At 69.6% G+C, this 57,671-nt stretch carries 34 protein-coding genes (1 of these 34 running past the window's edge); 8 read left to right on the top strand and 26 right to left on the bottom strand.

Annotation, left to right across the window (positions count from 1 at the left end):
• From ACIBLC_RS28490 to ACIBLC_RS28480, 3 genes are all read right to left on the bottom strand, one after another.
• Nucleotides 1–1,076, bottom strand: partial view of an MFS transporter gene (locus tag ACIBLC_RS28490; protein WP_399214112.1) — the 5' portion only. 193 nt of this gene lie to the left of the window's left edge; 1,076 of the gene's 1,269 nt are visible here — the first part of the coding sequence; the start codon lies at nt 1,074–1,076; the stop codon falls past the left edge of the window.
• A gap of 395 nt (nt 1,077–1,471) precedes the next feature.
• Complete coding sequence (locus ACIBLC_RS28485; RefSeq protein WP_399214111.1) at nt 1,472–3,877, bottom strand: ricin-type beta-trefoil lectin domain protein; 2,406 nt, start codon at nt 3,875–3,877, stop codon at nt 1,472–1,474.
• A 1,399-nt stretch (nt 3,878–5,276) separates the two neighbouring features.
• Nucleotides 5,277–5,786 (bottom strand): cupin domain-containing protein, encoded by a 510-nt coding sequence (locus ACIBLC_RS28480; protein ID WP_399214110.1) that lies wholly within the window; start codon nt 5,784–5,786, stop codon nt 5,277–5,279.
• A gap of 120 nt (nt 5,787–5,906) precedes the next feature.
• Here ACIBLC_RS28480 and ACIBLC_RS28475 point away from each other — a divergent pair, with 120 nt between their 5' ends.
• Nucleotides 5,907–6,578: a TetR/AcrR family transcriptional regulator gene (locus tag ACIBLC_RS28475; RefSeq protein WP_399214109.1), complete on the top strand. Its 672-nt coding sequence runs from the start codon at nt 5,907–5,909 to the stop codon at nt 6,576–6,578.
• A 309-nt stretch (nt 6,579–6,887) separates the two neighbouring features.
• On the opposite strand, the gene ACIBLC_RS28470 is transcribed toward ACIBLC_RS28475, so the two are convergent.
• Both ACIBLC_RS28470 and ACIBLC_RS28465 read right to left on the bottom strand, forming a co-directional pair.
• Nucleotides 6,888–8,657 carry a ThuA domain-containing protein gene (locus ACIBLC_RS28470; protein ID WP_399214107.1) on the bottom strand — a complete coding sequence of 590 codons (1,770 nt, stop codon included), beginning with the start codon at nt 8,655–8,657 and terminating at the stop codon, nt 6,888–6,890.
• A 17-nt stretch (nt 8,658–8,674) separates the two neighbouring features.
• A complete protein-coding gene (locus ACIBLC_RS28465) occupies nt 8,675–11,473 on the bottom strand; it encodes a PQQ-dependent sugar dehydrogenase (RefSeq protein WP_399214147.1) in 2,799 nt (932 codons plus the stop codon).
• Nucleotides 11,474–11,925: 452 nt separating this feature from the next.
• On the opposite strand from ACIBLC_RS28465, the gene ACIBLC_RS28460 reads away from it, so the two are divergent.
• Nucleotides 11,926–15,717: a S8 family serine peptidase gene (locus ACIBLC_RS28460; protein WP_399214106.1), complete on the top strand. Its 3,792-nt coding sequence runs from the start codon at nt 11,926–11,928 to the stop codon at nt 15,715–15,717.
• Between the two features lie 121 nt (nt 15,718–15,838).
• Nucleotides 15,839–16,843 carry a helix-turn-helix domain-containing protein gene (locus ACIBLC_RS28455; protein ID WP_399214105.1) on the top strand — a complete coding sequence of 335 codons (1,005 nt, stop codon included), beginning with the start codon at nt 15,839–15,841 and terminating at the stop codon, nt 16,841–16,843.
• A gap of 137 nt (nt 16,844–16,980) precedes the next feature.
• Here the strand turns inward: ACIBLC_RS28455 and ACIBLC_RS28450 are convergent, their stop codons facing one another.
• Complete coding sequence (locus ACIBLC_RS28450; RefSeq protein WP_399214104.1) at nt 16,981–18,003, bottom strand: DUF2690 domain-containing protein; 1,023 nt, start codon at nt 18,001–18,003, stop codon at nt 16,981–16,983.
• Nucleotides 18,000–18,860, bottom strand: coding sequence for a peptidoglycan-binding protein (locus ACIBLC_RS28445; RefSeq protein WP_399214102.1), 861 nt, complete (start codon nt 18,858–18,860; stop codon nt 18,000–18,002). The genes ACIBLC_RS28450 and ACIBLC_RS28445 overlap by 4 nt, the downstream gene beginning before the upstream one ends.
• A gap of 264 nt (nt 18,861–19,124) precedes the next feature.
• Between ACIBLC_RS28445 and ACIBLC_RS28440 the strand changes: the two genes are divergently transcribed.
• Entirely contained in the window at nt 19,125–19,571 is a 447-nt protein-coding gene (locus tag ACIBLC_RS28440) for a peptidoglycan-binding protein (RefSeq protein ID WP_399214101.1), read from the top strand.
• Nucleotides 19,572–19,856: 285 nt separating this feature from the next.
• Here ACIBLC_RS28440 and ACIBLC_RS28435 read toward each other — a convergent pair whose 3' ends face one another.
• The 6 genes from ACIBLC_RS28435 to ACIBLC_RS28410 all read right to left on the bottom strand — a co-directional run bounded on the left by ACIBLC_RS28435 (nt 19,857) and on the right by ACIBLC_RS28410 (nt 24,574).
• The gene (locus ACIBLC_RS28435) at nt 19,857–20,558 is read right to left on the bottom strand and encodes a thioesterase II family protein (protein ID WP_399214100.1); all 702 of its coding nucleotides are present in this window, start codon (nt 20,556–20,558) and stop codon (nt 19,857–19,859) included.
• Nucleotides 20,559–20,673: 115 nt separating this feature from the next.
• Nucleotides 20,674–21,294 carry a TetR/AcrR family transcriptional regulator gene (locus ACIBLC_RS28430; protein ID WP_399214099.1) on the bottom strand — a complete coding sequence of 207 codons (621 nt, stop codon included), beginning with the start codon at nt 21,292–21,294 and terminating at the stop codon, nt 20,674–20,676.
• Nucleotides 21,278–21,922: a helix-turn-helix domain-containing protein gene (locus tag ACIBLC_RS28425; protein ID WP_399214098.1), complete on the bottom strand. Its 645-nt coding sequence runs from the start codon at nt 21,920–21,922 to the stop codon at nt 21,278–21,280. Before ACIBLC_RS28425 ends, ACIBLC_RS28430 begins: the two co-directional genes overlap by 17 nt.
• 192 nt (nt 21,923–22,114) lie before the next feature.
• Nucleotides 22,115–22,405 (bottom strand): acyl carrier protein, encoded by a 291-nt coding sequence (locus ACIBLC_RS28420; RefSeq protein WP_399214097.1) that lies wholly within the window; start codon nt 22,403–22,405, stop codon nt 22,115–22,117.
• A gap of 151 nt (nt 22,406–22,556) precedes the next feature.
• Nucleotides 22,557–23,258, bottom strand: a complete 702-nt coding sequence (locus tag ACIBLC_RS28415; protein ID WP_399214096.1) for a 4'-phosphopantetheinyl transferase family protein — start codon at nt 23,256–23,258, stop codon at nt 22,557–22,559.
• Nucleotides 23,255–24,574, bottom strand: coding sequence for a cation:proton antiporter (locus ACIBLC_RS28410; RefSeq protein ID WP_399214094.1), 1,320 nt, complete (start codon nt 24,572–24,574; stop codon nt 23,255–23,257). The genes ACIBLC_RS28415 and ACIBLC_RS28410 overlap by 4 nt, the downstream gene beginning before the upstream one ends.
• 440 nt (nt 24,575–25,014) lie before the next feature.
• Between ACIBLC_RS28410 and ACIBLC_RS28405 the strand changes: the two genes are divergently transcribed.
• A complete protein-coding gene (locus ACIBLC_RS28405) occupies nt 25,015–26,106 on the top strand; it encodes an acyl-CoA dehydrogenase family protein (RefSeq protein ID WP_399214093.1) in 1,092 nt (363 codons plus the stop codon).
• Nucleotides 26,103–27,575, top strand: a complete 1,473-nt coding sequence (locus ACIBLC_RS28400) for an AMP-binding protein (RefSeq protein WP_399214092.1) — start codon at nt 26,103–26,105, stop codon at nt 27,573–27,575. Before ACIBLC_RS28405 ends, ACIBLC_RS28400 begins: the two co-directional genes overlap by 4 nt.
• Nucleotides 27,576–27,760: 185 nt before the next feature.
• On the opposite strand, the gene ACIBLC_RS28395 is transcribed toward ACIBLC_RS28400, so the two are convergent.
• The 13 genes from ACIBLC_RS28395 to fabI form a co-directional block, all read right to left on the bottom strand.
• Nucleotides 27,761–28,447 (bottom strand): LuxR C-terminal-related transcriptional regulator, encoded by a 687-nt coding sequence (locus ACIBLC_RS28395; RefSeq protein WP_399214090.1) that lies wholly within the window; start codon nt 28,445–28,447, stop codon nt 27,761–27,763.
• A gap of 378 nt (nt 28,448–28,825) precedes the next feature.
• Entirely contained in the window at nt 28,826–29,449 is a 624-nt protein-coding gene (locus ACIBLC_RS28390) for a TetR family transcriptional regulator (protein WP_399214089.1), read from the bottom strand.
• Between the two features lie 143 nt (nt 29,450–29,592).
• The gene (locus ACIBLC_RS28385) at nt 29,593–30,330 is read right to left on the bottom strand and encodes an ABC transporter permease (protein WP_399214088.1); all 738 of its coding nucleotides are present in this window, start codon (nt 30,328–30,330) and stop codon (nt 29,593–29,595) included.
• On the bottom strand, nt 30,330–31,049 hold the full coding sequence (locus ACIBLC_RS28380; protein ID WP_399214087.1) for an ABC transporter ATP-binding protein: 720 nt from the start codon (nt 31,047–31,049) through the stop codon (nt 30,330–30,332). The genes ACIBLC_RS28385 and ACIBLC_RS28380 overlap by 1 nt, the downstream gene beginning before the upstream one ends.
• A 194-nt stretch (nt 31,050–31,243) precedes the next feature.
• Nucleotides 31,244–32,533 carry a beta-ketoacyl-[acyl-carrier-protein] synthase family protein gene (locus ACIBLC_RS28375; protein WP_399214086.1) on the bottom strand — a complete coding sequence of 430 codons (1,290 nt, stop codon included), beginning with the start codon at nt 32,531–32,533 and terminating at the stop codon, nt 31,244–31,246.
• Complete coding sequence (locus ACIBLC_RS28370) at nt 32,530–32,784, bottom strand: acyl carrier protein (protein ID WP_399214085.1); 255 nt, start codon at nt 32,782–32,784, stop codon at nt 32,530–32,532. Before ACIBLC_RS28370 ends, ACIBLC_RS28375 begins: the two co-directional genes overlap by 4 nt.
• A 39-nt stretch (nt 32,785–32,823) precedes the next feature.
• Nucleotides 32,824–34,245, bottom strand: a complete 1,422-nt coding sequence (locus ACIBLC_RS28365) for an FAD-binding oxidoreductase (RefSeq protein ID WP_399214084.1) — start codon at nt 34,243–34,245, stop codon at nt 32,824–32,826.
• A 59-nt stretch (nt 34,246–34,304) separates the two neighbouring features.
• Nucleotides 34,305–35,966 carry an NAD(P)/FAD-dependent oxidoreductase gene (locus ACIBLC_RS28360; protein ID WP_399214083.1) on the bottom strand — a complete coding sequence of 554 codons (1,662 nt, stop codon included), beginning with the start codon at nt 35,964–35,966 and terminating at the stop codon, nt 34,305–34,307.
• Complete coding sequence (locus tag ACIBLC_RS28355) at nt 35,963–40,378, bottom strand: thioester reductase domain-containing protein (RefSeq protein ID WP_399214082.1); 4,416 nt, start codon at nt 40,376–40,378, stop codon at nt 35,963–35,965. The genes ACIBLC_RS28360 and ACIBLC_RS28355 overlap by 4 nt, the downstream gene beginning before the upstream one ends.
• Nucleotides 40,375–49,140, bottom strand: a complete 8,766-nt coding sequence (locus ACIBLC_RS28350; protein WP_399214081.1) for a type I polyketide synthase — start codon at nt 49,138–49,140, stop codon at nt 40,375–40,377. The genes ACIBLC_RS28355 and ACIBLC_RS28350 overlap by 4 nt, the downstream gene beginning before the upstream one ends.
• Nucleotides 49,141–49,190: 50 nt before the next feature.
• Entirely contained in the window at nt 49,191–50,537 is a 1,347-nt protein-coding gene (locus tag ACIBLC_RS28345) for an NAD(P)/FAD-dependent oxidoreductase (RefSeq protein WP_399214080.1), read from the bottom strand.
• Nucleotides 50,538–50,548: 11 nt separating this feature from the next.
• Nucleotides 50,549–51,568 carry a zinc-binding alcohol dehydrogenase family protein gene (locus ACIBLC_RS28340; RefSeq protein ID WP_399214079.1) on the bottom strand — a complete coding sequence of 340 codons (1,020 nt, stop codon included), beginning with the start codon at nt 51,566–51,568 and terminating at the stop codon, nt 50,549–50,551.
• Between the two features lie 308 nt (nt 51,569–51,876).
• Nucleotides 51,877–52,668, bottom strand: a complete 792-nt coding sequence (gene fabI, locus ACIBLC_RS28335; RefSeq protein ID WP_399214077.1) for an enoyl-ACP reductase FabI — start codon at nt 52,666–52,668, stop codon at nt 51,877–51,879.
• Nucleotides 52,669–52,864: 196 nt separating this feature from the next.
• On the opposite strand from fabI, the gene ACIBLC_RS28330 reads away from it, so the two are divergent.
• On the top strand, nt 52,865–53,263 hold the full coding sequence (locus tag ACIBLC_RS28330; protein WP_399214076.1) for a hypothetical protein: 399 nt from the start codon (nt 52,865–52,867) through the stop codon (nt 53,261–53,263).
• 984 nt (nt 53,264–54,247) lie between these two features.
• Complete coding sequence (locus tag ACIBLC_RS28325; RefSeq protein ID WP_399214075.1) at nt 54,248–57,517, top strand: LamG-like jellyroll fold domain-containing protein; 3,270 nt, start codon at nt 54,248–54,250, stop codon at nt 57,515–57,517.
• Nucleotides 57,518–57,671 lie beyond the last annotated feature (154 nt).

The raw sequence follows: 57,671 nt of genomic DNA, 5'->3' as shown, positions 1-57,671 counted from the left end.
CACAGCCCCGTGCCGCGGCCGCGGTCCTCGAACGCCAGGCGGGACATGGCACTGGTGAGAAGGGCGGGCAGAAGCAAGCCGGTGCCCACGCAGTTCACGACCGCCCCGATGACCAGTAGCGGAGCGTTGCCCGCGAGGAACATCACCCCGAAGCCGACCGCGCAGACCGCGAGAACGGCGGGCAGCATCGGGTCGGGAGAGCGCTTCAGCCGGGCGAAGGCGACCGCTCCGCCCACGGTGGCGGCACTGGCGATCGCGGTGGCCAGTCCGATCACACCGGAGTTCTCCACCCCGAGGTCGTCGAGCAGGTACGACATCTCCACCGGGACGGTGTAGAAGACCATCGCCCCGAAGAAGGTGAGGGCACAGATACCCGCCAACGGCCGCCAGGGGAACGGGCGGCGGGCCTCCGCCTCGGCCGGGGCCTCGTTGCCGGCCGCGCGGCCCCCCACGTCGGGCAGGGCGCCGGCCATCAGTGGGGCGAGGGCCAGGCTCACGGCGTAGACCCAGAAGGGCACGCGCCAGCCCGCCGAGCCGGCGGCGCCGCCGAGCACGAAGAAGACGGTGGCCGACGCGGAGGCGCACATGGTCTGTAGGGCAAGGTATTTCACCCGCTGGTGACCGGAGTAGTAGTCGCCGATGAGGGTGGTGCAGCAGATCATGATCGCGGCCTCGGTGACACCGACCAGGGCCCGGCTGGCGATGATCGCGCCCAGCGAGTCCAGCCAGAGCGGGGCCGTGCCGAACACGGCGTACAGGAGGGTCGCCACGATCAACAGGCGCTTGCGGCCCAGCCGGTCCACGATCACGCCGGCGAACGGGGCCAGCAGCGCCAGCGCCAGCGCCGGAATGGTCAGCGCGAGCGGCACCAGCGCCTTGGCCCCCGGGACCGACGCGAAGTGGTCCTGCATCTTCGGCAGCACCGGGGCGATCAGCACCGCCCCCAGGATCGGCAGGCAGCTGCCCGCCATCAGAAGGGTCACCCGCAGCAGATGGGCCTGGCCCGACACGGCGACGGGAGACGAAGTGGTGACGTCGACCGAAGCGGGAGGCGGCGAGGGAACGGAACCGGGCATGGCGACTCCAGAGGACGGCATAAGGGAGTGGGCATGCCTCACGGCGCCTACGGCGCACGGCATGTTGGGGAAACTCGCACACCGGCGGCATCCGGACAGCGGCGTGCGGGTAGCGACGACTATGGGGGCGCCGAGGCGCCGGTCGCCATCCCCTGCACGATCCGAATCCCGTATCCGGGTTATCCACGCCGTGGATGGGATGGCGTCCGTCACGCGCACGGAAGACGTGCACGGCTGTTCCCGCGCGAACACGGCGGAGTCCCGGAACCCGGCCGTCCCGGACCCCGGGACACCGCCCAGGGCGCCCGAGCCCCCGCAGCCGGGGAAAGGTGCGCCGAAGGCCAGGTTTCGTCGCGGCCTTCGGCGCTGGGGACGGTCACCTTCTGGTGGAACTCCTACGGAAGAACCCACTTCTGGTTCTGTTGGTTGAGGCAGGTCCACAGGTGGACGGGGGTGCCGTCGTTCCCTACGCCGCCGGATACGTCGAGGCATTTGGCGGACTGCGGGTTGCGTAGAGTGCCGTCGGATTGTGGCTGCCAGATCTGGGCCGCAGTGCCGTTGCAGGTGTAGAGCTGTACCTTCGTGCCGTCAGCGGAGCCCGAGTTGTCGATGTCCAGGCATTTCCCCAGGGCACGCACCGCGCCGGTACCGAGCAGAGTCCACTCCTGGGCAGCGGTGCTGTTGCAGGTCCACATCTGGACCTTCGTACCGTCGGCCGTGTTGGCGTTGTCCACGTCCAGGCACTTGCCGTTGACGCCCTTCACCTCTCCGGTGCTGGAGGGCGTACCCGGGATCTGGTTCATGGTGTACCAGGCTTCGGTGCTCCAGAGCTGGTTGCCGTCGGTGGAGCTGAAGGGGCGAGCCGAGCGGACGTGGACCACTCGGTTGGGCTTCAGGCCGGGGATGGCCAGGGTGACCGTCCTGCGGTCGCTGGAGACGGTGGCTGACTGGACGGTGAGCGTCTCTTCGTCGATCTTCGGGCCGCCGTAATCGGACCGGGGTACGTAGCGCCACTGCTCGACCTTGTAGCGTGCGGCCAGGTTGACGGCGGTCTCGTCCGATATGGGCTGGGTGTATTCGAGGGCGAATCCGCCGGTGACGGCACGCATTTCGCGGATGTCGAATGCGTTGGTGCCGTTCGGTGTCAGTTTCTGCAAGCCGTACTTGAGCTTGCCTTCTTGGCCCCAGTTCCCGTCTGCTCCGAGTCCGCCGGCGTAGAGAGCGCCGTCGGGGCCGACACTGATCCGGTTGACGCCGGCTTCCAGGCCTTGGGTGAGGCGGAATACGGCCCCCTGGTATTCGCCGTTGATCTTCTCGAGGTATCCGCGCTGGATGCCGCCGTAGGTCACGTCACCGAACAGCATCTGGCCGGCGAAGGGCCCGTCTTGCAGCTGCAGCGGTGTGCTGGGTGAGTTGGCGATCTCGTTCTGGGGTAGCCACAGGACCGGCTTGGTCACCCGTTGGGAGTCGAAGGGGCCTGTGGGGTTGGTGTAGTGGTTGAAGAAGCGGTCCTGCTTGATCTGGACCAGCTTCGACGAGGGCAGCCACCCGCCCTGGTTGTCGGTGACGAAGATGTCGCCTCCCGGGCCCCACCCGATGCCGTTGGGGGTGCGCAGACCACCAGCGACGTAACTGACCGCCCCCGTTGCCTTGTTGACCTTTATCGTGGTGCCGCGGTTCGCTGCGGGCTGTGGGTTTGTTGTCGCTCCCCCGTAGTTGATCGATACGGACAGGTTCAGGTAGAAGAACCCGTCCTTGTACAGCAGGCCGAAGGCGAATTCGTGGAAGTTGCCGCCATAGGGCCAGGTGGCGATGCGCCGGTAGGTGTCAGTGACCTCGTCGCCATTGGTGTCACTGAGCTCGGTCAGTTCGTGCTTCTGCGACACATACAGCTTGCCGTCCACGTACTTGATGCCCATGGGCTCTTTGAGGCCGGAAGCCACCTTCTTGAACGTCACCTCGTCCGGTCCGGTACTTCCGGTGACGTTGTTCAGAAGGTAGACCTCGCCGGTCGTGTTCTCCGAGCCGCCCCATGTGGCCACAGCGAGCCTGCCGTCGGGAAGCCAGTCCATGGCGGAGACCTGCGGTTCGAACCCGGTGGGCCGTAGATCAGTCAGGGTGTAGTTCGGGTGCACGCCGGTCAGCGGCAGTCCATCACCTGGTGAATCGCCGGACAGTTCGCACTCCTTGCGTCCGGGAGCCGTGACCCGGACGACGTCGGCGTCCGTACTGAGCACCGAGTTGGGCACCACGGCGAAGGCGGAGGCGGTGGGTGGCTTCCACGCGAGTGTGACCTGCTGTCCGCCGTCCCTCTCGAAGTGGTCGATGCGGATCGAGTGGTATCCGGCTGCCAGGACAACGTTGCCGTCCTTGGGGTCGGCTCCGTGCAAGCCGTCGTGGCTGATGACGAGTTGGTCGTCGATGTACAACCGGGAGCCGTCGTCGCTGGTGAGCCGGAAGGTGTAGGTCCCGGCGGTGGGGACGTCGAGGTTGGCGATGGTCTGTGAGACGAAGTTGGCGCTGAAGCCGAAGTCCGCATCGGAGGACCAGTCGATCACCGGCATCAGTCTGTCGATGTTCGGTGTCTGCCCGGGCTTGAGATCGCACAGCTTCTCAAGCGGTACCTGCATGTCGAAGACACGCAAGGTGACGCCCGGCTCCTGCGGAGGAAGAGCGTCGGGGGACCGGTCAGTTGGGGCAGCCGTGCCCGTGGGCGCGGACAGTCCGAGCGCCAGAAGCGAAGTGATGAGTGTCGTGGCCAGGCGTCTGCCGAGCCGCCCGGATAACAGCCGTGGATACACGTAGCCTCCTGTTCGCTCCCCCAGCGCGGGGGGAACGCAGATGGACGAGTGGGGAGATCCACCGCTGCCGGTACGCGCCGTCGCACCGGATACGGAGAGTGGCGAACGCGACGTATGAGTTCTCATGTGTCGCGACGGACACAGTAGGGACTTTCGTTGAAGTCGTCCATACTCTGTCCTCACTGAGGAGAAAGACGTGAAACCGTCGATGACCTCTGCTGCGAACCCCCCGACCGCCGGCGCCGGCGTCCGCGCAACCTTCGTCGCGATCATCTTCGGGAACGGGCGCCCGCTCGGCGCTCTCCCAGCCGGGCGATCATGCCTGGAATTCCTTTTGCGCCAGCTGAGTTGATGATCCGTCAGGACTCCAGCGACATAACGCCAAAGGCCGCCCATGACCGGGTATCAGCCTGGCTCGAAGGCCCTTCCCGTAATCGCGGATCGCACGGGGTCAGCGCGAGTACGACGACCAGAGCGGGTCGCACGCCATAAGGATCTCCGGGTCGGGCACCCAGCCGGTCCGGCAGGCTCGGGGCGTCCTCGGGCACGGCCGCTGGATGCCGCCCGAGTTGGTCAAAGGCAGCAGGCGGTTGCCGGTGGTCACGTGTTCGGAGACGTCCGCGCGACGATGTGTTGGGTTCCGATGACGGAGAGAAGCTGTCTCCCGGCGAACCGTTGTGAGTGTCTCCGCCGCCGTTGGCGGATTCCTTCTGTACGGCCTCGACGGCTGGACGTCTCGACCACGGCACCGGCGACGACCGGCGTCGATCGCCCCGTCCCTATGCCAGCGGCCCTGAGGTGCCGGACCCGATAGCCCTCGCCGGCAGTCAGGAGTCACGATGACCACATCCCCAGTCGGACGCGAGATCGACCGCGTCGTCGGCCGGTTGAAAGTGACCGGCGTCGCCCGGTACGCAGCCGACTACCAGCAGCGTCGAGCAAGCCCGCGGCAGCGTCCAGGACCTCCGCGAGCGCCCGGAACGACTCCGGGGCCAACACCCCTACCTCGAACGCACGTTGCGCGCTCTGGACGAGATCAGCCCCGCCTCGACGAACCGGGACGCGACCGCTGCGGACCCGGCGCCCACGCCCTTCCCCCCGACCCAGGGAGGTCCACGCACAGCGAGGTCGTAACACGGGTGGGGGCGTCGTTTCGGCAGAGGCAGACGTCAGCCAACTGCGGCCTGTCCGGGATCACGCTGACGAATCCGAAGCCCAGCTTCTCCTTCCAGGTCGGTGCCCGCTCCCACTCCCGTTCCTGGTCCTGTGAGTCCGGAGCCCGGCTCACAGGACGGCTTGCATCCCACGGCCGGTACGCCAGGGAGCGGCCTGAGGTGAGCGTCGTCGGAACGGGCGCCGTCCCGGTCGCGGGCTTACGCCGGTGCGTGCCTCTCCCGGCCTACGCAGGGTGTTTCGGTGCGAGGTCGGCGGGCGTGGCTCCAGGCGGGCCGAGGAGAATGTCGCCCATCTCCTCGGCGACCGCGTTGAAGAGCTCCACGTCGAGTTCGGTCGCGTCGGTGGCCAGGTGGAGGGGCGTGGCGGTCCGGGCGATGACCTCGGCGAACCCGGCGGGCGAGGAGATGTTGAGGGCACGGGCACCGTCCGGCCCGGCCGCTATCGCATGCGGTACGTGCAGGGGAATGGCGTAGAAGTCTCCCGAGCGCAAGGTCAGCTTCGCGTCGCCCGCCCACACGGTGAGCGAGCCGGAGGAGACCCAGAGCCTCTCCTCATACCTGGTGTGGGCGTGCAGCGGTGTGGCCGAACCGGCGCGCATGAAGGAGTCCGTCAGGTCATGACGGCCCTCCGTCTCCTCCGCTGCCGTGAGGATGGACACTCGCAGGTCCTGGCCGAGCGCATACTGGCGCTCCGGCTGGTCCGGGCTGGAGGACAGGGAGGGAAAGTAACTCACTGATCGTCCTTGGGTACGAGGTGCCGACCCGGCCTGCGGGCAGGCAACCGGAACAGTGGCGAGCGATCGGACACAGCTCGCTACATTGGATATAGAGACCCTACATTGAAAGCTGGTCCCGTGCCGCAGAAGGATGAGGGTGCCGTGCACCAGGAGGGCGGCTCCGCGCCGCCGCATGGTCGCCGCCCCTACCACGCGCCCCAACGCACGGAAGCGGCCTCAAAGACCCGAGCGGCGATTCTCGACGCGGCGACGCGGCTCTTCCTCGAGCACGGATATGCGAATGTGACGGTCCCTCAGATCGCCAAGCTGGCCGGGACCGCCGTTCCGACGGTGTATGCCAGCACCGGCGGCAAGGGGGCCATCCTGACGAGTCTCATCGAGGACGGCCTGCAGAGCACCGCCGCCGGGGAGACGCTCGCGCTGCTGCGCCAGACCGACGTACCACGCGAGGTACTCACCGCGGCCGCCCACGGCACTCGTGTCGACAACGAGCAGCACCACCGCATCGTCAGGGTCATGGTCAGCGCGGCGCACACGGACCAACACGCCGCTGCGGCTCTCGCCCGCGCGAACCAGGCCTATCGAGAGGCCCTCGCGGCGGTGACCCAGCGGCTGCGCGAACTCAAAGCACTACGGCCCGACCTCACCCCCACCCGCACCACCGACATTCTCTGGTTCTACCTCGGCCACCACTGCTGGCACGGACTGGTCGTCGAACAGGGCTGGTCCTGGGACACCACGGAAGAGTGGCTCGCGCAACAGGTCGCGGCAGCCCTCCTTTCTCCATGAGACCGATCATGCCGTCCTGGCGCTTCCCGCCGGACCTTCCGGCCCACCTGCAGGACAAGCCGGCGGCGGCCGTGACGGCATGACACCCTCATCGGATCGCAGGTGTGTAGAGCGCGGAGATTCGGGTAGCCGCTGCAAGTTGACAGGGGCGGCGCAGCACCTGGGGAGGTCCTGCGTCGCTCCTGTCCGCTGACCGCGGGACAGCGAGGAGAAGGTGTGCCGGCCCCGGCAGGGGCGCGAGGAACGCCGTGGCCAACCGCCGCCGGCCCGCGGGGACCCCCTCACGGGGAGCCCCCGCTGGACCTCAGGTCACGGCAGGGTCCATTTCTGGTTGGTTGCCGTGTGGCAGGTCCACAGGTGGACGGCAGTGCCGTCGTTCCACGTACCGCCGGACGCGTCCAGGCACTTGCCCGACTGCGGGTTGCGGACCGTGCTGTCGGACTGGGCGGCCCAGGTCTGCGCGCCCGAACCGTTGCACGTCCACAGCTGGATCTTCGTACCGTCGGCGGAGGCTCCGCCGGACACGTCCAGGCACTTGCCGAGCGCGCGCAGCGTGCCGTCGCCGGAGACCGTCCACTTCTGGGCACCGGACCCGTTGCACGTCCAGATCTGCACCTTCGTGCCGTCGGCGGTCTGAGCGTTGTCGACGTCCAGGCACTTCCCGTTCACACCCTTCACCTCGCCCGAACGAGTCCCCGGATCCTGCCCGCCGCCGCGCTTGACGCGGATGTTGCGGAACGAGACGTCGTCCCCGTCCCCGTGGTTCTGGAGCCCGACGTATCCCTGCCGAAGGCTCCGTACGGGATCGGTGTTGGTGAAGTCGTTGATCTTCCGCCCGTTGAGGAAGATCTCCAACCGCTCCCCGGTGACCCGGAGTTCGTACGTGTTCCACTCACCCGGCGGGTTCAGCGCGGCATCCCGCGCGGCCAGGTCGGCGGACTGGAAGCCGTACACGGCGCCCGTGGTGCGGTCGACGGCGTCGGTGGAGTCGATCTGGATCTCGTAGCCGTTGTTCACCGCCGACCACGGGTCGTCGGAGGACGGGAAGCCGATGAAGACACCGGAGTTGTCGTCCCCGGCCATCCGCCAGTCGAGCTTGAGGGAGTAGTCACCGGTGAACTCCTGGGCGTTGTACCAGAACAGTCCCATCCCGCCCACGGAGGTGAGCGTGCCGTCCGCGAGGCTGAACTGCCCCGGACCGGCCTGCTTCCAGCCGTTGGTGGACGAGCCGTCGAACAGCGGCGTGTAACCGGTCTCCGGGCGGCAGTCGGCGTCGGTCATCCCGGCCGACCAGCGGATACCGCCGAGGAGGTGCCGCCGGAAGGCGGGATCGGTGTACGACTCGTCGGTGTGGCCGCCGCCGGTGTAGAAGGCCCGGCCGCCCTGGTAGTCCTTGCACCAGGCGATCGGATGGTCGCCGGACATGTTCCCGCCCGAGTAACTGGACTCGTCGAGCGAGGCCAGGACGTGGGCGGAAGTGCGCGGATTGGTGCGGTAGTTGTACCACTCGTCGGTGCGCTGCCAGGTGGAACCCAGGTGCGCGGTGGCGTCGTGAGCCCGGTCCTCCACCTTCACGGTGGCGGACTGGATCGCCGGGTGCGAGTGGAACAGTGCCCCGGCCAGACCCTCGTAGAACGGCCAGTCGTACTCGGTGTCGGCGGCGGCGTGGATGCCGACGTACCCGCCACCGCCCTGGACGTACTGCTCGAATGCCGTCTGCTGGGCGGCGTTCAGCACGTCGCCCGTCGTCGAGAGGAAGACGACGCTCCTGTACTGGGCGAGGTTGCCCGTGGTGAAGGCCGCCGAGTCCTCGGTCGCGTCCAGGGTGAAGTTGTTCGCGGTGCCCAGAGCGCGCAGGGCGGCGATGCCGTCGTCGATCGAGTCGTGGCGGAAGCCCGCCGTCTTGGAGAAGACGAGGATCTTGTACGCAGGGTCGGCCGCCGCGAGTGGCCGTGCTTCAGCGGCTACGGAAGCGGTGGCTGAATGGCTCACCGCGCCTGGCAGCGCCGTGGCCTGCGGGGTCAGACAGAGCGTGGCGCCCACGAACAGGCCGAGGGCCGCTTTCAGATAGGTACGCATGTCGGTCTCCTCCCTCCTTACGGCAGGGTCCATTTCTGGTTGGCGGCTGTGTGGCAGGTCCACAGGTGGACGGCGGTCCCGTCGTTCCAGGTACCGCCGGAAGCGTCGAGGCACTTCGCGGACTGCGGGTTGCGGACGGTGCCGTCGGACTGGGCGGCCCAGGTCTGCGCGCCCGAACCGTTGCACGTCCACAGCTGGATCTTCGTGCCGTCGGCGGAGGCTCCGCCGGACACGTCCAGGCACTTGCCGAGCGCGCGCAGCGTGCCGTCGCCGGAGACCGTCCACTTCTGGGCCGCGGAGCCGTTGCAGGTCCAGATCTGCACCTTCGTGCCGTCGGCGGTCTGGGCGTTGTCGACGTCCAGGCACTTCCCGTTCACGCCCTTCACCTCACCGGAGCGGGTGCCGCCGGCGGAGGTGGTGAAGGAGAACTCGTCCAGGTCGAAGAGCGCGCCACTGCCGCCCTTGAAGACGAGGTGGAGGGAGGTGGAGGCGGTGGGCTGGTTGCTCAGGACTGCCGTCACGTCCTGGAAGGTTTCCCACCCGCCGGTCACCGGCACGGTCGCCGTGCCGAGCAGGGTGCCGGTCGTGGATCCGGCGCGGACCTCGATGGTGCCGCCCGCGCCCGCCGAGGAGACCCGGGCGGTGAACCGCGTCGCGTTGCCGAGGGCGTACGGCTGGAAGGAGATCCAGTCGCCGTTCTCGATGTTGCCGACGGTCTTCCCGCCGTGTGCGGGACCGTGGGAGATGACGTCGACGCCGGCGGAGGCGCCGTAGTGCTCGCCCTGCCGGTGGCTGGGCTGGATGACGCGCTGGTCGTGCGCGGTCAGCGCGGGCTGGCCGGCGGCGCCCTTGTCGGTGTACTCGGCGTCGAGCACGCCGAAGATGTTGGCGTTGGGGTCGTGCTCGCCGTCCGCCAGGGTCTGGAGTGTGCCGCTGCATCCGGTGGTCGAGGTCTGCGGATGGCCGTGGCTGTCATGTCCGACGATGAAGGTGACCTTCACCTTCGAGCAGTCGATCGTGCCGTCCTCGGGGTCGGTCACCGTCACCTTGAACGGGATGGCGGCGCCGAAGTCGTAGATGCTTCCGTCCAGGGGCAGGTCCAGCTTCACCGTGGGCGCGGTGTTCCCCACCGTGATCTGTACGGAGGCCGTGGCGGACTTGCCGGTGGTGTCCGTGACCTTCAGCGTGGCCGTGTACTGGCCGTTGGTCGTGTAGGTGTGGGAGGGGTTGGCGGCGGTGGAGGTGGCGCCGTCGCCGAAGTTCCAGGCGTAGCTGAGGGTGTCACCGTCCGGGTCGGTGCTGCCCGCCGAGGAGAACGCGACTGCCAGGGGCGCCTTGCCCGAGGTGACGTCGGCCTTCGCCTGCGCCGTCGGGGCGAGCCCGTCGACGACGTGCTCGATGCGGTACAGGGCGGAGTTCTCGTCGCCGCTGAAGTAGCCGGTGCCGTAGTCGAGGACGTACAGGGCGCCGTCGGGGCCGAAGGCCATGTCCATCACCTGAGTGCCGGTCCAGGGGAAGGAGTTGATGGACTGTACGGTGCCGTCGCCGCCGGCCTCGATGCGCTTGATCCAGCGGCGGCCGAACTCCCCGGCGAAGAAGTCGCCGTCGAACTCCTGCGGGAACTTCACCTCGGAGGTGGAGGCGGCGTCGTAACGGTAGACCGGGCCGCCCATCGGGGACTCCGAGCCGTCGCCGAACTCCGGGACCGACGCGCCGTCGTAGGGGATCCAGGCGGGCTGGACGGGAGGCAGGTCGGTCAGGCCGGTGTTGCGCGGCGAATTGTTCGTGGGCGCCGCGCAGTTGAAGGCGGAGCCGGAGGCGCCGGTGGCGAAGTTGTAGTCGATGTAGGCGTCGTTGTCGCCGGTGCAGTACGGCCAGCCGTAGTTGCCGGCCTTGGTGATCCGGTTGAACTCCACCTGCCCGCCGGGTCCGCGCGTGGGGCTGGCGGTGCCGGCGTCGGGGCCGTAGTCGCCGAGGTAGACGATGCCCGTGGGCTTGTCGACGCTCATGCGGAAGGGGTTGCGGAAGCCCATCGCGTAGATCTCGGGGCGGGTCTTCGCGGTACCGGGCGCGAAGAGGTTGCCGCTCGGGATCGCATACGATCCGTCGGCGTTCACCTTGATCCGCAGGACCTTGCCGCGCAGGTCGTTGGTGTTGCCCGCCGAACGCTGGGCGTCGAAGGCGGGATTGCGGGTGGCGCGCTCGTCGATCGGGGTGTAACTGTCCGAGGCGAACGGGTTGGTGTCGTCGCCCGTGGACAGGTACAGATTCCCGGCCGCGTCGAAGTCGATGTCGCCGCCCACGTGGCAGCAGATGCCGCGGGAGGCCGGCACGTCGAGGATCTTCTGCTCGCCGGCGAGGTCCAGGGTGCCGTCGGTCCTCAGGACGAACCGCGACAGCCGGTTGACCCCGTCGAAGGGGGCGAAGTCCGCGGCCGCGCCGTCCGACGGGGCGTCACCGGCCGGAGTGCTGAGCTTGGGTGCGTAGTAGAGGTAGATGTACCGGTTGGACGCGAAGCCGGGGTCCACGGCGACGCCCTGCAGGCCTTCCTCGTCATGGCTGTAGACGTCCAGCTTGCCCGCGACGGAGGTGGTCCCCGCGGCGTTCGTCAGCCGGAGCGTGCCGTCCCGGGCGGTGTGCAGGACCGAGCGGTCCGGCAGTACCGCGAGGGTCATCGGCTCGCCGGTCTCGGCCACGCCCTTCGCCAGTGTGACCTGCTGGTACTCGACGGCGGCCGCCTTCGGGCCGTCGGCCGGATCCGTCTGCTGGGCGGCGGCCGGTGCCATGGGCAGCAGACAGCCGACGGCGCAGGCCATGGCGGTCAGCAGGTAACGGACACGTCTGTGTCCGAGCGGTTTGCGCACAGAGGTCTCCCGAAAGTGGGGTGGGATGACGACAGCCCTCGCCGGACTGCCAAGCGGTGCACAGGCGCGCGCCGTCGCGCCGTCCATACCGGCCACAGCAGCTCTATGACCGGTTCATTTCATGGAAGTTAGCGACCTTTGTAAATCTCCGTAACCCGTTGAGCACAACTTCCCAAGACTTTTTCCCCACCGAAGACAAAGTTGGGTTCCGGCCACCGCGGGAGGCGTCCTCAAGGGGGCGCGCGCCAGCATTTGGTGAGGGACCGTCAGGGCGGTTGCCCAGGTGTCGTGGTTGCGACATGTCCCACCTGTGCCACCGGAATCGAGTGACATGGCATTCGGTGCCACCGGATTCTGTCCAGCGCATGAACTTCTCTGTGTGTACGACGGAAGGCACGGCACTGATGAGACGGATTCGCCTGGTGGCGGCCATATCGACAGGACTCGCCCTGGCTGCCGGCGCGGTGGCGCCGGTCGCCGCTCGCACCGGCACGGGGCCAACGGCGACGGCGGCGGCCGACATTCCCGCGCCGAAGAACCTCGGTACCGTGCGCCTGATCACCGGTGACCGGGTGACGGTGGGCGCCGACTCCGAAGGACGGCGGACCGCCTCGGTCACGCCCGGGCCCGGGCGGCGGCAGATCCTCTTCAGGACCTACGAGCAGGACGGGCGGCTGACGGTCCTGCCCTCCGACGCCGGAGAGCTGGTGTCGGCGGGACGCCTGGACCGAGGGCTGTTCGACGTGGGGGCGCTCCTGGCCCAGCGGTACGACGAGGCGCACAGCGACTCGCTTCCGCTGATCGTGGCGGGATCCGACGGCGTGGCGAGGTCCACCGTGCAGCGGCTGACCGGTTTCGCCGAGGACGGGTCGCCGGTCCGCCGACTGGACAGCATCGGGGCGCGGTCGGTGCGGGTCGCCGAGGAGGACCTCGGCGCGTTCTGGAAGCAACTGGCCGCGGATGACGACCCGGTGGGTACCGCACAGGCCGCCGACGCCCCTCGGGTATGGCTCGACGGCCGGGTGACCGCCTCGCTGGACCGCAGCGTCCCGCAGATCGGCGCGCCCGCCGTGTGGAAGGCCGGCCAGCAGGGCGAGTCCGTGAAGGTCGCCGTCCTGGACACCGGCGCCGACCAGTCCCATCCGGACCTGGCCGGACGGATCTCGGAGGCCAAGGACTTCTCCGGCAGCTCCGGGACCGGGGACGCCTTCGGGCACGGCACGCATGTCGCGTCCATCGTCGGCGGCAGCGGAGCCGCTTCCGACGGCGGGGGCAAGGGTGGCAAGGGAGTGGCGCCCGGCGCCGACCTGCTCGTCGGCAAGGTCCTGGGGGACGACGGCTTCGGCAGCGAGTCCCAGGTGATCGCCGGAATGGAGTGGGCGGCGGCCTCGGGCGCCAAGGTCGTCAACATGAGCCTGGGCTCGGACAGTCCGAGCGACGGCACCGACCCGATGAGCCTCGCGCTGAACGAACTCACCGAGCGCACGGGTACGTTGTTCGTCGTCGCGGCGGGCAACAGCGGTGAGCAGGGCACAGGCACCATCGGCTCCCCCGGCGCCGCGGACGCCGCCCTCACCGTCGGCGCGGTCGACCGGGACGGTTCCCTCGCGCCGTTCTCCAGCCGCGGCCCACGGTCGGGTGACGACGCGGTCAAGCCCGACGTGACAGCGCCGGGCGTCGGCATCGTGGCGGCCCGCGCGGCCGGGACGACGATGGGCGACCCGGTGGACACACACCATGTGGCGGCCTCCGGTACGTCGATGGCCGCCCCGCACGTGGCGGGCGCCGCCGCGCTGCTCGCCCAGCGGCATCCCGGCTGGAGCGCGGAGCAGTTGAAGGACGCGCTCGTCAGCACGGCTCGTACGGCCGTCGGCCAGGAGGTCACGGAGCAGGGCGGAGGCCTCATCGACGTGGCCGCGGCCGCACTCGGGCCGGTCACCGCGACGGGCACCGTCGCCCTGGGCCCGTTCCAGACCGGCGGTGGTGAGACCCGTACGACGCGGCTGACGTACACGAACACCTCCGACGCCAATGTCACGCTGGCGCTCACCGCCCGGCTGGCCACGGCGGGTGGCCGTACACCGGCCGAGGGAGCGGTACGGCTCGGCTCCGGTTCGGTGCGCGTGCCCGCCGGCGCCACCGCCGAGGTTCCGCTGACGGTCGATCCGGCCCTTGCCGAGCAGGGCGACTACTACGGGTACGTGACCGCGGTCTCCGCGGACGGGAAGGTCACCGTGCACACCACGGTGAGCCTGGCCGTGCAGGGGCCCACTCACCGGCTCACCGTCAAGACCATCGACCACCAGGGCAAGCCGGTCGATGCGCTGCCGACGATCTGGGGCGCCAACGGCTTCGTGGGCTACACCGGCACCGACCCGGCCGTCGCCGAAGTCGAGGAGGGCACCTACCAGTTGGACTACTCGTCCCTGGACAAGGCCGACGACGGACAGGAACTGCGGCATGTGGTCGTGCCCGAGGTGAAGGTCACCAAGGACTCGACCGTCACGCTCGACGCACGCAAGACCACCCTGGTCGACATCCGCACACCCCGCCCGGCCGAGCAGCGCGGCATCCTCAGCTACCAGACGTACCGGAAGATCGACGGGCACAGCCTGATCCAGGGGACGATGTACTTCGACATCGGCAAGCGTCTGTACGTGAGTCCCACCTCCGCCGTCACCGACGGCACCTTCGAGTTCGCCTCGCGCTGGCAGTTCGTCGCGCCGCTCCTCGACATGACGGTGCCGGGCGGCAAGACCACGTTCGACCCCTACTACATGCCCTCCTCGCCCCTCTTCGACGACCGGGGCGCGCGCCTGACCGCGGTCTCCGCGGGCGATGCCGCCGCGCCCGACTTCAGGCGGGCGCGCGGGAAGCTCGCGGTCCTCACCAACGAACAGACCGTGTACGAACAGGACGTGGTCGAGCAGGCGGCGGCCGCTGGTGTACGCGGCATCGTGCTGGTCCACTTCAGCGACATCGCCTGGACCCGCTGGCACCCGGACGGCGACCGCTGGGGCGTGCCGACCGTCAGGATCGGCGCGAGCGCGGGCGCCGCTCTGCTGAAGCGGATCGGCAAGGGGAAGACCACGGTTCAGTTCACCGGCACCGCCCGCAGCCCGTACCTGTACGACGTCATGCAGGTGTCGTCGCAGCGCGTCCCGGACAAGGTCGTGCACACGGTGTCCGAGCGCAACAGCGCGGTCGTACGGGCCAGTTACGCCGACAACGGCGGCGCTCCGTGGGCCAGTGAGCAGCGTTTCGCCCGGCGGCCGTACCAGGACACGGCCTGGCTGCAGTACACGCGTTATGTGCCGACGGGCTTCGAGCGGACCGAGTACGTGAGTTCCGGTGACACCGCCTGGCAGCACTTCGTGCACCACGAGACGACGTTCGACGTGGACACGCCGCTGGTCGTCGGCATGTCGGACGTCCCGCGCACGTACCGGGCGGGCGAGCGGACGAGGGACACCTGGCAGGGAGCCGTCGTCCGGCCGTCGATCCCGCGCGGCACCACCACACCGTCCGTGCGCACGGGAGACGTACTGAGCCTGCGGATCCCGGAGTTCACCGACTCGCAGACGGGTCACCGGTCGCGGCTGCTCGAGGGCGGCGGAGGCATCGGTACCTCGGGCGCGGCGAAGGCGGCGGAGGGCGACTCGGCCTCCGCCGTGCTGTACCGCAACGGCCGACGGACGGCGGAGGCCGACGGTGCCTGGGCGGACTTCGAGGTCCCGTCCGGCGCGGCCGACTACCGGCTGGACCTCACCACCTCGCGCGTGTCGCAGGAGTGGGCGTACGGGACAAGCACCGAGACGTCCTGGTCGTTCCGCTCGGGCAGCACCGGCACGGCGACGGCCCTGCCACTGCTCCAGCTCGACTACGACGTACCGGTCGACGCGTACAACGCGGTCGGCTCCGGCCGCACGCACTCCGTCGGACTGTCGGTCCGCGCCCAGGACGCCCTGGCCGCACCGCGCGGAGTGAGCGTCCAGGTCGAGGCCTCGTACGACGACGGCGGGAACTGGAGCCGGGCCGAGGTCAAGAGCCTCGGGCACAACGTGTTCGAGGCCGCCGTCAAGAGGCCGTCGCGGGTACGGGGTGACGCGTACGTGACACTGAGAGTGACGGCACGCGACGCGGCGGGCAACTCCGTGCGTCAGACCGTGCAACGCGCCTACCTGCAGCGCGGATAGACGCTCGGCGCACATTCAGGGGGTGAGCGGGCGAAGGACTGCCCGCTCACCCTCACCGCCTGTAACACCCGTGCAGTACGGTGTCCGATCAGTGAAGCGGGCCGGTCTCGGGGAGGGCGCCATGACGCTGGAGGCTGCAGGGGTGTCGGACGCCGAGGAGTCCGTCTACCGGCATCTGGTGACGGCAGGCCAGGCCTCGGCACGGGATGTCGCCGAGCGCACCGGGTTGAGCCGGGCGGAGGCCGAGCGCGTGCTCGACGCGCTGACCGTCAAAGGCATGGCGAGCCACACCGACGTGCTGCCCCGGCACTTCCGGGCCACTCCCCCGGACGTGGCGCTGTTGCCCCGGCTGAAGCGGAACGCCGACGCGCTCGACCTCGCCCGGGCCGAGGCCACCGGTCTGCTGCAGGTGTACCGCGACTCGATGCGCCGACGGGACGCCGGCGAGCTGATCGAGGTGATCACGGGCGCCGAGGCGCTGCGCCAGCATCTGCGGCAGATCCAGACGAGCGCCCAGGACGAGATGCTCTGGTTCTGCAAGGCCCAGTACGTGGCGATGCCGTCGGGCAGCAACAGCTCGGAGTTCGAGGCGCTGGCGCGTGGCGTGCGCTACCGGGTGCTGTACGAGAAGGACTTCTTCGACGATGAGGGAGCCGTTGACAACGTTGTTGCGGGGGTGCGCGCGGGGGAGGTCGCCCGGGCTGTTCCACATCTGCCGCTGCGGCTGGCGGTGGCGGACCGTGCCATCGCGGTCTGCCCGCTCGTGCCCGGCGGGCCCCAGGGCAACCCGGACGAACCCACCGCCGCACTCGTACGGGACAGCAACCTGCTCGCCGCTCTCGTCGCGCTGTTCGAGCGCTACTGGGAGGACGCCGTCCCGCTGGGCGTCGACGACTCGGGCGCGGTCGCGGGGACGGACGGGGTCGGCGGTCCCGATCCTCTGTCCGCGGTCGACCGACGGCTGTTGGCGCTCCTGGTGGCGGGGGTACCCGACAAGGCGGTGGCCACCCAACTGGCCCTGAGCCGCCGCACGGTGCAGCGTCACATCCAGCGCATGATGGAGCTGGCCGGGGCCGCGACCCGTATGCAGCTGGCCTGGCAGGCCGCGCGCCGGGGATGGCTGTGACGTCCGCTCACCCCTCCTGGCCAAGCTGACGCCGGCGCAGCGGTGGCTGCTCGAGAGCGTCCTGGGAATCGAGCCCGCGAACGGTAACCGCGGTGCGGGAGCCGCTCGACGCCTCGCCGAGGTGCCCGGCGGCAAAGCTACCGGGCAGCTGCGGCAGGCCCTGGTGAACCCCGACGTTGTGGTCCGCGGGAAGGGACGGAGATGATCTGGTCCATGCGGGTCCCGAAGCACTCTTTCGCGCCGCCCGCCACGGGGCTGAAGCAGGCTTGCACCGACGTTCCAGGGCTGACCACGCTCATGAGGGTGTGGACGTACGTGTCCGCCTCGTGGCGGTTGGTGACCCGGGCGGCGCGGAAGGAGCCGTCCCGGCCGCCCGCACGGACCTCGACACGGTCACCCACGACCGCGCCCCACATCCGGCCCCAACTCGTCCCGCATTCCTGGCTGTAGCGGATCTGGATCCAGGCGCCCGTGGCGGTCTCGTGCTCGGCGAGTGTCAACGGCTCGGCGCCGCATCTCATCGTGCCCGGGTCCTTGTTCTCGCAGGTGGTGTACCGGCAGAGCGCCCCGGTGGCTGGAGTGGGCGTGGGGGACGGTGACGCCTCCTCGCGGTGCGAGGGGGGAAGGTGGAAGAGCACGAGCGTGCCCAGGACCACGGCACAGACCGACGCGAGGGCGGTGAGGATGCTTTCGCGCCGGCGCCCGGTCGGGTGGGTGCGGGTGTGGCCGTCTGGGATCGTCCCGCTCGGGCCGATGTCGGGCGGGCGTGTCCGGGCCTGGCCGATATTCTCCGGGACGGCCTCGCTTTCGCCGGTGCGGGGCGGGGCGGTGGTGGGGGCCAGGGTCGGTGTGTCCGTGCGGGTGCCGGCGTGCTGTCGTGCCGGTGTCTCGCGTGTCGGCCCGCTGTCTTCCGCCCGTTGCGTCCGGGCGATGTCCAGGAGCGCCAATGGGTGGTCGGCGGGTTCGCCCGCGAGACGGCACAACTCCTTGACCGCGCTGCGGGGTGGCAGGCTCTTGCCGTTGAGATAGCGCTCCCAGGACGACTTGCTGAAGGTGGTCACGTTCGCGAGCTGCGCCAGGCTCAGGCCGGTGCGCTGCTTCAACTGCATTAGTGCGGCGGCCAGTCGGGCGCCCGGCGGTGAGGGTACGCCCAGTGTCACCCGCGCAACGCCTTCCAGGAGCGTGGCCCCAGCATGCCGTCGGCGACCATTCCTTCGCGCTGCTGGAGCGTTTTGACGGCCCGCAGCGTCAGTGGGCCGAACATGCCGTCGATCCCGCCGGGTGAGATGCCTGCCCTTCGCAGCAGGCACTGCGCTTCGGCGACGTCGGCGCCCGTAGCGCCGTAGAAGATCTCGGTGTTCCGGCCGTTGTTGATGCCTGCGGACCAGCGGTCGTCGAGGCGGGTGATGCGGCATGTGTAGGAGGTCCGCGGCGAGGCCGCGGTGGTGGGAGGCGGGGCGGCGACGGCCGCTGGGGTGATGTCCTCCCCGAGGCGCAGCATGAGCAACAGCGTCGCCAAGAGGGCCACGGCCAGGGCGACGATGCCCGCGGTGAGGGCGATGTGCGGGAAGCGGCCGGTGGCCGGTCCGGTGGTGGGTGATGTCGTGAGCGCGGTCGGTGTGGCCGGTGGCCCGGGATCCGGCCTCGCTGGGCTCTCCGACTGTTCCCGCTCTTGCTCCCGCTTCTCTTCTCGGTCACCTTCCCGCTTCTGTGTCGTGGGCCGCGGCTGTACGACGGGACTGGCGCGGCGGCTGCCCCAGGTGTCCGCGGCGATCTCGTGCAGTGCGAGCAGGGGGACGGGTTCGGCGCCGGTGATCCTGGCCAGTGCTTCCACCGCCTCCCTGGGCGGCAGCAACGTACCTCCCAGGTACCGCTCCCACGACTTGGCGCTGTAGCCGGTCTTGGCCGCGAGATGTCGCATCGTCAGCTCGCTGTGATCCTTCAGCTGACGTAACCGTGCCACCAACTGCCGTGCGCAAGGGTCGAGTTCAGCGGGCAACGCCTTGTAGCGCGGCATGTTTCCCCCAAAGCGGTCATGAGCGTGAACAGCGGCCCCCTCCGCTGCTTCGCATTCTGCATGAGCCCGTCACATCTGTCACAGGCGTCCCACACTGCCGTCCCTCGGGACGCTGTCGTGGCAGGTCAGCAGGGTGGTCGTCCCGAGCAGCCGCCACCTGCGCCACAGCCGTGGCCGCCATGCCCGGGTGCCCTGCACCTTTGATCTCGCCACCTGCTCGCCAGTCGGGATCAGGTGCGGATTCCACGACCGAAAGAGGAAAGCATGCGACCGAACGCTCTGGGCAGGACCATCGCCGGCCTCATCGCCGTTGCCGGCCTCGCCGCCGGCAGTGTGGCGACCGCGGGCACCAGCTTCGCGGCGAGTGCGACCACCGCGCAGACGGCGGCGGTCGCGCAGCCCGCCGCCGTGGCCGCGACGCAGAACTTCGGTCTGACCACGGCCGAGGCCAAGAACGTCCAGGAGTTCCTCGCGGACAACTGGGGATACACGGACTCCATCGACGGTCAGCTGGGCACGAACAGCTGGAAGGCTTTCCAGCGCTGCCTCGCGCGGTACTGGGGTTACACGGGTGCCATCGACGGGGACCCCGGCACCAACACCATCAAGGCGCTCCAGCGTCTGCTGAAGGACGACTACGGCTACACGGGCGACATCGACGGCGTCGCCGGCGCGGGCACCCGGGCGGCGTTCAAGCGCTTCGCCGCCTGACCGTCCGCGCCACCCGACCCGGGTGACCTGTCCGACCGATGAGTGACCGACCCCGGCTCGTCCTTGAACGGCAAGGACGGGCCGGGGTTGATTGTCCCTTCGGCTGGAGCGGTGGTGTCCCAGTCACCGGAACGGCCCCACCTTCGTCCTGACCAAGTCCGCCACACGGCGCGAACCGGAGCACACCACGACCACCGAGACCACCCGCCGCGGAAAGGCCCCCCGCCGACTGCTGGGACCTGCTCCACTCACGGCTGACCTACGGCATCTGCTGGCTCGGCCTTTTCAGGCCCCGGCCGTCAGCTCGTTCAGTGTCCGGCGGAGCCAGGCCAGAAAGGCAGGATGTCCCGCCAGCATGTGGCCCGCCGGAATGGTCTCGACAGCGCAGTCGGCCGTGGTCTCCTCCGACCACCGGTGCAGCCCGGCCGGATCGGCCAATGGATCGCTCTCACCCGCCAGTACGCGAACCCGGCAGCTGAGCACGGGGTGACGACCGCGCCGGTAGAGCTCGGCGAGTCTGGCGTCAGCCCGCAGTACTGGCAGAAAGGGATCGATCAGGTCCGGCTTGTCGAGGAGAGCGGTCGGCATGCCGTCGAGCTTCCGCAACTGCTCAAGCAGCCGGTCCCTCGGCAGACCGTGCAGCGGTATCGCCGGGTGGGCGACGCCGGGGCCGTTGCGGCCGGAGACCAGGAGGGCGGTCGGCTCGCCCAGGGAGGGGCGCAGGGCGTGGGCCAGTTCGTAGGCGAGCAGCGCGCCGAAGCTGTGGCCGTAGAGCATGTACGGGCCGTCCGCCTCGGCCCTGATCCGCCTGGCGAGGTCCGCGACGAGGGTGGCGAGCCGGTCCGGGGGTGGCTCGTCCCAGCGCGTGCCGCGGCCGGGCAGTTCCACCGGGCGGACGCGGGCGTGGGCGGCAACACGGCGGCTCAGCGGAGCGAACCCCGCGGAGCTGCCGCCCGCGTGCGGCAGGCAGAAGAGCTGGGGCAGCACCGGCCGGCTCCTCGCGTCGGCAACCACGTCTCCCGCCGACGCGAGGTGGTCAGTTGCTCCCAGACCGTCTGTCGCACGGTCATCCATGGCGCGCCTTTCCGAGACACGGCTCTGTTCAGTGGCCTGGCAGGTGTGCGGAGTGTTCGTTGTGATCGTCGAGGAAGTGCTGGGCCACGGGTGCGAGGAGGGCGATCAGATCGTCCATGTCCGCGGACGCCAGCGGTTCCACGGGCGTAATGTGCCGCACCACCATGAGCCCGATCAGTTGGGCGCCGATCATGATGGTGTGGGGGCAGGGTCCGGAGGCGTCCGGGAAGAGCCGGCGCACGGCCTCGGCGAGGTGTTGCCCGGCGTCTTCGTGCGTCACCGAGCTGCGGATCAGGGCGAGGATCGCGCTACGCCACTCCTCGGACTCCCACAGCGGCAGTTCGCGACGCAGGAGTTCCTCTCCGGTGCGGTCCGGGCCGCCGGGTGCCGTGTCGTCGCCCGGGGCGGACACCACGAGTCGGCCGGCCTCGCGCAGCGCCGCGGTGAGTACACCGTCCCGGGAGTCGAAGTAGTAGTGGACCAGGCTGGTGTTGACCTCGGCGCGGTGGGCGATGCCACGTACGGTGCTGCCCCCGAAACCGTGCTCCGACAGCTCCTCCCGAGCGGCTCGGAGAATGAGGGCGCGACTGGCGGTGCGGTGCGGGAGGGGGCGCTTGCTCCACTTCACGGCCTCATCTCCGTACGGCATCGACACCTCCTGTGGCGGCCACGGCGGCGAGCACCGCGGCGAGTTGCGACTCCAGGCTGAACTCATCGGCCTGGCAGTCGGCTTCGCCGCTTGCCGCGGCCAGCCGGTGCAGTGCTCCGGACTCACACAGCACCGCCAGCCCGAGGAGCTGGGCGGCCACCATGGCGCGGCCCGGCTGGTCGTAGCTCAGGTCATCGTGGTCCAGGTCGGCGGCCGGTTCCCAGAGCAGCCCGGTGACGTAGGAAACGAGTCGGGATCCGGTCGGCCCGTCGGTCATGGCGGAGGCCACCAGGGCCCGCCGGCCGAGCGCATCGCTACTCCACAGATCCCTCAGCCGCTGGGTCAGTCGGGCGGCTTCCGAACCGGTGTCGCGCCGGGGGGCGCCGGGCAGCGGGCCGTCCGGCTTGTCGGGTTCTCCGGACGCCTTCTGGGCCCAGGTGTCACATTGGCTGGGCCGCAGGGCCGTGCTCAGCAGGCTGCTCCGGGACCCGAAGTAGTGGTGGATCAGCCGGATATCAACCTGAGCTCGTCTGGCCACGCCACGCGTCGACGTGCCGTTGTAGCCGTGCGCCGCCAGCTCTTCCCGCGCGGCGTCCAAGATGCGGTCCCGGGTCGGCCGACCGTTCATGAGCCACCCCTGATGGATAGAATTCATCGAACAGTGAGTTAATACAGTAGGTGATCCTCCGTGTCTGGGACACCTCGGAGACAAGACATGGCCGGCTTTGGCCGGCGGCCCCGGCCGGAGCCCGCGTGCGCGCGGTCCGAACTGCCTCGCCGGCCGGGGCAACCGCCGCTCAGGCGGCGGGCTCCGGGGCGGTCAGGGCCGGCCTGCGGGGTCGCCCTGCAGCGAGACCACCAACCGAGAAATGGCATCGAGATTCTTGAAGTGCGCGCCAACGATTTTCTCGGGCGGAATGGAGACCCCGTAGCGGTCGAGAATGAAGGAGATCAATTCTGTGGTGGTGAGCGAGGTGAGTATCCCCCATTCGAGCAACGGAGTTCGGGGCTGAAGACCGCCCTCCCCCTCAGGGAGGAAGCGCGCCTCCACGTAGCCCGTCAGCTCGGCGATGACCTCGTCGTACCCGTGCGGGTTGCTGCTCTCCGGCATGCGTGTGACCTCCGAGAATCTGAGCCGCAAGGAGTGGATTACCGCGCGGACCATGGCGTCCGCGAGCCTCACACTAGCCAGCACGCCCGGGCATTTCTTCGGCTCAGTTGATGATTTCGGGACCTGTCCTTTCGGATGAGTCGCGAAACAACTAGCTCCATCCGGCGGGCAGTTCTTCGGCGACCGCGGCGGCCAGTCCAGGGCTCAGCGGAACATCATGGAGGAGAAAGCGGCCATTGCCGGGTCCATCCACCGTGATCACCGCGGGGCCCGGCTCGTACGGCTTTACGTCGAGCCGCGACAGGCCGCCCGCGAGGCCGGTGCCGACCGCCTTGAGCACCGCCTCCTTCCGGACCCAGCAGCGGTAGAAACGACGGCGACGCCGCATCGGGTCCGTGTCCTCGGTGACGTAGATCCGCTCTTCCGGGGTCAGGCAGGTGTCGATCAGACCCTGGAACGCGTTGAGTGGCCGGATCTCTTCGATATCGGCCCCCACCCGCTGCCCCTGTGGGGCGACCGCCAGCAGCCAAGTCGCGCGGCTGCGGGAGTGGTTGAAGCCGAGCGCGGCAGGCGGGGCCACGATGCGCGGACGGCCGTGCACTCCGTCACCACAGCCCGGACACCGTTCCCGGCCGAAGCGGATCGCCTCGGCCGAGCAGTGCAGCAGCTCCGCGATGATCCGCCGCACGGCGGCATGGGCGTAGACGTAGTGGCCGGCCTCGGAGGGGTCCATGAAGCCGTGGGCACGGGCGCGTTCCTCCGGCGAGAGGGAGATCCAGTCATGGGCCGAGGGCGGGGCGGCGATGCCGTGCCACAGGCGTAGGCAGCCGCCGACCAACAGCGACGACGTCACGGCCGGAGCTGTACCGGAGAAGGCTGCCTGGTGTCGCCTTCCGGCTGAGGCGGGTCCTTGCGGTGGGTCTCGTCGGACGGAGCGGTGGTGCGGGTGATCCCCAGCTTGTGCAGCAGCGGCCCCGCCATGGCCGTTGTGACCAGCGCCATGATCACCATCATGGTGAACATCTGGGTGTCTATGACGCCCAGTTGGCGCCCGATGTCGAGGATCACGATCTCGGTGAGGCCACGGGTGTTCATCAGGGTTCCGAACGCCCCTGCCTCCCGCCAGGACATCCCCGACATCCGGGCGGGCAGCACAGTCCCGGCGTACTTGCCCACGACAGCGGTGCAAAGGATCAGCCCGAGGTACGCCAGGCCCTCCAGGCCGAGCACCCCCACGTCCACGGACAGTCCGGTCACGATGAAGAAGACCGGCAGCAGCAGTGCCACGACCCCCGACAGCGGCATGGCCACCCGCCGGTGCAGATCCTCCCGGGCCTCTCGCGGCATGACCAGCCCGAAGGCGAACGCACCGAAGATGGCGTGGATGCCGATCCAAGAGGTCACCCAGGCGGACAGGAAGACTCCGGAGGCGATCAGGACCAGCAGATTCGCGCCGGACGCCGCCCGGGGCGACCGGTCGACCATGAATCGCAGCAGACGCCGCACGACGAACCCCATCACCAGCCCGTACACCACGGTGAAGCCGAGGACTGCCCAGAAGTGTCCCGGGCTGCCCGCTTCGGAGACCGCCACCACCAGCACGAGGACACACCAGGCCAACACGTCTCCGACCGCGGCGCAGGCCATCGCCGTGGATCCCACGCGAGTGCCGGTGAGTCCGCTGTCCTTGATGATGCGGGCCAGCACCGGGAAAGCGGTGATGGCGAAGGCCGTACTCAAGAAGAGGATGAAGGCGGTCGAGCCACGCTCGCTGTCCGCGTAGCGCCCGGCAAGCAGGGCCGCTGCCCCGGCGCCGAGCAGGAACGGCACGGCCATGGACAGTCCGGCCATGCCGCCGACCGACCGGCCCCGGCCGCGCAGCCGGCCCAGGTCCATCTCCCAGCCGGCGAGGAACATGAAGAGGAGCAGCCCTACCTGAGCCACGGCGGAGAGCATCGGCCGGGCGTCCTGAGGAAAGATCCGCTCAGGCAGGTCTCCGGGGAGCAGGCCGAGAAGACTCGGTCCGAGCATGATGCCGATGGCGATCTCCGCTACGACCGGCGGCTGGCGGAACCGTCCGCTGAGCCTCACGAACAGACGGCCCGCGAGCAACACGATCGCCACATCGGCCATGGCTATGGCCTCCGTGGGAAGTCCCTCCGCTGCCATCCGTCCTCCAGACGTGTCGGTGTGCCGCACGGCGCGTCCGGCCATTGCACGGGAGTAGGGATTCTTCCGAGGGGGCGGTCTCCCCACCATTGGCCACGAGAGGGAAACCTGGAGCGCACGTCAGTACCTATGAGGGGCCGGGAGGAGGAGACACGGTAGAAGGGATGAATTATGGGCTGTGCGGATGCGCTCTCCCGGCCCCGCACGGCAGGGTGCTGTGGACAGGGCGCCTCGCGGCGCCGTGCGCGGGCGAAGTGCCGGCACGGTCCGTGGGCGGTTCGACCCGACGCCGGGAACACCTCCCGCTGCGTGGTCGGCCCGACGAATCCGACTCCACCCCGTCGGCCCGCGATACCCGTGATGCGCCATCAACCGACCATGTATCGGGGAGTCTTATGGATTTCGGCTGGTCCGCCGATCAGGAGGGACGCCATCGGCAGATGCTGGAGGCCGTCCGCCGCGCCTTCCCCGCCGGGCGCGTTCCGCAGGAGCCGTTCAGCCGGACGGACTGGGTGACGCTGGGGCGCCTGGGGCTGCTCGGGGCGTGCCTGCCCGACAAGCACGGCGGACTTGGGCTCGGAGCGCTTGACACCGCGCGGCTGTACGAGGCGTTGGGTGAGGGCTGCAGTGATACCGGGCTGGTCTTCGCGGCCAGCGCGCACCTCTTCGCCTGCGCCGTGCCGATCTCGGAGTTCGGCTCCGACGACCTCAAGTCCCGCTGGCTGCCGGACATCTGCTCGGGAGAGGTCATCGCGGGCAATGCCATGACCGAGGCCGACGCGGGCTCGGATGTGTCGAAGCTCCGGCTGACCGCCACGCCGGTGGACGACGGCTACCTGCTGAACGGGGAGAAGAGCTTTGTCAGCAACGGCCCCGCCGCCGACCTCTTCGTCACCTATGCGACGACCGACCCGGAGGCAGGCCACCTCGGGCAGACGGCGTTCGTGATACCCGCGGACACAGCAGGCGTACGGGCCGGGGAGCCGTTCGACAAGATGGGCCTGCGCTCCACCCCGGCAGGCACCGTGACGTTCACCGACTGCTTCGTACCCGTCCGTCATGTGCTGGGCGTCCCCGGGATGGGGGCGACGATCTTCCAGCACTCGATGGGCTGGGAGCGGGCCTGTCTGTTCGCCGGTTACGTCGGAATGATGGCCCGGCTGGTCGAGCGGACCGCCGAACACGCCCGGCGGCGCCGCCAGTTCGGCCGTCGGCTGGCCGACTTCCAGGCGGTGTCGCACCGGATCGTCGACATGGCGATGCGGCTGGAGACAGCTCGACTGCTGCTCTACCGCGCCTGCTGGGAGATGGACCAGGGGCGACCCGCCCGGTTGGCGGTTTCTCTGTCCAAACTCGCCGCGTCCGAGGGCGCGGTGGCCAACGCACTGGACGCGGTCCGCGTATTCGGCGGACGCGGCTTCCTGGCGGACTTCGGTGTGGAGGCCGAGCTGCGCAACGCCGTGCCGAGCCTTCTCTTCTCCGGCACGTCGGAGATCCAGAAGGAACTGGCCGCGAAGGAGCTGGGACTGTGAGGCTGCATCAACTGGTCACCGCCGCGGCTCGACGCACCCCGCAAGCCCTGGCGGTGCATGCTTCGGACGGCCGCCTGACCTACGGCGAACTGGACACGCTCGCCGATCGCTACAGCGCGGCGCTGGCCGCTCGGGGAGTGCTGCCGGGCGACCGGGTGCTGTTGTGGGCGGGCAAGAGCACGCACGCTGTCGCGCTGATGCAGGGGTGCCTGCGACGCGGGGCGGTCTATGTGCCGGTGACCGAGTCCAATCCACCCGCCCGGGCGGCCCTGATCGCCCGGGGCTGCGGCGCCGTTCTGACTGTCACGGATGCGGGCGGGGCGGAGCGCCTGGCGGGGACGGAGTGGGCCGCGGGTCCGCTTTCGACATTCGAGGAACTCCTGACCGGGGAGACGGGAGCGGCGCCGGCGCCCGCGGAGGGGTCCCCGGACGACCCGGCGTACATCCTCTACACCTCGGGCTCGACCGGCGAGCCCAAGGGTGTGTGCCTGAGCCACCGCAACGCGCTCGCGTTCGTGACCTGGGCCTGTGAGTTGTTGGACCTCGGACCGCGGGACAGGCTCGCCAACCACGCCCCCTTCAACTTCGATCTCTCGGTCTTCGACCTGTACGCCGCGTTCCACGCCAGGGCCTCCGTCTTTCTGATCTCTCAGGAAATGGCCTACGCACCGGAGCAGTTGGTGCGATTCCTGCGGCGTCACGATCTGACCGTCTGGTATTCGGTGCCGTCGGCGCTCTCCCTGATGATGTCCAAGGGAGGGCTTTTCGACGAGGTACCGCCGTCCGCCCTGCGGGCCTGCCTCTTCGCCGGTGAGCCGTTCCCTCTTCCGCTGGTTCAGCAGTTGCGTACCCAGTGGCCCGGGGTGCGGATGTTCAACTGGTACGGCCCCACCGAGACCAATGTGTGCACCTCGTACGAGGTGACGGTGGCCGATGCGCAGCGCTCCACGGCCCTGCCGATCGGAACGGTCTGTTCCGGCGACTCGATGACGCTTGCGCCACAGGACCGGGAAGGCGAGTACGAGCTGCTGATCTCCGGCCCGACGGTCATGCTCGGCTACTGGGGTCAGGAACCCCAGACCGGCCTGTATCCGACAGGCGACATCGTGCGAGTCGGCGAGGAGGGGAACCTGGAGCTCATCGGCCGGCGCGATCACCTGGTGAAGGTGCGCGGCCAGCGGGTGGAGCTGGGCGAGGTGGAAAGCGTTCTCGGTGCCCATCCGGGAGTGGAGGACGTGGCCGTCGTGGTCGTCGGGTCCGGTCTGGAGGCCGCGCTCCACGCGGTGGTCACGAGGACGCACCCGGAGTCGTACGTCTCATTGCTCGGGCTCAAGGAGTGGTCGGCACAGCGGCTGCCCTCGTACATGATCCTGGACGCCTTGCACGTGGTCGACGAGTTGCCGCGCACGGGAAATGGCAAGAGGGACCGCAGGCGTATGGTCCAGAACATCGCGACGGACGGCCAATGATGATGACGGAAAAAGCCCCCACCAATGCCTGAAACACTGGTGGGGGTAAATGTGAGAGCCTACCGAATAGGGCAACGTCGCTTCGGCAGTGGGCTACAACAAGCCGCTGACCTGCCCGGACAGTCTGGCAGAATGATCGCCGGACTTCCCATGGAGCGAGGCGCCCGAAAAGAGGGCTCTCACATTTATCCCACAGGTGATACCGGAATCCGTGCCGTCAGTCCGGCCGTCCGGACCATGCCGATTTCGTACGCATAGATTACGGCATGTATGCGATTACGCAGCTCCAACTTGTCAAGCATGCGTTGCACATGGGATTTCACCGTACTCTCGCTCACGAAAAGCATCTCGGCAATCTCCGCGTTGCTGCAGCCGCGTGCAATGAGCCGGAGCACATCCACTTCGCGGCGCGTCAGTCTCCGCAGTCCTTCATGCCCGGGCTCCCGCTCGTCGTCGTCAGCCGGGGCTTGCCAGTCGACGAGCCTCCGGCCCCGACCAGGGAAGAGCAGGGCGTATCCGGCTGCGACCAGCCTGACCGCGGACACGATCTCCACCGGGGACGAGCGGTTGAGCAGCAGGCCACGGGCACCTGCGCGCACCAGCCTCTGCACCTGATCATCGAATTCGCCGACCAGCACCAGCGAGGGGGAACCGGGAGCTTCCGCACCCAGGAACCTGACCACCTCGGCCGCGTCCAGCGAATTTGTCTCGGAATCTATGACTACCACGTCCGGCCGTAGATCACTTACGCTGCTTGCGATCTGCGGTATATCTCCAGCATCTCCGGAGACCTCAAGATCCTGCTTACCTTCGAAGAGCATTCGGTAACCGGCCCTGATGACTGTCCTGTCGCTGACGACTAATATACGCATGCAGCAAAGAACCCCCCGTCTGGCACTTCATCGCTTAATCAAGCTAACATAGACGATGGCCGGATGGGAACCTTTATTCAAGAGCCACTTGACGCTGTCCCAGTAATTCTACTGACGCGTAATATTGAGGCCGATATTCCACGTCTCCACAGCACGCTCACAACCTAATGCGACCGACGCAATGAGAGGCGCCCCAGGCCGGCCGTGACACCGTCGGGCCAGGGGTGCAGGTGATTGCCTGTCGCGGTATGAGCATGGCAAGAGCGACTGCTTGCCGACGAGAGCGAGCCCCGCAAAACACGTACGGAGTGACGGGTGGTCCGCTGTGAGCGACGAGACGAATACAGAGAGCGCGAATTGGAGCATCGGGGTCGAATTTCAGTCGGCTTTGCGCTCCTCCGGGCTCAGATCGCCGATCATGTAACGGCGGATATTCGGCGCTACAGCCGCGACCACGACCTCTTCGGACGCGCCGGCCAGCGGCGGGATTCGCAGCACGTACCGGACCATCGCAAGGCCGAAGAGCTGGCTCGAAACCAGCGACGCCCGCAGCGGCAGCTCCGCGGGATCGACGACCGCCCCGAGCCGGCGCACCACCCTGCGGGCGATCTGGGTGGTGAAGAACTCGCGGAGCAGCAGCGCCTGCCATTCATGGGCGACCGCACCGCGCAGCAGCCCCAGGAACGCCGGGCCGCTCACCGGACCCTCGCACGTACCGAGGAAGGCACGCACCACATTCTCGGGAACGGCCTCGATGCCCTCGGCGAAGATCTCGTCCATCACGGCCCCGGGCTCGATGGGCGGCTTCACGACCTCCAGGAAGAGATCTTCCTTGCTGCCGAAGTAGTGATGGACGAGCGCGGGATCGACACCGGCGCTCGTCGCGATGTGGCGGATGGACGAGCCGTCGTAACCGCGCTCGGCGAATGTCTCGCGGGCAGCCTCCAGGATCGCCCCGCGGGTGTCCGGTTTGCCGGGCCGGCGGCCACTACGTCTCCGCACGAGCACTCCTCATTCACCAGATGACGCCAGGACCTGTCCGGCCGATCATGCCGCAGACATGGGATGTGGTGCGCACATCTGCGATTCGATCGACCGGACAGGTCCCAAGCGGCGCGTCGCCGCAGTGTCCCGGCGGCCAGGTCCTAGGCGGTGCGCCGCCGCAGTGTCCCGGCGGCCAGCACCAGGGCCAGCACGACACATCCCATCACAACGCCGTAGCCGCGCCACAGGTCCCCCGTCGGGTCGGCGGAGGCTCCGACCTCCTGCAACGCCTCCACCCCGTGGGCCAACGGCATCGCCGTGCTGACACCGTCCAGCCAGCCCGCCATGTCGGCGCGCGGCACGAAGAGGCCGGAGAGCAGGATCTGCGGCAGCACCACGATCGGCAGGAACTGCACCGCCTGGAACTCGGTCCGGGCGAACGCGCTGCACAGCAGCCCCAGGCCGACGCCGAGCAGGGCGTTCGCCACCGCGATCAGCACCACCAGAACGCCGTTGCCTGCCGTGTCCAGGTCGAGCAGCCAGTACGCAACCGTCGTCGCGACGGTCGCCTGAACGGTGGCGGCAAGTCCGAAGGCCAGACCGTAGGCGAAGAGCAGGTCCAGCTTCCCCAGGGGAGTGGTGAAGAGCCGCTCCAGCGTGCCCGACGTGCGTTCCCGCAGCATGGCGATGCTGGTGACCAGGAACATCAGGAGGAAGGGGAAGACCCCGAGCATGATCAGCAGGACTCGGTCGAGGAGCGGGCCGTTCTTCTCGAACATGAAGTAGATCAGCGTGAGCAGCAGCAGCGGCGCGCCGATCAGGAGGCCGATGGAGCGCCGGTCGTGCCTGAGCTGCCCGAGGACCCGGCCCGTGGTGCTCAGCATCAGTCGTACCGACATCACGCCACCTCCAGCGTGCCCTGGACCAGAGTGAGGAACGCCCGGTCCAGATCGTCCGTCCCAGCCCTGTCCTTGATCGCCTGCACGGTGTCATCGGCCACGACGGCCCCCTCTCTCAAGAGGATCAGCCGGTCGCACCGGTTGGCCTCGTCCATCACGTGACTGGAGACCACCAACGTGGTGCCTTCGGCCGCCAACTGCCGGAAGTGGGCCCACAGCTCCTCGCGGAGAACCGGGTCGAGACCGACCGTGGGCTCGTCCAGGATCAGCAGTTCGGGGCGGCTGACCAGCGCGCAGGCGAGCGACGCCCTGTTGTGCTGGCCACCGGAGAGAGTGCGGACGATCTGGCCGGCCTGCTCCTGGAGGCCCACCTCTTTGATCGTCTCCTCGGCTTCCGCACGGCCCAGGCCGTAGAAGCTGGCGAAGTAGCGCACGTTCTCCCGGACGGTCATGTCCGCGTAGACGCTCGGCGACTGGGTGAAGTAGCCGATCTTCCGGCGCAGCGCCGGGGCACCCGCCTCCTCGCCGAGCACGGTGACCCGGCCCGATTTCACCCGCTGCACACCCACGATCGAACGCAGCAGCGTGGTCTTGCCGCTGCCGCTCGGTCCCAGCAGCCCGGTGATCCCGCCGTGCGGGATGCGGGCGCAGAGGCCGTGAAGCACCTCTTTCCCGCCGCGGGTCACCACGAGGTCCTGGACCTCAATCGCGGTCTTCATGATCTCTCCCTACGGGTAACTCGCCCGACGTTGAATTCAACAGTAGGTGAAAAACTTGCGGCCGTGAACCCTGGCGTCCGTTGCCGGCCGCCCAGCTGCCGGTGGTGGCCAACGTCGGTACTGGTCACGTAGGTACTGGTCAACGTCGGTACTGGGTAACGTCACCCAGCGGTGGTCGACGTCATAGGCGGTGTTCACCCTCGTCGGCGCAGGACCAGGGAGACGTTCTGGCCGCCGAAGGCGAACGAGTTGCTGAGCGCCGTGGCCGCGCCCTCGGGAACTACTCCGGCACCGCCTCGGACCACGGCCCGGAGAACGTCGTCCCCGATCGAGGTATCGGGATCATCGAGGTTGACGGCGGGCGGGACGAGTCCGTGATGGAGCGTCAATGCGGTGACCACTGCCTCCACCGCACCCCCTGCGCCCAGCAGATGCCCGGTCATCGACTTGGTCGCGGCGACCGTGGCCCCGCCGAGGCCCGGCCCCAGCACCTGGCGCAGCGCCACCGCCTCCGCCATGTCCCCCAATGGTGTGCCGGTCGCGTGCGCGTTGACGTGAGCGATCTCGCCGGGTTCCGCTCCCGCGTCGGCGAGCGCCCGGCGCATCGCGCGGGCCGCACCCGTGCCCGAGGGATCGGGGTTGGCGATGTGATAGGCGTCCGCGGAACGGCCCGCACCGGCCAGCTCGGCGTATACACGGGCGCCGCGCCGGGCCGCGTGCCCGGCCGCCTCCAGCACCAAGACCCCGGCGCCCTCCCCCAGAACGAATCCGTCCCTCCCCGCGTCGAAGGGCCGGCAGGCGCCCTCCGGGTCGTCATTGCGCCGGGAGAGTGCGCGCATGGCCGCGAACCCGGCCACGATGACCGGGTGGATCATCGCGTCGGCGCCCCCGGCGAGCACCACGTCCGCCTGCCCGGACCGGATCAGCTCGCGACCGCGGGCCAGCGCGTCGGCGCCCGACGCACAGGCACTCGCGGGGGCGTGCAGTTCGGCCGCGGCGCCGAACTCCAGGGAGATCCATGCCGCGGGGCCGTTCGCCATGTACATCGGAAGGGTGAGTGGGGAGACCCGCTGCCAGCCGCGCTCCCGCAGCACGTCGTACTGATCGAGCAGGCTCCCCACTCCCCCGCCTCCGGAGGAGACCGCCACCGCCAACCGCTCGGGCGGCGTCTCCGGTGCCCCCGCGTCCTCCCATGCCTCACGGGCGGCCAGGAGGGCCAGTTGCTGCACCCTGCCCAGCCGGCGCAGCTCGTGCTTGGCCAGTCGTTCGGCCGGCTCGACGGCCACGGGGGCGGCGATCCGCACCGGCAGTTCGTCCGCCCACGCCGCTTCGATGCCCCGCGCCCCGGAGACGCCCGCGAGGAGGGCCTTCCAGGTCGCCGGGGCGTCGCCGCCGACCGGGCTGGACGTCCCCAGCCCGGTGATGACCACCTCGCGGTCGGCGGAGACAGGACGGCCCTGGCCGACAGCTCGGCCGTCGGTCATGCCGAGACTCCCGCCCCCTGGATGTAGGCGACCAGGTCGCCCACGGTGCGCAGTCCCCTCATGTCCTCGTCCGGCACCTCGACGCCGAAGCGGTCCTGGGTCGTCATGCCGATCTCGTACATGGACAGGGAATCGACGTCCAAATCGTCGACGAAAGCCTTCTCCACGGTGCTCCTGGCCGGTGCGATCCCGCAGACGTCATGCAGAATCTCTGCGACGCCGGCCAGAATCTCCTGTTCGGTTTGTGCCATGACGTACGGCCTCCTCGATTCGTTGGATGTGACGGGTCGTCAACTCAGCAGCCCTGCGGACCGCATCTCGGCGGCCACCTGCTCGGGTATGCCGTGGCGGGCGATGTCCTGCTCGGTGACGGACACCGGGATGCTGTGCGGGTGCCGGAAGACGTCACCGGGGTCGTACTGGCGCTTGACCCGCATGAGCCGAGGCAGGTTCTCCTCGTAGTAGGCCCACAGCCAGTTCTCCAGGGCCAGGTCGATGGTGTTGACGTAGGCGGCGCCCGTGGTGTGCTCGGCCATCGAGTGGCGCAGCTCCTTGACCCAGGCGAGGTTCTTCCCGTCGTCCTCCGGCAGGTCCCAGTCGGTGCGGTACTCGAAGGCCATCAGCCCGGTCCTGTGCACGAACGCGGTGTCGGTGCGCGCGCGGTGGCCGATGACCCCGCCCATGCCGTAGATGGCCACCTCGCCGCGGTGGCTCGGCGGGTCGGTGAGGAACTCCTGGAGGGTCGCGATGGCCGCGTCGTTCAGCGGTTCGGCGATGATGGCCGAGCTGCCCTGGGCGCGTACCTGATCGGCCGAGGCCGCCTCGCCCTGGAGAGCCTCCACCGTGTCCACCGCCTGGATGAACGGCACCGGTTCCACGACCTGGGTCTGCGGCTCCGCCGCGGTCACGAGCGGACGCAGCAGCTCCTCGAACTCCGCGGCCGGGCCGTCGAAGACGCCGAAGGCCACCAGCAGGTCCTGTTGTCGCGGGAAGAGCGACAGGAAGGTGTTGATGCGGTCATCGGCCGAGGCCAGCCAGCTCTGCCAGGCCTTGACCGCCGGGGCGAACTGCGCCCAGTCCCAGGCAATGGTGAAGATCGTGACATCGGAGATCGGCGAGGTACGGAACGTGTACGAGGTGGCGATGCCGTAACTGCCGCCTCCGCCGCCCCGGCAGGCCCAGAAGAGATCGGGGTCCTCGTCCTCGTCGACCTTGCGCAGTCGGCCGTCGGCGTCGACGAGTTCCAGACCCGCGAGATGGTCGACCAGTGCGCCGCGCGACCGGGACAGGACGCCCATGCCGCCGCCCAGTACATGGCCGCCGATACCGATCCGCGGGCAGGTGCCGGCCGGTATGGTCACGCCGGCCTTCCACAGCTCGCGGTAGATGTCACCGAGACGGACCCCGCCTCCGACGGTCACCAGCGAACCGTCCTCGCTGGGGGTGATGGCGTCGAGGCCGCCGAGGTCGATGACCGCCCCGTCCTCCACGCTGCTCAGCCCGGCCATGGAGTGACCGCCCGAGCGGACTCGGAACGGGATGCCGCGCTCCCGAACGCTCCGCAGAGCCTCCGCCACGGCTTCGGCGTTGTGACAGACCATCACCTCGCTGGGGAGGGAGGCGAAGCACGCGTTCCAAGTGCGGCTCGCGTCCTCGAAACCGGCGTCCCCCGGCGTGAGGACGGTGCCGGTGAAACGGGCAAGGGTTCCCATGCGTGTTCCTCGGTTCTTCCGTGTGGGTGGCGGACAGGGCGGGGCGGTGCCGGCGCGGGTCAGCCGCCCCGCAGGACGGTCTTTATCCCGGTGCGGATCAGCGGGGCGATGTCCTTGGGGGCTCCGCGGACCGTCCACAGAGCGAGCCTGAGGAGGGTCACCGGGGTGATCTGCAGAAAGCGGGCCGTCGGATCGTTGAGCTTGAAGGCCGCGGGCACGAACTCCGCCTCGCGGACCGACCGGAAGATCCGCTCGCTCGCGGAGCGCGGGTCGAGCTCACCGGCCGCCACCGCCGCGCAGGTGGCACCGGTCTCGGTGAAGAGCCGGTGGTAGCCCTCGTGGCCTGCGAAGACGTGCCCGCGGTACGGCACGGTCTCCAGAGCCCGCAGCGCCGCGTCGCTGCCCGTGGTGCGAAGCTCCGAGTAGGCGGTGAGCAGGGGGAATCCGCCGAAGCGGAAGCCGACTTCGAGTACGAAAAGCACGGCCTTCACCAGCGCCGGGTCGCACAGCGACGCGTGCACCATGGCGGCCAGTTCGTCGTTGGCGTCGAGGTGTCCGCGGGTGAAGTCGTCGACCAGAGCGAAGCGTTCGGTGGAGAAGTCATCGTCACGTACGGCGTCGAGCAGCCGCCGGGCGAGGACGTTCACGGTCTCCAGAGCGATGCCGAGTCCTCTGGAAATGAAGGGATCGACATAGCCGGCGGCGTCTGCGACGAGGCACCACCGGTCGCCGACGGTACGGCTCACCGCGTACTGATTGCGCTCGGTGGACAGCCACCCGTGTTCGGCGACCGCGTCCTCGAACTGGGCGGCCAGGGTGGGGAAGCGCGCGACGAAGGCGCGGAACTCCTCCTCGGCGGAGAGCCCGGCGAAGTCCTCGGCCGGGAAGCGGCGGGCGTCGAGCGTCAGGCCCACGCTGACCATGCCGGGAGCGGGATCCGGGTGGTTGTCGAAGGGCAGCACCGCCAGATACGCGCCGTCGGTGAGATGGTGCATGCTCCCCCGGGCCCATGGCATCGGGGCCCTGTACGCCGCGGCACGGTCGGCCACCACCTCGGCGAACGGTCGCACCCCCGTCATATGGGTGGTGAGCGTGCGGCTGGCGGTGGTGAAGCGCGCGGGTTCCTCGCGGAGCCCCAATGCGGCCACCAGCGGCGAGTCGGGGCCCGAGGCGTCCACCAGATACCGCGCCCGGAGACGGCTCCCGTCCGAGAGGGAGACCAGCACGTCGGCCGGGCCCGGCACCGCGCCGGTGACCTTGACGCCCCGCAGCACGTCGGCACCCCGGTCCTGGGCGGTCCGCAGCAGGTGGGCGTCGATGTCCGGCCGGTAGAAGTGCGGCTCGGGCGGGGCGCCCTTGGGCGGGCAGACCTGGAGCAGCTCGGACGGATCCTGGGGTCGTCCCTCCCGGTGGTAGACGAAGCTGTGGCAGTGTTCGGCGCCGACGGTCTCGGTGACGTGCTCGTGGATGTCCTTGACCGTGGAGAGCAGGGCCAGCTCGGGCACCTTGTAGCGCTGGGCCAGGATGCGGAACATCCCGGCCGCGTGCACCCCCATCTCGCCCTGCGGGAATCGCGACGGCTCGCCCTCGTCGACCACGGTGACCCGCACCTGGTTGGCGGCGAGGACGGTCGCCAGGGCCGCCGCGGCGATACCGCCCCCGAGGATGACGACATCGCGGGGAGCCTGCTCCTGGGTGTGTTCGGGATCGCGGGTATTCATCGCTGCTGCTCCGTCCGGGACTGTGCGGCGGGCTGGTCGGGAGAGGGGAGGAAACCGGTGCGGACCATCCAGTCGAAGTACGTGTCCAGGAGGGTGTCGTCGAGCGGCGGACACGTGATGCCGCTGCCGTCCAGCGCGTGCAGGAGGTTGTCCACCTGGTACGTCATGGAGTCCTGGCCGACCCGGACGATCTCGCTGATGGTGTCGATGAGCGGGTGGAGCGCGTTCTCCTCCGTGCCGACCCCGGCCTGGAAGTCCGCCACCCACTCGGGTCCCGGTCGCTGCCCGACCGGCCACCGGCGCCGCTGGATGTAGCCCACCAGTTCCTGGAAGGGCATGCGTTCGGGGTTGAGGAGGTGGAAGTTCTGCCCGAAGTCACTTGTCGTGGAGGCGTGCACAAGGGCCCGGCTGACGTAGTCGGCAGGGGTCATCTCCACGAGCATGTCGAGCTCGGGCGCGGAGCCGAATTGGATGCAGCCCTTGATGACCGCGCAGGTGAAGCTGTTGGTGACACAGACGCCGAAGCGCGAGTCACCCATGATCTGGCCGAGTCGGTAGACGTTGACCGGCACACCGCGTTCACGGGCGGCTTGTACGAGGTTCTCCGCCACCCACTTGGTCTGCAGATAGCCGTTGGGCAGCCGGCCGGCGCGGTCCAGGTCGTCGTCTTCGGAGAAGGTGCTGCTGAGATCGTCGGGCACCCCCCAGACGGCGAAGGTGGAGACGTGGTTGACGGGGGTGAGTGGACCTCGGCAGGCGAGCCGCAGAATCTCCTGTGTGCCACCCACGTTGGTGGCCCTGAGCTGCCGGAAGCTCTGGATGAAATTGACGTTCGCGCCGTTGTGGTAAATCGCGTCGACGCGATGGGCGAGCGCGTCGAACACGTCCTCCGGCAGGCCGAGGAGCGGTTGGGAGAGATCGCCGGGGACTGCCACGATCCGCTCCTCGTCCTCCTCCCGCCAGGGCAGATAGTGCTCGGTGTTGGCACGCAGCCGGGCGAGTGCGCCGTCCGGATCGCCGGCGCGCACCAGGCAGTGGATCGTCGCCTTGGTGGAGCGGAGCAGTTCGTCCAGGAGGTACGCGCCGACGAAGCCGGTGGCACCGGTGAGCAGCACATCGGCCGGGTCGCGCCAGGACTCCCCCAGGTCGCCCGCGGGTTCGATGTCCGGGTCGAGCACCGCCTCGGCCTTGAGTACGGCCGGGTCGGTCCGGTCGGTGGCCATGGCCGCGTCGCCCTGCTCCGCCGCGCCGGGCAGGCCGTGGTCCTGCGCGACGCGTGCGGCGATGAGGGACGCCCATTCCGCGACCGTCGGCTGTTCGAAGAGTTCGCGCGGCGAGAGGCTGAGCCCGAGTTCGTTCTTGCAGGTCGTGACCACCTGCATCACCATCAGCGAGTCCACCCCGAGTTCGAGCAGATCGGCGTCGGAGCCGATCTCTTCCGCCGGGGTCCACAGTGCGGTGGTGAGCTGCTCGCGGAGGTGGGCGGCGACGAGACCGGTCCGCGTGTCCGGGGCCGCCTCGGCCAGCCGCGCGAGCAACGCCGGTGGCTCGTCGGTGCCGTTGGTCTCGGTGGTGGCGCTCGTACTGACGGCGGACACCGCCGGGTGTCGCTCGTCGAACCAGTAGCGCTCCCGCTGGAAGGCGTACGTGGGAAGCGCCACGGGCCTGTTGGGTGACCCGGCGTGCACCGCCCGCCAGTCCACCGGGGTGCCGAGCACGTGCAGGCCGCCGAGCGCCGTGCGGATCTGCTCGGCGTCGTCGGTGGTCCGGCGCAGGGAGGCGAACCAGGTCCGGTCCTGCCCGGGGAGGGCGGCGGCGCCGAGGCCGAGCAGTGTCCGGCCGGGGCCCGTCTCCAGGAAGGTGGTGAAGCCGAGCCGGTCCAGGGTGTGCAGTCCGTCGGCGAACCGGACGGGCATGCGAGCATGCCGGCACCAGTAGTCGGGGTCGGCGAGAGTGTCGGCGTCGACGGCCTCACCGGTGAGGTTGGAGATGACGGGAATGCGCGGCGCGGAGAAACGTATCCGCGAGGCCGCGGCGCGCAGCTCCGCCAGCGACGGCTCCACCAGGGGCGAGTGGAAGGCGTGCGAGACACGCAGGCGGCGGGCCTGGATCCCGCGTCCGTCGAGCCGGGCGGCGATGCGGTCGATGGCGTCGGCGGCGCCGGACAGTACCGTCTCGCGCTCGCCGTTGACGACGGCGAGGGAGACAGGACCGCTGTCCGCGGCGGCTTCGGCCTCAGCCTCCGCGGCGGAGAGCGGCACCGCGATCATGGCGCCCGGTTCGCAGAGCCGCTGCATGAGCCCGGCGCGTGCGCTGACCAGCGCGAGGCCGTCCTCAAGGCTGAACACCCCGGCCACGCACGCGGCCACGTACTCGCCGACGCTGTGCCCGAGGACGGCGGCGGGCCGGATACCCCAGGAGCGCCAGAGGCGGGTGAGGGCGTACTCGACGGCGAAGAGGGCCGGCTGGGTGTAGGCGGTCCGGTCCAGTAGCGCCGTGTCGTCGGGGCTGCCGTGGAGGACGTCGAACAACGGGCGGTCGAGATGGTCGCGGAGCAGGGTCGCGCACTCGTCGAAGGCGGCCCGGAATACGGGTTCGGTGTCATAGAGCCCACGTCCCATTCCGGGGTACTGGCTGCCCTGGCCGGTGAAGAGGAAGGCGACTTTCGCCCGCCTGCGGGGCGAGGCACGCCCGGTGACGACGCCCGGCGCGGCCTGGCCGGCGGCGAACCGCCGCAGCCGGTCGCGCAGTTCAACCGCCGAACCGGCCACCAGTGCCATCCTCTGCGGCAGTTGTGCCCGTCCCAGAGCGGCGGCCCGGCACATGTCCCCCAACGAGGCACCACCGCCTCGGGTGCTGCCGCCCGTACCCTCCGCGACCGCCTCTGAGGACGAGTCACCCGGCAGGCCGAGGTGGGCGGCGTAGCGGGCGGCCAGGTCCCTCAGGGCCACCTGGGACGTCGCGGACAGGACCAGCAGATCGTGCGAGGACGTCGGCGCTGTCTGTTGCGGCTCCTCGGCCGTCGGCGCGGGGGCCTCGCCCAGCACCAGGTGCACGTTGGTGCCGCTCACCCCGAACGAACTCACCCCCGCGTAGTGGCCGGCGGCCGTCGCCGGCCAGGCGGTCCGGTCCGTCGGGACGGCGAGATGAAGGCTCTCCCAGTCCAGGTTCGGATTGGGCTCGGTGAAGTGCAGGCTCGGCGGAATCTCCCTGTGCTGGAGAGTGAGCGCGAGCTTCATCAGCCCGGTCACGCCCGCCGCGGCCTCCAGGTGGCCGACATTCGTCTTGACCGACCCGACGTACACACGTTGGTCCGTCGGCCGGCCTGCACCCAACACCGCCTCCAGTGCACGGAGTTCGATGGGGTCGCCGAGCAGTGTGCCCGTGCCGTGCGCCTCGACGTAGCCGATCCCGCCGGGGGCCACTCCGGCGTCCACCAGGGCCGCCCGGATCACCTCCTGCTGTGCCGGGCCGCTGGGCACCGAGATGCCGCTGGAGCGTCCGTCGTGGTTGACCGCGCTGCCGTGGATGACGGCCACGACCGGGTCGCCGTCCGCCAGTGCGTCCGACAGCCGCTTCAGTACGACGACACCGCACCCCTCACCACGCGAATACCCGTTGGCCGAGGCGTCGAAGGCCTTGGAGCGCCCGTCGGGTGCGAGGGCCCCCGCCTTGCTCACCAGCACGAACCCGTAGGGCGTCAGCATCAGACTGACCCCTCCGGCCAAGGCGAGATCGCACTCGCCGCGGCGCAGGCTCTGGCATGCGAGGTGGGCCGCCAGCAACGACGAGGAACAGGCCGTGTCGACGACGTGCGCGGGGCCCCGCAGCCCGAAGTGGTAGGAGACCCGTCCGGCGAGGAACGCGGGCTCCCCCATCAGTTGGTAGGCGTCGACGTCCGTCACATCGGTGAGCTGCTGGCGCATGCGTGCGTAGTCGCTGGTGCTGGCTCCGAGGAAGACTCCGGTCGCGGTGCCTTCCAGGCTGTCGGGGGCGATACCGGCACGCTCCAGCGCCTCCCAGCTCACTTCCAGCGTGATGCGCTGCTGCGGGTCCATCGCGACCGCCTCGGCGGGCGAGATGCCGAAGAGCGAGGCGTCGAAGGTGTCGGGCCGGTCGATGAAACCGCCTTCGACGCAGTACGCCTTGCCCGGCGCGTCCGGGTCGGGGTCGTACACGGCGTCCGCGTCGCCCCGGTCGGCCGGGAAGCGGCTGATGGTGTCGGTACCTTCGCGGAGAACCTGCCAGAACGCCTCGGGCGAATCCGCTCCGCCGGGGAGGCGGCAGCCCATGCCGATGATCGCGACGGGACCGTCCGTCTGCTGGTACTGCTCCAGCCGGGTCCTGAGCCGGGCGATCGTGTCGAGGGCGTAGGTCAGCCTGGCCCGGTCGTCCGTGTCGGTTCCGGTCATTGCTCCGCCTCTCCGCGGTACTTGATGTCGGTACGGGGCCGGTCGGCCAGCCCGAGTCCCAGGGCCTCCACCCCGGCCATCTCGCGCTCGAAGCGGGCCGCGAGGTCGTCGTCCCGGAGGTCGTCGGCGAACTCCGCGGCCGTCACCGGGCGTTCGGTCTCACCGGCGTCGCGACCGGTTCGGCCGGGGGCGTCCGCGATGCCGAGGCCGAGCACGTCCGCCGCCAGATATCCGGCAAGGGCCTCGGCATTCGGATACTCGAAGACGAGGGTGTTGGGCAGTGTGCAGTCGAAGCGCCGCTGCAGGCGGACCTTCATCTCCAGGGCCGTGATCGAGTTCATGCCGAGGTCGAAGAAGCCTTGCCGGGGGTCGAATTCGTCACCCGAGTCGGCGCCGAGCACCACGGCGGTCTCGGTCAGCACGTGGCCTACCAGGACACCGTGGTGCTCCTCGGGGTCCAGAGCCGCCAGTTCCTGTCGCAGAGCGGCCGCCGCGGTGGCACCCGCCGAATCGTCGCCCGGTTCCAGATCATGGAAGAGCGGCCAGCCCGCCTGCTGGTAGAGGGGCAGCATGATGCCCCAGTCCACCTGGCATACGCCCGCCTCGACGGCACCGGCCGCGACGAGATGGTCGAGCACCTCCACCGCCGTCTCGGGCCGCAGCGGCTCAAGGCCGGCCCGGACCAGCATCGCCCTGCTCTCCTTGGTCAGCCGCCCGACCTCGTCCCAGGGCGCCCAGCGCACGCACAGACCCGCGTCTCCCCGTGCCCGGCGCCGCTGGACCAGAGCGGCCAGCAGCGCGTCGGCCGGGGCCTGCCGGGCCACGCCCAGCGAACCCCAGAACGAGGCGATGCCGCTGAAGGCGACGAAGAACTCCAGGCCGCTCTCGGCTCCCTGGGCGGTCAGCAACTCGTCCAGGTGCCAGGCGCCAAGAGCACGGTCGCGGACGGAATCGGTGATCTCGGACAGACCGACGGCCGCGGTGTCGCCCAGTTCCCAGTCCACGGCGAGCCAGACGACTCCGCGCAGCGGCAGGCCGCCGCCGCACGCGGTCTCCAGGACACCGGCCAGGGCGGCGCGATCGGCCGGGTCGCAGCGCACGGTCAGCAGTTCGGCGGCGCTGGAGCCGCGCAGCCGGTCGAGCTCCTCCTCGAAGTCCCCTCCGGGCACACCGGCTTCGGGTCCGGACGTGAGGATCACCCGTCCGGCGCCGCGCTCGCACAGCCAGCGGGCGATGCGCAGCCCGAGAGGGCTCGCGCCCTCGGCGACCAGGTACGCGCCACCGGGCTCATGGCGTCCTGCGGGCAGTACCGGCCCGGTCGGACCGTTCCGCACCACGCGCTGCACCAGGCGCCGCCCGGACCGCAGCGCGATGTGGTCCTCGCCGTCCGGGGCCACGAGCTCGTCGACGAGCGCGGCGGCTTCGGCGTCGGGGCCGGCCGTGCGCGGCTCCAGGTCGAGCAGACCGCCCCAGGCGGCGGGGTGTTCGAGGGCGGCGACTCCGGCCAGGGACCACAGCGGTGCCTGGGTCTCGGCCACCGGTGGGCCCGCCGTATCCGATGTCCTGGCCGCACAGGCGCCGCGTGTGACATACCAGACGGGCCGCGCGGTCCCGGTGGCCCCCAGCGCTCGGGCGAGGCCGAGCACCGCGTCGTAGGCACATCCGACAGCCGGGTCGGTGAGGGCGGCGGCGCCCGCACCGACGGGGAGGTCCAGTCCCCAGAGGTGGACGGCGCCACGGCATCCGGGGGTGCGGAGCCGGTCCCGGACCAGCTTCGCGAGCCCGCCGTGGCCGGCCGCGTCGTCGGGGGCGATCAGTACGGTCCGCTCTCCGCGCGCGGAGAGCTGTGTGGTCAGCGCGTCGGCCACGCCGCCCCGGTCCGCCAGCACCAGCCACCACGCGCCGTCCACCGGCTCGATCACCGGGGGTGCGGTGGGACGAGGGGACGGTTGCCACCGGTGGGTGTACAGCAGGGCGTCGAGCCGGTCGCGGGTCCCTGCCGCGACGGGCGTGACGGACGGAGGTTCCAGGGCCACGCCGGACAGCAGCGCGACCGGTGTTCCGTCCTCGTCGAGGACGGAGATGTCACCGCACACGCCGGGTCCGGCGCGGTCGGTGAGTTGGGCTTGCACGGTGAGCCGCGCCCCCTCCGGGGAGCGCAGGAGAACCAGCCGCGCCACGGACCGCGGCAGCATCGGCGGCTCCTGCGGCGCTCGCCCCGCGGCCAGTGGCAGCAGGCGCAGTGCCGCCTCCAGCAGCCCGGGGGGCAGGATCCACCCTCCGTCGGCCGGGGCGCTCTCGAACTCGGCCGTGCAGGTGCCGTCGGCACGCCGGGCCGCCGTCACCCGCAGCCCGTCCAGGCCGACGCCCGCCGCGGCCAGCGCCTCGCCCAACTCCGCGGGGTCCATCGCCTCGTCGGTGCCGGTGAACGCGGGCCGAGCGGCAGGTGCCGTGTCCGAGCAGGCGGCCAGCCGGCCCCGGGCCCGGAGCCCTGTCGTCGTCCCGGTCTCCGGAACGGCCGGGAAGGTGTGCACCGTGAAGGTCGCCGCGTCCGCCGTTCCTGCGACCTCGTGCGTGTGGTCGGTGTCCGCCAGGCTCAACTGCGCGACTGTGACAGCAGGTTCGCCCTCGGCTTCATCCGCCGCCATGTCGAGCAGCAGCGGTTCGGGCAGCTCCGCAGCTTCCACACACAACGGCCCGGCGCCGAAGCGTTCCCGGCCCGCGGCGAGCGCCATCTCCAGCCAGGCCGCGCCGGGCACCAGCCTGGCCCCCCACAGCCTCCCCACGGTCAGTGCGCCGAGCAGTCCGTCGTCCAGGTCGGCTTCGAAAAGGCGCGCTGGTACGGTCCCGGCTGTCCGGGTCCGGCGGGTCAGCAGCGGGTGCGGGGGCCTGTTCTGCCCGGCTCCGGCCGTACCTCGCGATACGGCTCCCGACGCCGTGCCCCGCGGGCCTGCCAGCCAGTAGCGCTTGTGCTGCCACGGATAGGCGGGGGTGTCGGTCAACTGCCCGCCCGCCGGGTACATCCGCTCCCAGTCCACGGCATAGCCGTTGGCGTGCAGAGTGCCCAGGGACTCGAGCATGACGGTGAAGTCGTCGCTGTCCCGACGCAGCGAGGGCACGAGGACGCCGTCCACTCCGAGATCCCGCAGGTCCTGCTCGATGAAGGTGAGCAGCAGCGGATGAGGGGAGATCTCCAGGAAGGTGTCGAATCCGTCGCCCGCCATGGCCCGGACCGCGCTGGAGAACCGCACCCGGTCTCGCAGGTTCCGGCCCCAGTACGCGGCACCGAACGCGCCTCCGTCCAGCAGGCCCCCCGTCACGGAGGAGTAGCACGGCAGATCGCCGGCGGAGGGCGCGATCCAGGGGACGCGGCCGGCCAGTTCGCGGTCGAGGGGCTCGACGCGCGGGCAGTGTCCGGCGCCCGCGGCGTCGATCCGGCGGCTGAACACCTGGCGGCGTTTGAGCGCGGCCAGCACCTCGTCGAGGGCGGATTCGTCACCGGACAGGACCGTGCTGCGGGCGCTGTTGCTCACTGCCACCCACAGTCGGTCCTCGTAGCCGGCGAGCGCCACCTCCGCCTCGTCCGCGGGCAGACCGACGACTCCCATGGCGCCGGAGCCGACCAGGCGTTCCTGGACGGCGGCGCGCTCGTGGATGAGCCGTGCCGCGTCCTCGATTCCGAGGATGCCCGCCGCCTGCGCGGCCGCCACCTCTCCCATGCTGTGGCCGACCACCGCGGCGGGCCTGACCCCGAGTGACTGCCAGCGGCGGGCGAGGGCGGTCTGGACCGCGAAGACCAGCTCCTGCTGCCTCGGCCCGTACGGGGTGTCCGCGCCGCGCTCCAGGTGGTCGAGGACCGACCAGCCGATGTGCGGGCGCAGCCGGCCGTCACACCAGGCCATGGCCTCACGGAAGGCCGGGTCCTGGCGCAACAGGATCTGGGCCATGCCCCGCCACTGGGAGCCGTGGCCGGAGAAGACGAAGGCCAGTTTCCTCTCGGCGCCGCCATCCGCACGGCCGGTGGAGACACCGAGGCCCCGGTCACCGTCCTCGAACGCGGCGAGCCGCTCGGCGAGTTCGGTGCGGGTGCGGCCCACGACGGTGAGGCGATGGGTCTGGTGAACGCGGCGGGTGCTCGCGGTGTAGCACAGGTCTCGCAGGGGGATGCCGGAAGCGCTGGTGGTCTCGTCGGCGCCTGGCTGTCGCTCCGCTCCGCCGGTTCCGCCGGTAAGCAGTTCGCGGTAGTTGCCGGCCTGGGCGGTCACCGCCGCCTCGTCGGACGCCGACAGCGGCAGCAGGTACGGCCGGCCGTCATCGGGCACCTGCCCGTGCGACGGTTCGGGCTGCCGGGGCGCCCGGCCGAGGACGACATGGGCGTTGGTACCGCTGAAGCCGAAGGCGCTGACTCCGGCCGCGTGCCGGTCCTGCGGCCACGGCACCGCCCGGGTCGGGACGTCGAAAGGCAACTCGGCCCAGGGAATCTCGGGGTTCGGCTCGGTGAAGTGCAGGTGCGGCGGGATCTCCCCGCGTTGCAGGACCAGGACGGTCTTGATCAGGCCCGCGATACCGGAAGCCGCTTCGAGGTGTCCCATGTTGGTCTTCACGGAGCCGACGGTGATCCGCTGTCGGCCGGGGAGAGCGCTCAGCGCCGCGCCGAGGGCCTGCAGCTCGATCGGGTCACCGAGCGGTGTGCCGGTGCCATGGGCCTCCACGTACCCGATCTCGGCGGGCGACACCCGCGCATCGACGAGCGCGTCACGGACCAGGGCCTCCTGGGCGGGCCCGTTGGGAACGGTGAGGCCGCTGCTCGGGCCGTCCTGGTTGACCGACGAACCCAGGATCGTCGCCAGGACCCGGTCGCCGTCCGCCAGAGCCTTGGCAAGCGGTTTGAGTACGACCACACCGCAGCCCTCGCCCCTGTTGTAGCCGTCGGCGGTGGCCGCGAAGGTCTTGCAGCGTCCGTCACCGGCCAGGGCGCCCGCGGCCTGGCTGGCGCGGTGGATGGTGCTGCGCAGGATGACATTGACCCCGCCGGCGACGGCGACTTCACTCTCGCCGCTGCGCAGACTGCGGACGGCGAGGTGTACGGCGACGAGGGACGACGAGCACGCGGTGTCGACGGCCAGGCTGGGCCCGTGCACGCCCAGGAAGTAGGAAAGGCGTCCGGAGGTGGAGCAGAAGGAGTTGCCCGTGCCGTAGAACGCATCGACGTTCTGCGGGGCGTTGGCGATGAGCTCGGCGTAGTCGTGGGAGTTCATCCCGACGAATACGCCGGTACGGGAGCCTGTCAGCCGGTCCGGGGTCTGGCCGGCGTGCTCCAGGGCCTCCCAGGCCACTTCCAGGAAGAGCCGCTGCTGGGGGTCCATGACCTTCGCCTCGCGCGGCGGGATCCGGAAGAACCGGGGGTCGAAGTGATCGACGTCGTCCAGCCAGGCGCCCTTCCAACGGCTGTGGTCGTCGAAGCGGCCCTCGGGAGACAGCGCGATCGCGTCGGTCGCGCCCTGCAGCATGCGCCAGTAACCGTCGGGCCCGCTGCCCCCACCGGGGAACCGGCACCCGAGGCCCACCACCGCGATCGGCTCGTGCTCAGCCGCAGCCGTGGAAGACGCCTGCCTCTCCGCCGCGAAAGACGCCTGCCTCTCCGCCGCCCTCTCGGGAGCGGCGGCCTTGGGAGCCTGTCCCTCGGCACGCCGGTCCCACACATACGTGGTCAGCCGCTCCACCGTGGGGTGGTCGAACGCGACGGTCGCAGGCAGCGGGCCGATCTGGTGCTGGAGCACATCCCGGAGTTCGAGCGACGTGAGGGAATCCATGCCCATGTCGGCGAAACCCTGACGACGCCGGATCGAGCCGGGCTCGTGCCCCAGTACCTGAGCCGCCGACCTGGCAACCAGATCCTCCAGCTCCCCGCGGTCCTGCGGCGCTTGGGGTGCCCTCGCGACAGGAGATTCGGGCCGTCGCTCTTCCGTCGGCTCCTGTGGGACCGGCAACTGCCGCGGCACCGAGGGCCCTTCCTCCGTCGGCGGCTGCGTCTGCTGGATCCAGAAGCGCCGACGCTGCCAGGGGTAGGAGGGGAGTTTGGCCGGACGGCCGCCCGAGGGCGGGACCGCCTCCCAGCGGACCGGAGCCCCGGCGGCGTACAGCGCGCCCAGCGAGGTCAGAAGTGTCTCCGTCGCAACCACACCACGCCGCAGGGACGGCACCACCAGCGTGCCTTCGGTCCCTCCCGAGTCGTCGAAGGCATGTGCGAGGGGCAGGGCCAGGACCGGGTGCGGGCCGATCTCCAGGAAGGTCTTGTGCCCCTGGTCCAGCAACTGGTCGACGGCTGTCGCGAATTCGACGGGTTCGCGGATGTTGCGTACCCAGTGCGCGGTGCCGAAGAGCTCCTCGCCCTCGCTTCCCCCGGGGGTGGTGGTGACCACCTGGACGGTGGGCGGACTGGGCCGAAGGCCGTCCAGAAGCTCCGCCAGCCGCTCCTGATAGGGGATCATGTACGGGCTGTGGAAGGGATGGTCGCCCGGGAGCAGGCGGCAGCCGATCCCCCGCTCGGTGAGGTCGGCAATGAACCGTTCGACGGCCTCCGCGTCACCGGAGACGACGGTCGAGCGGGAGCTGTTGGCGGCGGCCGGCCAGAGCAACCCGGCATAGGGTTCCAGCGCGCGCCGCGTGTCCGGCTCGGAGAGTTCGGCCACGGCCATCCGGCCCTGGCCCGTCGACTCGGCGAGCAGACCGCCACGGTGGACGGCGACCCGCGACGCGTCCTCCAGAGTGAGCGCCCCGGCCACGTGTGCCGCGGCGATCTCGCCCATGCTGTGGCCGACCACCGTCGCCGGTTCGACGCCCCAGGAACGCCAGAGCGCGGCGAGCGCCACCTGCACGGCGAAGATCACCGGTTGCGCGACCTCGGTGCGGGTGAGCCGGGACGCGTCCTCGGGGGCGGCGATCTCCTCGTTCAGCGACCAGCCGGCCAGCTCGCGGACGAGGGCGTCACAGGCGTCGAAGCTGTCGCGGAAGGCACGCCAGTCGTCGCCGTCGCGCCCGAGCAGCTCGCGGGCCATGCCGGGCCACTGGGAGCCCTGCCCCGAGAAGACGAAGACGACGGGTGGCTCCCCCTCCGTCTCCCCGCTTCCGCGGTGCAGGCCGGGTGACGGCCTGCCTTCGACGAACTCGCCGAGCAGCGACGCGAGTTCGCCGGTGTCTCTGCCGGTGACAGCGAGGCGGTGCTCCTTGTGGTGGGTCCTGCGTACGCCGGCGGTGTGAGCGAGGTCCCGCAGCGGAGGCACGTCCGCGGCAGCGCTCAGCCGGTCGCGGTAGGCACGGGCCAGGTCGGTGAGCGCGGCGTCGCCGCGTGCGGAGAGCGGCAGGAGGACCGGGCCTTCCGGCTCCTCGGCGCGGACGTCGGCGCGCGGCGGGGCGGCCTCGATGATCACGTGTGCGTTGGTGCCGCTGAGCCCGAAGGCGCTGACCCCGGCCAGCCGCGGGCCTTCGCCGGCCGATGGCAGCGGGGTGAGCTCGGTGGCCACCTCCACCGGCCAGTCCCAGCGGATACGCGGGTTGCGTTCGCGCACGTGAATGGTGGCGGGGACCTGGCCGTGCCGGAGGACCAGGGCGGCCTTGAGCAGTCCCGCGACGCCCGCCGCGGAGTCCATATGACCGAAGTTGCTCTTCAGCGAGCCGACGAACAGCGGATGGCTGCTTGGACGGTCCTGGCCGAGTACGTTCCTCAGTGCGCTCAACTCGATGGGATCCCCGAGAGGCGTTCCGGTGCCGTGGGCCTCGACATAGTCGATGTCCGCGGGCGCGACACCCGCCGCGGCCAGGGCGTCGCGCAGCAGTCGCTGCTGGGCCTCGCCGCTGGGCACGGTGAGTCCGGCGCTGGCCCCGTCGTGATTGACCGCGGTGCCGCGGATGACGGCGAGGATGTCGTCGCCGTCCGCCAGAGCGTCGGAAAGCCGCTTGAGGACGACCAGGGCGCAGCCCTCCCCCCGCACGATCCCGTCCGCCGAGGCATCGAACGGCTTGCAGCGCCCGTCCCTGGACATGGCCCGCACCTTGCACAGGAAGATGCTGAGTTCCGGGGAGAGGATCAGGTTGACGCCGCCCGCGAGGGCGAGGTCGGACTCGCCGCTGCGCAGGCTCTGGCACGCGAGATGGACGGCGACGAGCGAGGACGAACAGGCGGTGCTCACGGACATGCTGGGGCCCTGGAGCCCCAGCAGGTGGGACAGCCGTCCGGGTCCGAAGCTGAATTCGCGACCGCTGGCGTACCAGGCGCCGATGCCGTCGAGCCCCGCCTGGTGGGCATGGAGCAGGGTGTAGTCCATCCCGATCACGCCGGTGAAGACGGACGTCCGGGTGCCGGCCAGGGCGGTGGGAACCTGACCCGCGTCCTCCAGTGCCTCCCAGGCGACCTCCAGCAGCAGGCGCTGCTGGGGGTCCATCTCGTGGGCCTCGCGCGGAGCGATACCGAAGAACGCGGGATCGAACTGGTCGACGCCGTCCAGGAAGGAGCCCCACCGGCTGTACATGGTGCCGCGCTTGTGGGGATCGGTGTCGTAGTAGCGGTCCACGTCCCATCGCTCGGCGGGGACTTCCTCGATGGCGTCCGTCTCCTCACTCAGGAGGCGCCAGAATTCAGGAAGCCCGTTGGCTCCGCGGGGAAACCGGCACCCCGCTCCCACCATGGCGATCGCTTCCGGAACGTCCCGCCGTCCGTGCGGCTTTCCGGACGGCGTCCCGGACACCTCGGTCGATGCGTGCATCTGCCAGTCCCCTCCAACTGCTCCGGCTCTCGATCCGTTCCGTACGGCGGTCAGAACAGGGGCGCCGCGCTTGGTGCTCGAAGCGAGCCCAGGTGCTTGTGCCACAGGTGGTCGGGGTTCTCCTCGACCTGGCGGGTGATCTCCCGCATGGCGGCGAGTGCCTTGGGCTCGGCGTCGTCATAGACGTCGCCCTGGAGCATCTTGAGGACGTCCATGCGGTACCGCGGGTCCTGCACGAAGGCCGTGAACAGGATGTTCAGCCGGTAGTAGATGGAGATGAACTCGTACCAGTTGCCGACCGCCCGGCGCAGTTTGGACTCGTAGTTGCCGAACGAGGGCTTCCTGAAGTCGCCCTTCTCGGCGGCGGCGATGACGTCGCCGGAGAGCAGGCGGGCGCCGTTGAGGGCGACGCTGACACCGCTGGAGAAGATCGGGTCGACGAAGCGGGCCGCGTCACCGACGAGCGCCCAGCCGTCGCCACAGATCTGCTTCATGGCGTAGCTGTAGTCGCCCTCCGACTTGAAGGGGCGCACCTGCTGGGAGTTCTTCAGCGCGTCGCGCAGATCGGGGCGACTGCCCACGCACTCCCAGAAGAACCCTTCGAGGTCCGAACTGGAGGCCTTGAAGTGCTTCTTCTGGGTCACGACGCCCACGCTGGTGACGGTGTCGGTGATCGGGATCTGCCACACCCAGGTGTCGGTGACCGGGAGGAAGTGGATGAAGATGTAGTCCGCCTGCTCCTTGTTGACCGCCAGGGCGGAGCGGTCCAGGTTGTCGAACCAGGAGTGGATGGCGTACTGGTTGAAGACCGGGTCGCTGACCTTGAGCCCCAACTGCCGCCCGAGGAAGGTGTTGCGGCCACTGGCGTCGATGACCATGCGCACCTTGACCGAGGAGTCGCGGCCGCCGAGCGGGAACACGATCCGCGGATGGGGCTCCGAGAAGTCCACCTTGCGGATGCGGATGCCCTCGTAGACCTTGGCTCCCAGCGTGTTGGCGTGCTGGAGCATCAGCAGATCGAACGTCCCGCGATCCACGTGGTACGTGTAGTCCTGATTGACACCGAGCTGCTCACGCTCATGGAACTCGATCTCCGCGGCCCTGAAGCCGTGGGACATTCCCTTGAATCCCATGGTGGGAATGTTCTTGTCCGTGGCCGAGGTCCAGGCCGCGCCGTACTTCCTGGGGAATCCTGCCTCCTCCATCTGTGGCAGGAACCCGATGTCGGCGAGGACCGGTGTCGTTGCGGGTATCAGCGATTCGCCGACGTGCTCGCGAGGGAAGAGATCACCCTCGAAGACCACGCAGCTCAGACCTGCTTTGGAGAGATAGGAAGCGGCCGTGGAGCCGGCCGGTCCTCCACCGATGATGCCGATATCGAAGTCAACCTCAGACACAGCTGTCCCTTTCAGTCCTGATTTATTCGAAACAGAGGGAAATATGAATCCAGGTTTCCCTCTGCGTAATCACGTGCCAGCTCGGGGATTTCATCGAACTGGTAGACACGCTGGTCCCCCAGTTCGAGCATCCATCCCGAGCTCTCCTGGAATTCGAGAATCTCCTCGATGTCGTGGAAACAGCAGGCGTGGGTGTGCACGTGGATGTGTCGCTTGATGCACTCGTTCGCCCGGATGTTCTCCAGGCGCATGCCGTGCTTCCAGCCGACGGTGGCCAGTACGCCCTGCCGGCCCAGGGCCCGCAGCGTCGCCCGGTGCACGGGCTTGCCGATGTTGTCGATGATGATCGCGGCTCCGCGTCGCCCGCTGAGCTCGTTGACGATTTTGAGGAAGGTCCGCTCGGACTGGCGGTAGCGCTGCCGGTAGTCCGGGTCGGCCGCCATCCGGTCCTCGTCGTGGTCGAGGTCGGGAAAGAGGCGGCGGTCCACCGGGATCATGCCCTTCGCCTCGATCTCGGCGAGCCGCTGCGGATTCCCGGAGGCCATCGCGGCCCGGAAGCCCGCGCGTTGAGCCAGTTCGAGTTCAGCGACGGCCACGCCCCCGCCCCAACCGAACGCCAGCGGAGGGGGATCCATGTCCGCCGGCTCCACGCGCACCTGGGAGCGCCAGCAGGCGTAGGCGACCTTCCAGTTGTCCCATGCCGTCCAGTACCGCCCGTAGGACGCGGCCCACTGCTGGAGCGAGTAGCGCGTACTCTCCGGCAGCGGCAGCAGCAGGCGCTCGCCGATCTTCGTCCGGCGGGCCAGGACGCCGACGGTGCCCGGGGCGTCGTAGGCATGGACCAACTTGACGTAGCCGTGGTCGTCGGTGCGGGCGAAGGCCTGCATCAGAGCCAGGTCACCCTCCTTGACCCGGGTGACCGCCTTGCCCGGGCGTACCACTCGTACGACCCCGAAGTTCCCGATGACCATGCGCTCTTCCCCGCGTTGCCGGCACACGTCCACCGGGGCGCGTTCCAGCGCATGACCCATGTTGGCTTCCCATGAACCGTAGAGCGGTTCCACGAGAACTTCGTCCTCGGCGATATCCGGAAAACTGAAATCCTCCCACACCAGTTCCCCGGGAACGGGATTTCCGGATTCCGCTCCGGCGGGTCCCGCATGCAATACCCATGCCTCGGTGGTGATCACCTGTGTAGACCCCTCGATGAGTTCGGAATCATCCGCGCCAGAGCGTTCACGAGCCCTCTGAGCGACATCTCGGAATCTACGTTCGAGGTGTTCCGTTCGTCTTCCATCGCCCTGATGAATTCACCGGCCTCCCACGAAAGGATGAGTATTCATCCTTTGGTGGGACCGGGGGCGGCACCGACCGCGTGCACCCCTCCGTCGGCGTGCACGATCTCGCCCGTGACGGCAGGCATCCAGTCGGACAGCAGAGCGCAGACCACGCGGGCGACGGGCTCACTGTCGGTGAGGTCCCAGCCCAGGGGGGCACGGTGCGGCCACGGCCCGCTCACCGCCTCCGCCCCGGGGATGGCCCGCGCCGCCGCCGTGTGCAGCGGGCCGGCCGCGACAAGGTTGACCCGGGTCCCCCGGCCCCCCAGATCACGCGCCAGATAGCGGCAGCAGCTCTCCAGCGCGGACTTGGCGACGCCCATCCAGTCGTACGCCGGCCAGGCGACGGTCGCATCGAAGTCCAGGCCGACCAGCGAGCCGCCGCCCGACCTGGCCAGCAGGTCACCGAAACCTCGGCCCATGGCGACGAACGAGTACGCCGAGACGTGCACCGCCGTTGCGACGTCCGGCCAGGAAGCGGCCAGGAAGCCCCCGCCGAGGGTGTGTTGCGGAGCGAAGGCCACGGCGTGCAGTACGCCGTCCACCCGCCCCCACCGGGCCTCCAGGTCCTTGGCGACGGCGGCGATGTCCTCCTCTCGGGTGACGTCGAGTTCCAGCACGTCCGGCGGGTGCGGCAGCCGTCTGGCCACCCGTTCGGTCAACCGCAGCCCGCGTCCGAAGCCGGTCAGCACGAGCTCCGCGCCCTGCTCCTGAGCCAGCCGCGCCACGCTCCACGCGATCGACGCCTCGGTCAGCACACCGGTGATGAGAAGGCGTTTGTTCTCCAGCAGCATGGCTCCGCTCCCTGTCCGTGCCGACGCCTGAGCCCTCCAGAATTCACGTGCCGGAGCCCGGTGAATACGGCCCCACGTCCTCATTCTTTCGGAGGGGATTCCGGGAGATCGCGGTCACGTATTTCCCCACCAGGGATGAGGATTTCCCGTGACGCAGGCCGATAAGGTCCTGTAACCGAAGCCTCTGGAGTGTGGCATGCCGAAGATCAAGTATCTCTCCCCGGAGTATCTGACGGAGCTGGAAAAGCGTGGCGGGCGAATGCCCGAGAAACCGGGTCTCAACGTGGAGATCCAGCACGTCATCAAGGAGAATCCGGAAGGCGCCGACGACATCGAGTACTACTTCCGGATCCGCGACGGCCGGCTCGTAGAGGCCAGGCGCGGCAGGCTGGAGCAGCCCATGTGCTCGCTGCGCATGGCATACAGGACCAGCGTCAAGCTGACCACCGGTGAGATCAAGGCGCTCGTCGGGATCATCACCGGCAGGATCCGTCCGGGCGGCGATGTCGCACGGCTTCGCTCGATGATGCCGTCCCTGCAGTCCCCGGAGTTCGAGGCCCTCACGGCCGAGGTACACCGAATGACCGAGTACTGACCTGCGGCGTGTCCGGATCGCCCTTGACCAGCGTCGAGGGCAACACGGGCAACCCCAACGGCGGCAGTGACGGCCTCTACGTCAAGTCCCGTCGCACGAACAGCGGTTACGACGTGGTCTTCATCCGGGTCCGCTGAGCGGCTGAGCCGGAGTTCCGGCAGGTCGGGCTCGGGTACGGGGGGCCGCCCGCGGCACCGACGAACAGTTCGGGCCCGCCCGTCCATGAGCGGCGGCAGCGTGGGCGCGATGAGTTGCGGTCGAGAGGCAGAGTCGAAGGCACGCTCCCGGATGCCGTCTCTGAGGGTGCGACACCCTCCAGCCGGAGAGGAAGCCGACCACCGCTTCACCCCAGTAGCCCTCCGCAACCGCCGAACAGGCCTGCGGCGCCCGACCGCTCACCGGCCTCGCCTGCATCCTCGCCGAGGCGACGGAACTAGGCCCTGTCGTCAACTTTCCGTCTGCCCCGCGACGCCATGCACGCACTCTCGCCGCACCGGGCGCAGACCCAAGTACGTCCAGTACGAGGGCCTACGCCAGGCACGCCGAGAACACGCACCTGACGCCGCGCGGCCGCCCTCCGGGCGACGACGGGAATTTGACGACAGGACCTAGGCGCACCCCCCGACGTACGGCCACTGTCAGAGCGGCTCACACGCACCGGCGCTTCCTGCTTCGGCCGGCCAACCCGCGCCGTGACAAACCGCTTTGCCGGACGCAACACGCTCTCTACAAGGCGTTCGTCGCGTCCGACAGCTTCGGTGTCTCGTCGGCACCGCCGGGAACAAAGTGCTGCGCGAGATCTGGACAGCCTTCTGGGAGCGTGTTGTCATACCGCTGGCAGAGGGTTTCCAACGTTGAAAAGGCCGCCTCGCGGAACGTGCCTCAGCCGGTGTGCAGCTTCTCCCTACGGCCTTCCTCACCGGAGTCCGTGACCCTGCCCCGGCGGTCGGACGCGCTCGCGGCCTCTGGACGAGGAAAGGTTCCATGACAGGACACAACACCCGCCCCAGAGCCAGAGTGCTGGCGCTGCTCGCCACGGCGGCGCTGGTACTGCCCCCGAGCGGGCTGCTGCCCGCCGCGGCAGCCGCCGAGTCCACGAGCAGTGCGTCAGCACTCGCGACCGGTCAGGCCGCCGTCAAGACGCACGGCCTCAAGGGCGAGTACTTCAGCATGTCGGCACCAGGCGCCCGGGACTTCGCGGAACTCGGTGGTACGACGCTCGACCCGCAGATCAACTTCTCCGGTCTGACGGACACCTTCAAGGAGTTGACCGGGAAGACGGAGCACACCACCGCCCGCTGGACGGGCCAGATAGAGGCGCCGGCCACGGGTGACTACACCTTCTACGCCATCGGCGACAACGGCTTCCGGCTCTACATCGACGACCAGCCCGTCATCGACCACTGGGAAGGCGACTGGGACCGGGAGCAGACCAGCCAGGCCGTCAAGCTGACCGCGGGCGAGCAGCACACGTTCCGTCTGGAGCTGTTCCAGGACACCGGCGGCGCCAACATGTTCCTGCGCTGGTCGACTCCGACGCTGGCCAAGCAGATCGTGCCGATGACCGCGTTCACCCCGCCGGCCGACTTCGAGGTCTTCCCGGTGGAGCTCGCCGTCGCCGAGAGCGGTACGCGGCTGCGCGCCCGGTTCGACGGCAAGGTGGGCAGCCTCCAGGCGGTCAAGGACCATCTGAAGGTCGAGGCCGACACGACCGCCATGCCGATCAAGTCGGTCACGTCCGTCCCCGGGGACTCCTCCTCCCTCTACGTCAACCTCTCGGAACCGATCCAGAAGAACCAACTGGTCCGGGTCTCCTACGACGGTGCGGGCGGTCTGACGGTCGGCGGCAAGGCCGTGCCGAAGGTGATCCGCTACGCGGAGAACGCCTCCACCCATCGCCTCACCACCAAGTGGGGCGACAAGGTCGACAAGAAGCACCCGCTGCCCGAGTACCCCCGTCCGCAGCAGAAGCGGTCCAAGTGGGAGAACCTCAACGGGCCTTGGCAGTTCAGCGGCGCCAAGGCGGGTGAGCAGCCAGTCTTCGGCAAGAACCTCGACGAGAAGATCATCGTGCCGTACCCGGTCGAGTCGCAGCTGTCCGGGCTCGAGCGGCACGAGGACCACATGTTCTACCGCCGGGTCATCGACGTGCCCCGGAGCTGGAAGGTGGGCAAGGACAACCGCTCGAACCGGCTCAAGCTCAACTTCGGCGCCGTCGACTACCAGTCCCGCGTGTATGTCAACGGCACGCAGGTCGCCGAACACACCGGCGGATACAACGCTTTCAGCGCCGACATCACCGACGCGCTGAAGGGGACGGGCAAGCAGGAGATCGTGGTGGCCGTCACCGACACCGGTGGCGCGGACCAGCCCATGGGCAAGCAGTCCACGAACCCGGGCGGCATCTTCTACACGCAGTCCTCCGGTATCTGGCAGACCGTGTGGATGGAGCCCGTGGCTCCCGTTTCGATCGAGAACATCGTCACCACGCCCGACATCGACACGGGCACCCTCGCGGTGACGGTCGACTCCGCGGGGGCCTCCTCCTCGGCCCGTGTCGAGGCAGTCGCCCGTGACTCCCGAGGCAAAGTCGTCGGCAGGGTCAGCGGGGCGGCCGACAAGAAGCTCACTTTGCCGGTGGCGAAGCAGCATCTGTGGAGCCCCGACGACCCGTACCTCTACGACCTCGACGTCACGTTGACCGACGGCAGGTCGAGCGACAAGGTCCGCAGCTACTTCGGCATGCGGAAGATCGGCGTCGAGAAGGTGGGCGGCTTCAACAAGCTTGTCCTCAACGGCAAACCAATCTTCTCCCTCGCCACCCTCGACCAGGGCTTCTGGCCCGACGGTCTCTACACCGCGCCCAGTGACGACGCGCTCGCCTTCGACCTCGAGGCGCACAAGAAGCTCGGCTTCAACGCGGTGCGCAAGCACATCAAGGTGGAGCCGGCGCGGTGGTTCTACCACGCCGACAAGCTCGGCCTGCTCGTCTGGCAGGACTTCGTCTCAGGGAACCTCACCAACGAGACGGGCCAGAAGGCGTTCGTCGACCAGGGCCGGGAGACGATGCGCCAGCATCACAACTCTCCCTCCGTGATCGGCTGGATCGTCTTCAACGAGGGCTGGGGCGAGTGGAACCGCGAGGAGACCGGCCGTATCACCGAAGCCGTCCAGGCCGCCGATCCGTCCCGTGTCGTCAACGCCCACAGCGGTGTCAACTGCTGTAACTCCAAGGGTGATTCGGGCAAGGGCGACATCATCGACCACCACGACTACAACAACGACGACCCGCCCTTCCCCGACGACAGGCGCGCCGCCATGGACGGCGAGCACGGCGGGTTCACCCTGCGCTCCCCGGGCCACATGTGGCCGGGCGCCCCGACGGTGATCTACAGCGGTGTCACCACCAAGGCGGAGCTGACCCGCAAGTACGTCGAGAACACCGAGAAGTTCTACGTCGAGCAGGCCGGCGCCGAGCTGTCCGGCTCGGTGTACACACAGATCACCGACCTGGAGAACGAGCTCAACGGCCTCTACACGTACGACCGCCGTGACATCAAGATGGATCCCGCGGAGGTACGGAAGGTCAACCTCAAGGTGATCGCGGCAGGCGCCGCGGCGGGCACGAAGGCACTGACAGGCGGTCGCTGGACCCTCGACGAGGGCACCGGCACCACCGCCAAGGACACCGTCCCCGACGGAAAGCCCCTCACGCTGCGCGAGGGCGCTTCCTGGACCGACGGTGTCAGCGGCAGCGCCCTGAAGTTCGACGGCCAGAAGCAGTACGCGGAGACCTCCGGGCCGGTGCTCGACACCAGTGGAAGCTACTCGGTGTCGGCCTGGGTCCGGCTCGACGGGATCCCCGGCAACTACGGCACGGCCGTCAGCCAGGACACGCGTGCCACGGCCAACTCGTTCTACCTGCAGTACGGCCACGGCAACTTCGCCTTCAGCACTCCCGGTGAACGCCGTGCCCAGGTGGCCGTCGCCGCGGAGACGGGCCGCTGGTACCACCTCGTCGGTGTACGGGACGCCACCACCAACGAGATCCGCTTGTACCTCGACGGAAAGCTCGCGGCGACGACCACCGGCGGCGCCGCCTACGGAAGCACCGGCCCGCTGACCGTCGGCCGCGCCCATTGGGACGGCACGAACGTCGACTTCTGGAACGGCGCGGTCGACGAGGTCCGCGCCGTCGACCGGGCGCTTACCGCCGAGGAGGTGAGCGACCTCTACAGCGAGGAGAAGCCGTAGCCGGCAGCGCCCATGAAAGTGGTGCCCGGGGGGGGGGGGGGGGGGGGGGCCCCCCCGGGGGCGGGGCCGCGGGGGGGGGGGGGGGGGGTGCCCCCCGGCGGCCGCCCGGGCCGCCGGGGGGGGGCGGGGGGCGCCCCCCCCAAGTACGGGACGG

The organism is Streptomyces sp. NPDC050535 (assembly GCF_044457665.1).
Lineage (GTDB): Bacteria > Actinomycetota > Actinomycetes > Streptomycetales > Streptomycetaceae > Streptomyces.
The sequence above is the reverse complement of the archived record's forward strand: the minus strand, read 5'-3'. Positions and strand labels throughout refer to the sequence as shown.

Excerpts from the sequence above, each read along its gene's own strand:
- ACIBLC_RS28470 (WP_399214107.1), bottom strand. The coding sequence starts at position 8,657 with ATGCGTACCTATCTGAAAGCGGCCCTCGGCCTGTTCGTGGGCGCCACG.
- ACIBLC_RS28465 (WP_399214147.1), bottom strand. The coding sequence starts at position 11,473 with ATGGCCTGCGCCGTCGGCTGTCTGCTGCCCATGGCACCGGCCGCCGCC.
- ACIBLC_RS28460 (WP_399214106.1), top strand. The coding sequence starts at position 11,926 with ATGAGACGGATTCGCCTGGTGGCGGCCATATCGACAGGACTCGCCCTG.
- ACIBLC_RS28455 (WP_399214105.1), top strand. The coding sequence starts at position 15,839 with ATGACGCTGGAGGCTGCAGGGGTGTCGGACGCCGAGGAGTCCGTCTAC.
- ACIBLC_RS28445 (WP_399214102.1), bottom strand. The coding sequence starts at position 18,860 with ATGCCGCGCTACAAGGCGTTGCCCGCTGAACTCGACCCTTGCGCACGG.
- ACIBLC_RS28440 (WP_399214101.1), top strand. The coding sequence starts at position 19,125 with ATGCGACCGAACGCTCTGGGCAGGACCATCGCCGGCCTCATCGCCGTT.
- ACIBLC_RS28430 (WP_399214099.1), bottom strand. The coding sequence starts at position 21,294 with ATGCCGTACGGAGATGAGGCCGTGAAGTGGAGCAAGCGCCCCCTCCCG.
- ACIBLC_RS28425 (WP_399214098.1), bottom strand. The coding sequence starts at position 21,922 with ATGAACGGTCGGCCGACCCGGGACCGCATCTTGGACGCCGCGCGGGAA.
- ACIBLC_RS28420 (WP_399214097.1), bottom strand. The coding sequence starts at position 22,405 with ATGCCGGAGAGCAGCAACCCGCACGGGTACGACGAGGTCATCGCCGAG.
- ACIBLC_RS28410 (WP_399214094.1), bottom strand. The coding sequence starts at position 24,574 with ATGGCAGCGGAGGGACTTCCCACGGAGGCCATAGCCATGGCCGATGTG.
- ACIBLC_RS28405 (WP_399214093.1), top strand. The coding sequence starts at position 25,015 with ATGCTGGAGGCCGTCCGCCGCGCCTTCCCCGCCGGGCGCGTTCCGCAG.
- ACIBLC_RS28395 (WP_399214090.1), bottom strand. The coding sequence starts at position 28,447 with ATGCGTATATTAGTCGTCAGCGACAGGACAGTCATCAGGGCCGGTTAC.
- ACIBLC_RS28385 (WP_399214088.1), bottom strand. The coding sequence starts at position 30,330 with ATGTCGGTACGACTGATGCTGAGCACCACGGGCCGGGTCCTCGGGCAG.
- ACIBLC_RS28380 (WP_399214087.1), bottom strand. The coding sequence starts at position 31,049 with ATGAAGACCGCGATTGAGGTCCAGGACCTCGTGGTGACCCGCGGCGGG.
- ACIBLC_RS28375 (WP_399214086.1), bottom strand. The coding sequence starts at position 32,533 with ATGACCGACGGCCGAGCTGTCGGCCAGGGCCGTCCTGTCTCCGCCGAC.
- ACIBLC_RS28370 (WP_399214085.1), bottom strand. The coding sequence starts at position 32,784 with ATGGCACAAACCGAACAGGAGATTCTGGCCGGCGTCGCAGAGATTCTG.
- ACIBLC_RS28365 (WP_399214084.1), bottom strand. The coding sequence starts at position 34,245 with ATGGGAACCCTTGCCCGTTTCACCGGCACCGTCCTCACGCCGGGGGAC.
- ACIBLC_RS28360 (WP_399214083.1), bottom strand. The coding sequence starts at position 35,966 with ATGAATACCCGCGATCCCGAACACACCCAGGAGCAGGCTCCCCGCGAT.
- ACIBLC_RS28355 (WP_399214082.1), bottom strand. The coding sequence starts at position 40,378 with ATGACCGGAACCGACACGGACGACCGGGCCAGGCTGACCTACGCCCTC.
- ACIBLC_RS28350 (WP_399214081.1), bottom strand. The coding sequence starts at position 49,140 with ATGCACGCATCGACCGAGGTGTCCGGGACGCCGTCCGGAAAGCCGCAC.
- ACIBLC_RS28340 (WP_399214079.1), bottom strand. The coding sequence starts at position 51,568 with ATGGGTCATGCGCTGGAACGCGCCCCGGTGGACGTGTGCCGGCAACGC.
- fabI (WP_399214077.1), bottom strand. The coding sequence starts at position 52,668 with ATGCTGCTGGAGAACAAACGCCTTCTCATCACCGGTGTGCTGACCGAG.
- ACIBLC_RS28330 (WP_399214076.1), top strand. The coding sequence starts at position 52,865 with ATGCCGAAGATCAAGTATCTCTCCCCGGAGTATCTGACGGAGCTGGAA.
- ACIBLC_RS28325 (WP_399214075.1), top strand. The coding sequence starts at position 54,248 with ATGACAGGACACAACACCCGCCCCAGAGCCAGAGTGCTGGCGCTGCTC.